The sequence below is a fragment of the Streptomyces sp. NPDC002088 genome, from assembly GCF_040296605.1.
In the GTDB taxonomy this organism is placed as follows: Bacteria; Actinomycetota; Actinomycetes; order Streptomycetales; family Streptomycetaceae; genus Streptomyces.
This window is the reverse complement of record NZ_JBEOXO010000002.1, coordinates 288,358-345,890: the sequence shown is the minus strand read 5'-3', so window position 1 is coordinate 345,890 and position 57,533 is coordinate 288,358. Positions and strand designations below refer to the sequence as shown.

Genomic DNA, 57,533 nt, shown 5'->3' with positions numbered 1-57,533 from the left:
CGTCGACCACCAGGTCGGTACGGCCGTCGCCGTTGACGTCGCCGGCGGTCAGGTTGAGCGCGCCGATGCCCTCGCCGGAGTAGACCGGAGGCTTGATCGTGTAGCGGCCGCCCGGCGTGCCGGACGTGGTGAAACCGCCCTTGTAGACGTAGATGGTGGAGTTGTTGCTGCCGACGGCCAGGTCGGCCTTGCCATCGCCGTCGAAGTCGCCGGCGGCGAGGAAGCGGCCCCAGTTGTCGTGGCCGCTCTGCGCCGGGTCGGGGATCGCGATGCCCTTGCCGGTGATGCCGGACGCCGAGCCCCACAGGATGGATACGGAGCCGCCGTCGACGTCGTTGCCGACGTCCTCGCCCGGGCTGCTGACCGCGAGGTCGTCGTAGCCGTCGTGGTTGAAGTCGGCGTACGCCGTGTCGGAGCCGAACGCGTCGCCCGCCTCCACACCACCCGGGGTGCCCGAGGTGTCCTGGCTGATGGTGGAGCGCTTGGCGGCGGTCACGCCGGTGCTGGTGCCGTACAGGACGACCAGCTGGCCGGCGCCCTTCTTGCCCTTCACGTAGGCCTCGGAGGCGGAGAAGGCGACATCGGCCTTGCCGTCGTTGTTGAAGTCGGCGAAGGGGACGGCCGTGGAGTCCGCGGCGGTCGCCGCCGTGGACGCGAAGCTGAGCAGACCGCCCGTCAGCGCGGCCGCGGTGGCCGTCGCGAGGGCGATGCGCAAGTGCTTGTGCATGCGGGTTCTCCTGCGGCATGCGGGGGATGCCCGGTGGCATCCGTGGGCGATGAGGTACGGACCGTCCCTGTTTGCCGGAGCTTGTCTCTCCGTTTACCGGGCGGTCTGTGATCAGGAGACCTGCGGTGAGGGGTGAGGGTTGTACGAGGGGACGGTGCTTGTTCGAGTTCTCGCCGACTGCACCTCGACTTCGGGTTCGTGTTCGGGGAAAGCCGACACCCCCGTGACCGGCCTGGTCACGGGGGTGTCGGCTGTGTCGGCTGGGCCGAAGGGGCTACTTCACCGGTTCCGGCTCCGGCTCGCTCTCGACCTCCGTCTCGCCCGCCGGGTCCACCGGCGTCTTGACGGATTCGAGCAGCAGCTGGGCGACGTCCACCACCTGGATGGACTCCTTGGCCTTGCCCTCGTTCTTCTTGCCGTTGACCGAGTCGGTCAGCATGACCAGGCAGAACGGGCAGGCGGTGGAGACGATGTCCGGGTTCAGCGACAGCGCCTCATCGACACGCTCGTTGTTGATGCGCTTGCCGATCCGCTCCTCCATCCACATCCGCGCGCCACCGGCGCCGCAGCAGAAGCCGCGCTCCTTGTGGCGGTGCATCTCCTCGTTCCGCAGACCCGGGACGTTGGCGATGATCTCGCGCGGAGGCGTGTAGATCTTGTTGTGGCGGCCCAGGTAGCAGGGGTCGTGGTAGGTGATGATCCCCTCGACCGGCGTGACCGGGACCAGCTTGCCCTCGTCCACCAGGTGCTGGAGCAGCTGGGTGTGGTGGATGACCTCGTAGTCGCCGCCGAGCTGCGGGTACTCGTTGCCGATCGTGTTGAGGCAGTGCGGGCAGGTCGCGACGATCTTCTTCGCCGACTTGGGCTTCCGCGACTCCTCGGTGACGTTGCCCTCGTCGTCCGTCTCCTCGCCGAACGCCATGTTCAGCGCGGCCACGTTCTCCATGCCGAGCTCCTGGAACAGGGGCTCGTTGCCGAGACGGCGGGCGGAGTCACCGGTGCACTTCTCGTCGCCGCCCATGATCGCGAACTTGACGCCCGCGATGTGGAGCAGCTCGGCGAAGGCCTTGGTGGTCTTCTTGGCGCGGTCCTCGAGGGCGCCGGCGCAGCCGACCCAGTACAGGTACTCGACCTCGGTCAGGTCCTCGATGTCCTTGCCGACGACCGGCACCTCGAAGTCGAGTTCCTTCGTCCACTCCAGGCGCTGCTTCTTGGCCAGGCCCCAGGGGTTGCCCTTCTTCTCCAGGTTCTTGAGCATCGTGCCCGCCTCGGACGGGAACGCGGACTCGATCATGACCTGGTAGCGACGCATGTCGACGATGTGGTCGACGTGCTCGATGTCCACCGGGCACTGCTCGACGCAGGCGCCGCAGGTGGTGCAGGACCACAGGACGTCGGGGTCGATGACGCCGTTCTCCTCGGCGGTGCCGATGAGCGGGCGCTCGGCCTCGGCCAGCGCGGCGGCCGGGACGTCCTTGAGGGCCTCGGCCGAGGCCTTCTCCTCGCCCTCCATCGTCTTGCCGCCGCCGGCCAGCAGGTAGGGGGCCTTGGCGTGCGCGTGGTCGCGCAGCGACATGATGAGGAGCTTCGGCGACAGCGGCTTGCCCGTGTTCCAGGCGGGGCACTGCGACTGGCAACGCCCGCACTCGGTGCAGGTGGAGAAGTCCAGCAGGCCCTTCCAGGAGAACTGCTCGACCTGGGAGACACCGAAGACGTCGTCGTCGCCCGGGTCGGTGAAGTCGATCGGCTTGCCGCCGGAGGTCATCGGGAGCAGCGCGCCGAGCGAGGTCTCACCGTTCGCGTTCCGCTTGAACCAGATGTTCGGGAAGGCCAGGAAGCGGTGCCAGGCCACACCCATGTCGGTCTTCAGGGCGACCGTGATCATCCAGATGAAGGAGGTCGCGATCTTCAGGCCCGCGAAGAAGTAGGTGAGGTTCTGGAGCGTGGAGACGTCCAGGCCCTCCAGCCACGACACCACCGGGTACGAGATGAAGAACGAGGCCTCGTAGCCGTCCACGTGGTGCTGGGCGGCCTCCAGCGCGTGCAGCATGAAGATGCAGACGCCGACGATGAGGATGACGGCTTCGACGAAGTACGCCTGGCCGAAGTTGGAGCCGGCGAAGCGGGACTTGCGGCCCGGCTTGTTCGGCTTGCTCAGCTGGCGGATCACGATCAGCGTCAGGATGCCGAGCACGGTCATCGTGCCGATGAACTCGACGAAGACGTTGTACGGCGCCCAGTCGCCGATGACCGGCAGGATCCAGTTGGCCTGGAACAGCTGGCCGATGGCGTTGACGATCGTCAGCAGCAGCGAGAAGAAGCCCACCGCCACGAACCAGTGCGCGACACCGACGATGCCCCAGCGGTTCATCCGGGTGTGGCCGAGGAACTCCCTGGCCACGGTGACGGTGCGCTGGACGGGCTCGTCGGTGCGGGTGCCCGCGGGCACGTTCTGGCCGAGCCGCATGAAGTTGTAGATCTGCAGGAGGGCGCGGCCGAACAGGGCCACGCCGACCACGATCAGAACCAGCGACACGATGATCGCGGCGAGTTGCATTTCGGGGCTCCTCGGGCCTGCGAGGGTTTTCTCGAGCGAAATTACTAAGCGGTAACTTATGCAGTTCGTCTGAGACTACCCGCATCCTCCGCCGCACTGTAGTCAGCCGCTCGGTGATCTGCGTCGCTGAGGGTTGCCTCACGATCCGGTCGCACGATCCGCTCCCGGATCTCGTCCCGGATCCGATCGTGTTATTCATACCAAATTGATACATTTACCCCTAATTTATATCCGTGCTCTACGGGATCGCCGCCGCCACCGCAGCCCTGCTCCTCGCCGCCGTGCTCGCGGCGCTGCTCCGAACGCCTGCCCGCCGGCTCGGGATCCTCGACCGACGGCGGCAGCGGCCGGTGCCGCTGCTGGGAGGAGCGGCCGTCGTGCTCGCCACCTGTGCCGTCGCCGCCGCGGGCGACTGGACGGGGGTCGCCCGGCTGGGGAGCTGGGTCAGGGAGCTGCTTGTCGCGGGTGTCGCGGTCGCCGCGCTCGGGCTGGTCGGCGACGTGTGGCGGCTGAAGGCGCGGTTCCTGGTCGTCGGTACGGCCGTGGCGGCGGCCTGTGTCGTTCCGTACCGGGAGACGGGGGTGCCCGGCGGGCTGCTGGCCGTGGGGTGGATCGTGTGGGTGGCGGTCGCCTTCAAGGGGCTCGACCACGCCGACGGGCTCGCGGGCACCGTAGGGGTCGTCACCGCCTTCGGGGTGGGCGCCTGTGCCGCCGCCGAGGTCATGGACGGGCTCGCGGTGCTGCTCAGCGTGCTGGCCGCCGCGCTGACCGGGTTCCTCATGCACAACTGGCATCCCGCGCGGGTGGGTCTCGGGGCGTGCGGGTCGCTGTTCACGGGCTTCGTGCTCGCCTCGGCCGCCGTGCTCACCCGGACCGGGTACGCGCTCGCCCCCAGCGCGGGCGTGCTGTTCGCGCTCACCGCGGTCGCGAGCGCCGACGCCGTCCTCGTGGTCCTGGCGCGGCGGATCGCCGGGCGGCCGCTGCTGCGTCGCGGGCCCGACCATCTCGGCCACCGGCTGCGGCGGCTCGGGCTCACTCCGCAGGGGGCGACCGTGGTGCTCGGCGCGGGCGCCTTCTCGGCGGTGCTCGTCGGGGTGCTGGTGCACGCCGGGTGGATCGGTGCGAGCGCCGTGCTGTGGGTGGCGGGGGTGGCGCTGGTCGTCGTACTCGGGTTGCTGCGGCTTCCTCCGCCCAGTCCGCGGCGGGCTGTGCCGGGTGCGCGGCGGACCGCATCGGCGCAGGTCAGCGCCCAGTTGCGTGTAAGGAACGGATAAGAGTTGAGTCGGTAAGGCTCAGCTCTGTTGACCGGGCGGGGGCCTTCGTGCACACTTGAGTCCGTTCCACTCAAGTCAGCTGGAGGAAATCACCATGGCACGTGCGGTCGGCATCGACCTGGGCACGACTAACTCCGTCGTCAGCGTTCTGGAGGGCGGCGAGCCCACCGTCATCACCAACGCCGAGGGTGCCAGGACCACGCCGTCCGTCGTCGCCTTCGCGAAGAACGGTGAGGTGCTCGTCGGCGAGGTCGCCAAGCGCCAGGCGGTCACGAACGTGGACCGGACCATCCGCTCCGTGAAGCGTCACATGGGCACGGACTGGAAGATCGAGCTCGATGGCAAGGTCTTCAACCCGCAGCAGATGTCCGCGTTCATCCTGCAGAAGCTGAAGCGCGACGCCGAGGCCTACCTGGGCGAGAAGGTGACCGACGCGGTCATCACCGTCCCGGCGTACTTCAACGACTCCGAGCGTCAGGCGACGAAGGAAGCCGGTGAGATCGCCGGTCTCAACGTCCTTCGTATCGTCAACGAGCCCACCGCGGCCGCGCTCGCGTACGGCCTCGACAAGGACGACCAGACGATCCTCGTCTTCGACCTCGGTGGCGGCACCTTCGACGTGTCCCTGCTGGAGATCGGCGACGGCGTCGTCGAGGTGAAGGCCACCAACGGTGACAACCACCTCGGTGGTGACGACTGGGACCAGCGTGTCGTCGACTACCTGGTGCAGCAGTTCAAGGCCGGCCACGGCGTGGACCTCGCCAAGGACAAGATGGCCCTGCAGCGCCTCCGCGAGGCCGCTGAGAAGGCGAAGATCGAGCTGTCCTCGTCCACCGAGACCTCGATCAACCTGCCCTACATCACGGCGTCCGCCGAGGGCCCGCTGCACCTGGACGAGAAGCTCACGCGCGCCCAGTTCCAGCAGCTCACCGCTGACCTGCTGGAGCGCTGCAAGACGCCGTTCCACAACGTCATCAAGGACGCCGGCATCCAGCTCGGCGAGATCGACCACGTCGTTCTCGTCGGTGGCTCCACCCGTATGCCCGCCGTCGCCGAGCTCGTCAAGGAGCTGACCGGTGGCAACGAGGCCAACAAGGGTGTGAACCCGGACGAGGTCGTCGCCATCGGCGCCGCGCTCCAGGCCGGTGTCCTCAAGGGTGAGGTCAAGGACGTCCTGCTCCTCGACGTGACCCCGCTGTCCCTCGGTATCGAGACCAAGGGCGGCATCATGACGAAGCTCATCGAGCGGAACACGACGATCCCGACCAAGCGGTCCGAGATCTTCACCACCGCCGAGGACAACCAGCCGTCCGTGCAGATCCAGGTCTACCAGGGCGAGCGCGAGATCGCGGCGTACAACAAGAAGCTCGGAATGTTCGAGCTGACCGGTCTGCCGCCGGCCCCGCGTGGTGTCCCGCAGATCGAGGTCGCCTTCGACATCGACGCCAACGGCATCATGCACGTCACGGCCAAGGACCTCGGCACCGGCAAGGAGCAGAAGATGACCGTCACCGGCGGCTCCTCGCTGCCGAAGGACGAGGTCAACCGGATGCGCGAAGAGGCCGAGAAGTACGCGGAGGAGGACCACGCCCGCCGCGAGGCCGCCGAGGCCCGCAACCAGGGCGAGCAGCTCGTCTACCAGACCGAGAAGTTCCTCAAGGACAACGAGGACAAGGTCCCGGGCGAGATCAAGACCGAGGTCGAGGCGTCGGTCGAGGAGCTGAAGACCGCGCTCAAGGGCGAGGACACCGCCGAGATCCGTACGGCGACCGAGAAGGTCGCGGCCGTCTCGCAGAAGCTGGGCCAGGCCATGTACGCCGACGCCCAGGCCGCGCAGGGTGCCGCCGCCGGCGGTCCGGAGGGCGCTGCCCCGGGTGGTGCCGCGGCCGCTGACGACGACGTCGTGGACGCCGAGATCGTGGACGACGAGCGCAAGGACGGTGCCGCGTGACGGAGGAGACCCCGGGCTTCGAGGAGAAGCCCGACGTCCCCTCCGGCGCCACCCCTGACGACGCCGAGCCGAAGGCCGCCACCCCCTCCGCGGAGGAGGCGGCGGCCCCGGCCGGGGACGCGAACCAGACAGCGGGTCTGGTGGCCCAGCTGGACCAGGTGCGTACGGCGCTCGGCGAGCGCACGGCGGACCTCCAGCGGCTCCAGGCCGAGTACCAGAACTACCGCCGCCGGGTCGAGCGCGACCGGATCGCGGTCAAGGAGATCGCCATCGCGAGCCTCCTGACCGAGCTCCTGCCCGTGCTCGACGACGTCGGCCGCGCGCGGGAACACGGCGAACTGCTCGGCGGATTCAAGTCCGTCGGGGAGTCGCTGGAGACCGTGGCGGCGAAGATGGGTCTGCAGCAGTTCGGCAAGGAGGGCGAGCCCTTCGACCCGACGATCCACGAAGCCCTGATGCACAGTTACGCGCCGGACGTCACCGAGACGACCTGCGTGGCGATTCTGCAGCCCGGGTACCGGATCGGCGAGCGCACCATCCGCCCCGCGCGGGTGGCGGTGGCCGAACCCCAGCCGGGGGCGCAGACCGTCAAGGCCGACGAGTCGGCCGAGGCGGCTGACGACAAGGAGAGCGGTGGCCCGGACGAGGGCTGACGTTGCCATACGTAGTGCGATACGGATGAGGAAGGAGGGACGTCGGGGATGAGCACCAAGGACTTCATCGAGAAGGACTACTACAAGGTCCTCGGCGTCCCCAAGGACGCCACCGAAGCCGAGATCAAGAAGGCGTACCGGAAGCTCGCCCGCGAGTTCCACCCGGACGCCAACAAGGGCAACGCCAAGGCGGAGGAGCGCTTCAAGGAGATCTCCGAGGCGAACGACATCCTCGGTGACCCCAAGAAGCGCAAGGAGTACGACGAGGCCCGCGCCCTCTTCGGCAACGGCGGCTTCCGTCCGGGGCCCGGCGCGGGCGGCGGCAACTTCAACTTCGACCTGGGCGACCTCTTCGGAGGCGGCGCCCAGGGCGGCGGCGGAGGGGCCGGCGGCTTCGGCGGCGGCATCGGTGACGTCTTCGGGGGCCTGTTCAACCGGGGCGGCGCGGGCACCGGCACGCGCACCCAGCCCCGGCGCGGCCAGGACATCGACACCGAGGTCACGCTGAGCTTCACGGAGGCGATCGAGGGCGCGACGGTCCCGTTGCGGATGACCTCGCAGCAGCCGTGCAAGGCCTGCTCCGGCACCGGCGACAAGAACGGCACACCGCGCGTGTGCCCGACCTGCGTCGGCACCGGCCAGGTGGCGCGGGGCTCCGGCGGCGGGTTCTCGCTGACGGACCCCTGCCCGGACTGCAAGGGCCGCGGTCTGATCGCCGAGCACCCCTGCCTGGAGTGCCACGGCAGCGGCCGCGCCAAGTCCTCCCGCACGATGCAGGTCCGCATCCCGGCGGGCGTCACCGACGGGCAGCGGATCCGGCTGCGCGGCAAGGGCGCGCCCGGCGAGCGGGGTGGCCCGGCCGGCGACCTGTATGTCGTCGTGCACGTCGGCTCCCACCCGGTGTTCGGCCGCAAGGACGACAACCTCACCGTCACCGTCCCGGTGACGTTCACGGAGGCGGCGCTCGGCGGCGAGGTCCGGGTTCCGACCCTCGGCGGCCCGCCGGTGACGCTGAAGCTGCCCCCGGGCACGCCCAACGGCCGCACCATGCGCGCCCGCGGCAAGGGCGCGGTCCGCAAGGACGGCACCCGCGGAGACCTGTTGGTCACCGTCGAGGTGAGTGTCCCGAAGGACCTGTCGGGGAAGGCTCGTGACGCACTGGAGGCGTATCGCGAGGCGACCGCGGAGGAGGATCCGCGGGCGGAGCTGTTCGAGGCCGCGAAGGGAGCTTGAGAGTGATGGAAGGCCGTCGGCGTAACCCGTATGAACTGACCGAGGAGACCCCGGTCTACGTCATCTCGGTGGCGGCCCAGCTCTCCGGCCTGCACCCGCAGACGCTTCGCCAGTACGACCGCCTGGGCCTGGTCTCCCCCGACCGCACCGCGGGCCGGGGCCGGCGTTACTCGGCCCGCGACATCGAACTGCTGCGCACCGTCCAGCAGTTGTCGCAGGACGAGGGCATCAACCTGGCCGGCATCAAGCGGATCATCGAACTGGAGAACCAGGTCGCCGCCCTCCAGTCCCGCGTCGCGGAAATGGAAGCGGCCCTGGACGGCGCGGCGGCCGCGATGCAGCAGCGCGAGGCCGCGGTGCACGCCTCCTACCGACGCGACCTGGTCCCGTACCAGGAGGTCCAGCAGACGAGCGCGCTGGTGGTGTGGCGGCCGAAGCGGCAGCAGTCCTCGGACTGACGGTCCGACGGTACGCACACGAAGGGGCCCGGGAGACTTCCCGGGCCCCTTCGTGTGCGGCCGGAGCCGTGTGTGCGGTCAGAGCCAGGAGTCCCAGATGCCGTACGCCTCCTGCTCGACGACCTCCTCCTTGCCCGTGGGGTCGATGTAGACGGCCCGGTAGTAGTACAGGCCGAGCGGGTCCTCGTGCACGGTGGTGTCCATGTGGAATTCCGGGTCGGTCACCTTGCCCGTGGCGAACGTGGTCCAGGCGCCGGCGGCCGCGTCCCACTTCTCCCAGCGGTAGTCCGTGTAGTCGCCGCACGGCATGTCGTAGATGGTCTCGCCGCAGCGGACGTAGAGCTCCGGGTACTGGTCCTCACGGACCTCGGTGCCGGTCCAGCCCGGCGGGCGGGTGTCCGGCAGGGTGACGGAGACCTCGGCGGGGTTGAAGGCCGCGATGTCGTCCGGGTCGGCGAGAGCGGTGCCGTCCGTGGCGGCGACCCGGTAGAGGTGGGTGGCGCCGTCGGGGATCGTCGGGCAGAGGATCTCGGTCGCCGACATCGAGGTGCTCGAAAAGCAGTTGGAGTCCCAGACCGTCTCTCCGGTGTCCGGGTCGGTCGTGCTCTGCCACACGTGATAGCCGCTCACGTCGTCGTCGGCGGGCGGTGTCCAGGTCAGCCGGACACCGAGCGGAACCCGTTCGGCCGTCAGGTTCTCGACCGGCGCCGGACGTACGGTGTCCGACGTGGTCGCCGTGGCGGCCGGACCGGGCGCCGACTCATGGCCGTACGGGTCGATCGTCACGACCGTGTAGTCGTACGTCGTCTCGGACGCGCCGGAGATGTCCCGGCAGACGCCGTTGATCTGCTGGCTGCCGGCGTAGGCGGGGGCGTCGTCACCGGCCCAGGTCCAGTACGTCTTGGGGTCCGTCACCGGCAGGTCCTGCGAGCTGTTCGGCTTGCACCCGGTCACGACGCTGCTCTCGCCGGTCGCCTTGTCGGTGCGGACGATCCGGTAGGTGAGCAGCGGCTGGTCCGAGTCGAAGGTCCACGGGTCGGCGCCGCTCCACTCGATCGACACGCCCTCGCCATAGTTGACCGCGGTGGTCGCGAACGGGGCGATGGCCTCCGGCCGGTCGGCCATCGCCAGGGTGATCTCCGTCGGGGCGGCGGCGTTGCCCTTGGCGTCCACCGAGCGCACCGCGTACCGGTAGCTGTCGGCGACCGAGAGCAGCTGGCGCGGCACGACGTCGGTCTGCGCGGTGCTGCCGCCGCCGGACAGGGCGTCGGAGTAGCCGCCGGTCGAGGGGTCGTACTGGAGGACCTGGTACGAGGCGGCCCCGGTGACCGGGGACCACACCAGGTGGGGAACGCCCGACCGGTACTCGACCCGGACGCTGGAGACGGGCGCCGGCGGTGTCAGGTCGGAGGTGGTGAACGTGGTGGCGGCCGAGTACGCGGACCAGTTCCCGGCGGCGTCCCGGGCCCGGCCGCGGTAGGTGACCTTGGTGCCGTCGGCGGGGCGGCCGGTGTCGCAGATCGCGCCCTTGGCACCGGAGTAGACGGTGCTCCAGGTGTTGGTCACGGGGTTGAGGCGCTGCATCTCGTACCACGCGATGTCGGCCGCGTTCTGGGCGGTGGTGACCAGCTCCGGGGCCGCGAAGGGCTGGTCGACCGGGCACGAGTCCATCTCGACGAAGGGTGCCGCGGGCGGTGTCTTGTCCACGGTGACCACGGCCTGGTCGGCGGTGCCCGCCGACGCGTTGCCCGCCTTGTCGTAGGCGCGGACCTCGTAGTAGTAGGTCGCGCCGGTCTTCGGCACGGTCGCGTCGGTGTACGAGGTGGAGGTGGTCGTCGCCAGGGGCTTGGTGGGGTACGCCGCGCCCTTCAGACGGCGGTAGACGCGGTAGCCGGCGAGGTCCATCTCCTTGTTCTTCGACCAGGAGACCTTCGCCTTGCCGGTGGTCTTGTCGTACGTCACCGAAGTCCCTGTCGGGACGAGCGGCTTGACCTTGTCGACGCTCGCGGAAGTTCGGGGCGTGTAGCCGAACTTGACGTTCGCCGAACCGGTCCAGTTGACGTAGTCCACGCGCAGGGTGTGCTTGCCCGACGGGACGGTGACGTTGACCGTCTTCTTCACCGTGGACGAGACGTTCCTCCAGAGGTCGACCTTGCGGACGCCGTCGACGTAGACCCGTACGCCGTCCTGCGTGGCGGCCGAGAACGTGAAGGGGCCGCCGGAGCCGAAGTCGCGGGTGACCGTCCAGCGGACGCCGAAGTTGTTCGTCGGCAGGCCGGAGGCCGGGGCCTTGGTGCCCCAGTTCTGGTCGATCGCGCTGTCGCAGTCCGTTCTTTTCGGAGTGCCGTAGAACGCGGTGTTCGCGTAGAACTGCCGCTTGTAGACCGGGGAGGTGCAGGTCGTGGCGGCGGACGCGGGTGCGGCTACGGCGGTGAGGAGGCCACCGGCGGTGGCGAGCACGACGGCGGTGGCGGTCGCCGTGGACGTGCGTCGTCTGGCTGGGTTCATGCGGTCCTCTGGTCGGGATCGGGACGGGGGCTTAAGCCCGTCGTGATCACGACTCACGAGGAGGCGGGTTGGTTGTACGGATCTTTGCCTGCGCATGAACTTCCGTTGGATGGAGGGTCCGTAAAGAGCGTTTGGAGAAGATTCCGCAGCGTCTTTACGATCGAGTCTGAGCAAAGCGGAGCGTGATGTTGCTATCTCGTTAAGTGATTCCGCTTGACGCCGATGGTTGCCGACGCGTTGGCTTTTCAGACACCTGGGTCACCATGCCGCACCCATGTCCGGAACGCACCTGAAGTGAGCCCCCGAATGCGCCGTATCGCCATATCCGTGGCCGCGTCCACCCTGACCCTCTCGCTGGCAGGCTGCGGCATGCTGAACACGACGGGGGACAGCGCCGACGCGAGCCCGACCAAGGGCAACGACGTCACGGTGGGCGTGCTGATGCCGGAGAAGACGAACACGCGCTACGCGGAGTTCGACTACCCCATCATCAAGGCGAAGGTCGCCTCCCTCACCAACAAGCAGGGCAAGACCCTGTACGCCAACGCCGGCTCCGACGCGGACACGCAGACGACCCAGATGCAGAAGATGATCGACGACAAGGTCGACGTCATCCTGCTCGACGCCGTCGACTCGCACGCCATCGCGGGCACGGTGAAGAAGGCCAAGGACGCGGGCATCCCGGTCATCGCCTACGACCGGCTGGCCGAGGGCCCGATCGACGCGTACGTCTCCTTCGACAACGAGCTCGTCGGCGAGGTGCAGGGGCGCACTCTGGCCGAGGCCATGAGCGACACCTCGGACAAGATCGTCATGATCAACGGCTCGCCCACCGACCCGAACGCCGCGCAGTTCAAGGAGGGCGCGCTCTCCGAGCTCAACGGCAAGGTGGCGATCGCCGCGACCTACGACACCAAGGACTGGAACCCGGACCTCGCCCAGGCCAACATGACCAAGGCGATCAACAAGATCGGCGCGAACAACATCGCCGGCGTCTACTCCGCCAACGACGCCATGGCCGGCGGCATCATCAAGGCTCTGGAGGCCGCGGGCGTCAGCGAACTGCCGCCGATCACCGGCCAGGACGCGGAGCTCTCGGCGGTGCAGCGGATCGTCTCCGGCGAGCAGTACATGAGCGTGTACAAGTCGTACCCGGACGAGGCCGAGGCCGCCGCGCAGATGGCCATCGCCAAGGTCCAGGGGCACGACATCCAGTTCGACGCCCTCGCCCGGGACACGGTCGACAGCCCCACGAACAAGAAAATCCCCGCGCAGCTGGTGACCGTCGTCGCCCTGACGCAGAGCAACATCCAGGAAACCGTCATCGCGGACGGCATCTACAAGGTGTCCGACATCTGCACGGCCAAGTACAAGGCGGCCTGCTCGACGCTCGGGCTGAAGTAGTACCGCCTGCGGTCGCCATGGCGACCAGGTCCTACGACCTGGTCGTACCACGCGTCGGCGCCTTGAGGTGGTCGAGGAGAGCCGAGAGGGAGGCGGGGGTGGTGGAGAGCACGGTACGGGGCCGGTCGCTCTCGCGGAGGTGGATGGTTCCGGTGGGGGCGGTGGCGAGGTAGACGCAGTCCCCCTGCGGGCCGCCGCTGTACGTCGACTTCTGCCAGTGGAGTTCGGACATTCGGGCCTCCCCTAAAGGGTGTAGAGAAGGTGCTGAACCAAGGCCAGCGAGTCCTTCACTGAGTGTGCTTCAGGGGCCAACGATACGTCGATGGGTGCGAGGGCGTTTTCGACGAGTCGGTCGAACATGTCCTTGTACTGATGCAGCTGGGTTCGCTCGCTCAAGTACCGGGACCCGCTGGGCTGTTCAAGTACGACGGTGCTCAGCTCCGCAACGCTGGGAATGACGAGAACGAAGTTCCCGCTGAGGGCGGCGTGCGCCTGTGCGCTGAACGGATAGATCTGGATGGTCACGTTGGGCAGGCGGGCCAGTTCGATGAGCCGGAGCAGTTGCTCGCGTACCACCTGAGGTCCGCCGAATCGCATGTGCAGGGCGGCCTCGTGGATCACGGCGTGGACTGCGGGCGGGTTCTCGGACGTGAGGATCCGCTGCCGCTCCATCCGGAAGGTCAGGGCTTCCTCGGTGTTTTCGAACCCCAGCTTGGGGCTGTTGAAGATGGCCTGGGTGTACGCGACGGTCTGGAAGAGCCCTGGGATGAACAGCGACTGATGCATGCACAGTGCAGTGGCGCCCGCCTCCAACTCGGCCAAGCTGAGCGCGCCTGACTCCATCGGCCCCTTGTGCGCACTCCACCAGCCTTTCCCGGTCGCCTCGGACAAGGCCACCAAGGCATCGACGTAGGTTTTATCCGTACACCCATACACGCGGCACAGCTCCAGTAGCCGCTCCGTCAGGATCGTTGTCTTGGCGGTCTCGATCTGGCTCAGCTGGGCACGCGCCATGCCGATCCGCTCGGCGGCCTCACCTGCGCTCATCCCTGCCTGTTCGCGCAGTTGTTTGAGCTCGAGGCCGAGTCGTCGCTGACGCTCGCTGATGGTGGTGCGCAGTCCCACTGGCTACTCCTCGTCGGTTCGCTCAAAGTCTCTCCAGAGGGCGGGAGTTCGTCCACCGATTCCATGAAGCAGCTTGAAAATTGTAAACCTGCTCCCCTACGGTGAGTGAGGCGCTGCTAACGCTCCGGAACCGCATCGGAGTTGTCCGATCACCCCTGCCCGCAAGCGAAAGCGCACCCGAACCGGCCTCCAGCCGGACTCGGACGGAGTCATCGCGGGCGTACCAGACAGGAGCCCCCTCATGGAAGCCGCCCGCAGGGCCCCCCACCGACCAGCCCAACTCACCTACGAATACAGCCTGTTCGTCCCTGCCGACGTCACCTCCCCCCGCGTCTGCCGGGACTTCGTACGTGCCGTGCTCTTCACCCACGACCGGGAGCCACTCGTGATGCCCGCCGCCCTGTGCACCTCGGAACTCGTCACCAACGTCCACCTGCACACGAAGGGCTCCGCGATGCTCCGAATCCGGCTCACCCCGGCACGCTTCCACGTCAGCGTCTTCGACGAGAGCCCCGACCCACCGGTCGTGGCCCACCCCGCCGCGGGCAGGGTCGCCTGCTGGGGGCGCGGCCTCGCGCTCGTCGCGGAGACGGCGGATGTGTGGGGGGTCGCCGACGAGAGGTCCGGGCGGTACGCGAAGGGCGTGTGGTTCGAGCTGGGGGTCGGCGCTGGACCGTTCCGGTGTCACCCGATCGGCTGATCCGAGGGCATCGCCGCTGGTCAGTCGTATCACCGTGTCTACCGTGATCGCGTTGCTTGTGCCCCAAGGACGTCAAGCCCGCACTTGAGGAGGTGATGCCACCATGACCGCTCTTGCGCACGAGAGGCCCGAGACCATGCCTGAGATCGACCTGGATGAGGTCCTGTGGCAGGCGTGGAAGGCCATGGAACTCCCCGAGGGCTACCGCGCTGAGATCATCGAGGGAGTCATCGAGGTGTCGCCCACTGGACGCTTTTCACATGCCCAGGTTGTCAACCGTCTGCGGGACGCCCTGGCGATCTTTCTGCACGACAGCGAGTACGGCGCCTGGAACGACACCAACGTGATCCACACGCGCAGGGCGTGGATCACGGATGGGTTCGTGGCTCCTCGGGACGCGGAGCTGATCGAGGCGGAGGACGGCCTCGGCGTCAAAGCTTCTGCGGTCCAGACGGTCGTCGAGGTCGTCTCTCCAGGTAAGCGCAACCAGGACCGTGACCGCGTCGGCAAGCGCCGCGAGTACGCTCGCGCCGGTATCCCGGTGTACGTCACCATCGATGACTACGACGGCCAGGGCACCGTGACCCTGTTCACCGGACCGCGCCCCGAAAAGGCCGACTGGGAAGACATCCACCGTGTCCCCTACGGCGCCGACGTCACCATCCCCGAAGGCCCCGCCAAAGGGTTCGTCATCGGCGAGGCGATCACGGGCCCGAAACGGGGCTGAGGCGGGGCTGAGGTCTGCTCCGCGATGCACCCGTAGAGCACGGGTCGCCACCATCAGCTTGTTGCAACGCGACGGGCGGAGGTAGGCGGATAGCAGGGCAAACCCGCTGTTTCCCACGGCCGTGGCGGGGGGAGCCGTGTTGCGGAGCAGGTCCGGTCCGCGCATAGTGGCGCCTGCGGAAGAGGCTGGAACCGGGGGTGGGCTGGGCGATGGCCGGGCGCGGGACGGAGGAGCATCCACACGGTGCCGACCGACTGTGCGGGACCGGGGATCGCGTGTATTCCCGGGCCGTACGGCGCGGCCGTGTGCGACGCCGTGACGCCGACCCGGTCCCCTGCCTCCTGGAACTCGCCCTGCTGCACCCGGACCCCGACGACATGGACTGGCTGGTGCCGACGGCACCGCAGGAGGTCATGACCCGGCTGCTGCGCGGGGTGTACGACGAGGTCAGCACCAGCCAGCGGCGGGTGGGCGCGGCGGTGGCGGCCGTCGAGTGGTACGCGGGCCTGGGCGGCCGGCTGCCGTCGTCCGGGACCGAGGGCAGCGCGATCCGGGTCCTGGACGGCCTCTCCCGTATCCAGACGGCGATGGACGAGGCGACGGAGGCGTGCACGACGGAGGTGCTGACGGTGCAGCCGGGCGGCATCCGCCGCGAGGCCGAACTGTCCGAGGGCCTGCACCGGGCGCTGGCGCTGCGTGGGCGCGGGGTACGCATGCGGGACCTGTACAACCACGTGGCCCGGCACGGGCAGGGCCTGCTCCACTACCTGGAGCTGATGGGCGACACGGTCGAGGCACGGACCCTCGACGAGGTCATCGACCGCCTCATCCTCTTCGACCGCACAGTCGCCTTCATCCCCGCGAACGCCGACCACACCATGGCCCTGGAACTCCGACACCCCGCCCTGGTCGGCTACTTCGCCACGGTCTTCGAACGCCTGTGGCGGCTGGCGATCCCCCTCACCGCTCCCCTCCCCGACACCGGCATCGAGGGCATCTCCCACCGCGAACAGTCCATCGCGGCGCTCCTCGCCGAGGGCCACCAGGACGCGGTGATCGCGGAGCGCCTCGGCATCAGCGTTCGCACCTGCCGCGCCCACATCGCGCGCCTGTCGGAGACCCTGGGCGCGGCGAGCCGCACCCAACTGGGCGTCCGCATCGCCCAGGTCGGCCTGGACGGCCCCGCACACACCCCCGACGTCCCCCACCTCACCCTTCCTGATCAAGGATCCCCGACCGCCCGATGAGGTAGCCGAGCTGCGCCCTGCTGTCGCTGCCGAGGGTGGCGGCGAGTTTGGCGATGTGGACCCGGGCGGTGCGGACGTTCATGCCGAGGCGGTCGGCTATGACGGCGTCGGTGTGGCCTTCGACGAGGAGGGTGGCTATGGCGCGTTGGCGGGGGGTGATGCCGTTGAGCGTGGGGGGCCGGACGGCCTCGGGGAACATGGGGGTGGCCAGGGACCAGAGGCGGTCGAAGGTGGTGCCGAAGTACTTGACCAGGGCGGGGTGGCGGACCTCGAGGGCCATGAGCCTGTCGTCGTCGGCCGGGATGAACGCGACCGTCCGGTCGACGAGGATGAGGCGTTCGGTGAGCTCGTCGAGGGTGCGGGCCTCCGCGTCGCCCCGCAGCTGTTCGTAGCGGGCCATGACGAGGGGCACATGTCGCTGAGTGCTCTGGTAAAGCGTGCGGATGCGGCCGCCGCGGTCCAGCAGGGACTGGTCCCGGTCCATGGCGACGGACTGGGCGATCTGCCCGCGTTCGTTGCTGTAGTTGCTGTTGGGCTGGACGCACAGGACTTCACGGGTCGCCTCGGCCATCGCCTCGGTGATGGCCCGGTTGATCCGCTCCGTTCCGCTCAGGACCCTGGCCGAGGGCGTGTCCGCGACGGCCGGCGTACGGGGGCCGCCGCTCCGCAGGAGCGGCGCGAACCGCTCCGCCAGCCGGGCCTCGCGGCGCCGCTCGTCGGCGATGCGCTCCGACGAGGTGCGCAGCAGCTGGTGCAGGGCCACGGCCGGCGCGACGGGCTCCAGCCAGTCCAGGTCTTCGAGGCCGGGGTGGAGCAGCCCGAAGTCAATGAGGCAGGGCGCGGCCGCTGCCTCGGCGGCGCGTACCCGGCCCTCGTGCAGAGCCCGTTCGTACAGCTCCGTGCCGGCGGCGCACAGGTCGTCCACGCCGTGTCTCGGATGCGGCACCGTGCTCACTTGACGCTCTCCCTCCGGGGTTCAGTGCTCCCGCTCCAGGATTCCCGACTGGGCTATGAGGAAGCCGAGCTGGGCGCGGCTGCCGCTGCCCAGGGCCTGGGCCAGCTTGGCTATGTGGGCGCGGCAGGTACGCACGTTCATGCCCAGGCGGCGGGCGATGGCCTCGTCGACGTGTCCTTCGATGAGGAGTTTGGCGATGGAGTGCTGGATGTCGGTGATGCCGTCGGGGGCGGTCTCGTAGGGGGTTCCGACCCTGAGGGGTACCGCGCGCGTCCACATGAACTCGAAGACCTTGACCAGGTAACGGACCAGGCCGGGGTGGCGGAGCTCCAGGGCGACCTGCCGGTCCTCCCGGATGGGAATGAAGGCCACGGTCTCGTCGCAGATGATGAGGCGCTCGACGAGCTCGTCGATGGTGCGGACCTCGACCTTGCCGGTGGAGATCTGATCCACATAGGCCAGGGTCTGGGGGCTGTGCCTGGCGGTGTGCTGGTACAGCGTGCGCAGCCGGACCCCCCGCTCGAGCAGCGGACGGTCGCGTTCCAGGCCCTTCAGGAGGTTGCTCTCCAGGCGGCGGCCGCCGGGCTGCACGGCGAGCACCTCGGTGTGGCACTCGGACGTGGCGATGTTGAGTGCCGCGTTGATCCGGTCCCGGCCCTCCAGCACGGTGATGGAGTGGGTGGTCCCGGTGTTCTGGGCGCTGGCGGCCATGAACGGTTCGAAAGCGTCGGCGAGTTCGACCGAGAGCCGCCTGCGCTCGGTGATCTCTCGTTCCAGGGGGTGGAGATGCTGCGCCAGGGCGACCGACGGCAGCACCGGCCGTAGCCAGTTGACGTCGTCGGGGTCCGGGTACAGGAGGCCGAACTCCATCAGGCAGGGCACGGGTTCCACGTCCGCCCGAGGGATGCGACCAGCGCGAAGTGCACTGGTGTAGAGGCGACTGCCTTCGTCGCAGAGTTCGGTTATCGCATGGGGATGTGCCGCTTGCGTACCATTTGTCCCCAATTCTCCACCCCCCAGGGTCCTGAACATGCAGGAACATGATGCATCGATTGTGTGGCCATGACGTGCCCGAATGAGCCATCGTCTTATCCGACGGGGGAAGAGGAGACCATCGAGTGAGGACGAAGCCGACTATGCGTAAGAGAATGCTTCGCTCGGTACTTGCCGCTGCTCTTTCCGCCGCCGCGGTGTTCGGGGCCGTGAGCGGCCTCGTCGGCGAGTCGAGTGACGTTCGTGCGGACAGTAGTGCGATTGCGGTAGTCGTTGACGTGGACCACGCCAACGACACTTCCTGGGACTGATCACGATGACCACCCCTCCCGACGACCGCTCCTTCCGCCGCGAAATGGCCACGGCCTACCGCTCCGGCTGGCACTTCATCGACCTGGTCACCGCCATCCCCCACAGTGGTGACTCGCTGATGGTGACCGTCTTCGGTGAGCCGGTCGTCGTCACGCGGGACGACGAGGAGGACGTACGGGCGTACCGGTGCCTGCGGCGGCCTCGGGGGGCGCCGCAGCCTGTGCGGTGTGCCATCCGGTACGGAATGATCTTTGTGAACCTGGACCAGCGGGACCACCGGCTTGCGGAGCCGGATGTTCCCGACATCAGGGCCATCTCTGCCACCCCCCGCAGTGCCTGACGCGATTCCCCCGTCGTAACAGATCGCGCAGGTGCTTCCCCCCGCAGCGGCGTCACCGTGACCTGAACACGGTGACGCCGCTGCAGTTTTACGGGATATTTCGGGGTATCGGTTCGCTTCGGGGTGACTGGAAACCGTCACTCGTAACCCGCTGTCCACTCAGCCCCGCCCCATCGCCCGTGTCAGCTCGATCTCGATCACGACGCGGGAGGGGTTCGGCGCGGGCACGCGTTCGTAGCGTTCGGCGTAGCGCCGCTCCGCCTCCGCGATCCGGTCCGGTTCGGTGCGGACGTAGGCCCGGCCCTCCAGCGTCGCCCAGCGGCGGCCGTCGACCTGGCACACGGCGACGGGAGCCCCGTCCGGGCCGGCGGCCATGACGTTTCCCGCCTTCGCGCTCGCTTTGTTCGTGATCACCCGAGCCAGTCGCGCCTCGGGGTCGTATGTCACCCCGACGGGCACGACGTGCGGGCTGCCGTCCGGGCGTGGTGTCGTCAGGGTGCACAGGTGTCTTTCCCGCCAGAAGGCGAGATACGACGGGTCGGGGATGCCCGGGTCCTGCGGGTATGCGGCCATGTCCGGAAACTTAGTCGCTCGACGGCCTCCCGGACACCTACTTGAGTGGAATAGACTCAACTTTGTGTAGGTTCATTGAGTCAGTACTGAGGGATCAGCACTGAGGGATCAGTACTGGGAGACGTGGCAGAAAGCCGACGCCAGGAGGAGAACGCGAACGTGGACGCCGAGCTGACCAACAGGAGCCGGGACGCGATCAACGCGGCCGGCAGCCGCGCCGTGTCGGAGGGGCATCCGGACCTCACCCCTGCCCACCTGCTCCTCGCTCTGCTCCAGGGGCAGGACAACGAGAACATCATCGACCTGCTGGCCGCCGTCGACGCAGACCAGGCGGCCGTACGCACCGGAGCCGAGCGCGTGCTCGGCGGGCTGCCCAGCGTGACCGGGTCCACCGTCGCGCCCCCGCAGCCCAACCGCGAGCTGCTCGCCGTGATCGCCGACGCCCAGCAGCGCGCCAAGGAGCTCGGCGACGACTACCTCTCCACCGAGCACCTGCTGATCGGCATCGCCGCGAAGGGCGGCGCGGCCGGCGACGTACTCTCCCAGCAGGGGGCCGGGGCCAAGAAGCTGCAGGAGGCCTTCCAGAACGCGAGGGGAGGGCGCCGCGTGACGACCGCGGATCCCGAGGGGCAGTACAAGGCACTCGAGAAGTTCGGCACCGACTTCACCGCCGCCGCGCGGGAGGGCAAGCTGGACCCCGTCATCGGGCGGGACCAGGAGATCCGGCGGGTGGTGCAGGTGCTGTCCCGCCGCACCAAGAACAACCCCGTCCTCATCGGTGAGCCCGGCGTCGGCAAGACCGCCGTCGTGGAGGGGCTGGCGCAGCGGATCGTGAAGGGGGACGTGCCCGAGTCCCTCAAGAACAAGCGGCTCGTCGCCCTCGACCTCGGCGCCATGGTGGCCGGGGCGAAGTACCGGGGCGAGTTCGAGGAACGGCTGAAGACCGTCCTGGCCGAGATCAAGGACTCCGACGGGCAGATCATCACCTTCATCGACGAGCTGCACACCGTCGTCGGGGCCGGCGCCGGCGGGGACTCCGCCATGGACGCGGGCAACATGCTGAAGCCCATGCTCGCGCGCGGTGAGCTGCGCATGGTGGGCGCCACCACCCTCGACGAGTACCGGGAGCGGATCGAGAAGGATCCGGCCCTGGAGCGGCGCTTCCAGCAGGTGCTGGTCGCCGAGCCGACCGTCGAGGACACCGTCGCCATCCTGCGCGGGCTCAAGGGGCGCTACGAGGCCCACCACAAGGTCCAGATCGCCGACAGCGCGCTGGTCGCGGCGGCCACCCTCTCCGACCGGTACATCACCTCCCGTTTCCTGCCTGACAAGGCCATCGACCTCGTAGACGAGGCGGCCTCGCGGCTGCGCATGGAGATCGACTCCTCGCCCGTCGAGATCGACGAGCTCCAGCGTGCCGTCGACCGGCTGAAGATGGAGGAGCTGGCGATCGGCAAGGAGACCGACGCCGCGAGCCGGGAGCGCCTGGAGAAGCTGCGCCGCGACCTCGCCGACAAGGAGGAGGAGCTGCGCGGTCTCACCGCCCGCTGGGAGAAGGAGAAGCAGTCCCTCAACCGGGTCGGTGAGCTGAAGGAGAAGCTCGACGACCTGCGCGGACAGGCCGAACGCGCCCAGCGCGACGGCGACTTCGACACCGCGTCCAAGCTGCTGTACGGCGAGATCCCGACCCTGGAGCGCGACCTGGAGGCCGCGTCCGAGGCCGAGGAGGAGGTCGCCAGGGACACCATGGTGAAGGAGGAGGTCGGCTCCGACGACATCGCGGACGTCGTCGCCTCCTGGACCGGGATTCCGGCGGGCCGCCTGCTGGAGGGCGAGACGCAGAAGCTGCTGCGCATGGAGGACGAGCTCGGCAAGCGGCTCATCGGGCAGTCCGAGGCCGTACGGGCCGTGTCGGACGCGGTACGGCGCAGCCGTGCCGGTATCTCCGACCCGGACCGGCCCACCGGTTCCTTCCTCTTCCTCGGTCCGACCGGCGTCGGCAAGACCGAACTGGCCAAGGCCCTCGCGGACTTCCTCTTCGACGACGAGCGGGCCATGATCCGCATCGACATGTCGGAGTACGGCGAGAAGCACAGCGTGGCCCGCCTGGTCGGCGCCCCGCCCGGCTACGTCGGCTACGAGGAGGGCGGCCAGCTCACGGAGGCGGTCCGCCGCCGCCCGTACAGCGTCGTACTCCTCGACGAGGTGGAGAAGGCGCACCCCGAGGTCTTCGACATCCTCCTCCAGGTGCTGGACGACGGCCGCCTGACCGATGGCCAGGGCCGCACGGTCGACTTCCGCAACACCATCCTGGTGCTGACGTCGAACCTGGGCAGCCAGTTCCTGGTCGACCCGATCACCAGTGAAGAGGAGAAGAAGGAGCAGGTGCTGGAGGTGGTCCGGGTGTCCTTCAAGCCGGAGTTCCTCAACCGGCTCGACGACCTGGTCGTCTTCTCGGCCCTGTCGAAGGAGGAGCTGAGCCGGATCGCCCGCCTGCAGATCGACCGCCTCGCCAAGCGGCTGGCCGAACGCCGCCTCACCCTGGAGGTCACCGACGCGGCCCTGGCCTGGCTCGCCGACGAGGGCAACGACCCGGCCTACGGCGCCCGCCCGCTGCGCCGCCTCGTCCAGACCGCCATCGGCGACCGCCTCGCCAAGGAGATCCTCTCCGGCGAGGTCAAGGACGGCGACACGGTCCGCGTGGACGCGTTCGGCGACGGACTGCTCGTGGGGCCGGCGACCGGCAAGAAGCTGTAGCGGTCAGCAGGAAGCTGTCGCGGTCAGCGAGACGCTGTAGCGGTCAGTACGTGGAGGCGTCGAACGTGACGAGGGCGGTGTCCCCTGCGGACCCGCCCTCGTAGCGCACGCTGACGTCCACGTCGTACGCGCCGGTCGTGTTCTCGTCGTCCGGGTCGTTGCGGACGATCGCGCACACGTCCCCGTCGCACGACGCCGCGCGCTGGGCGCCGGGGAACGACGTGGCCAGCCACCCCCGCACCGCGGACCGCGGCATACGGAACGAGCCGTCGTACGACTGGTCCATCCAGCTGTACGAGGTGCAGTCCTCCTCAGTGGCGCCCTCGGGCATCGAGGCGCCCGCGAACCGCATGGCCTCGCCGCAGTCGACCTCGCTGACGGTGTTGAAGGGGTCGTCGCTCGACGCGAAGGTGACCAGCCCCCACACGAACCACCCCACGGCCACGACCGAGAAGACCAGACACAGCCCCCACAACAGCTTGCGCACCCGCGCCCCCCTGTCATCGGTGACCAGATCATGGCAGCCCCGCGCGACAGACCCCTCCTGGGGTTGCCACTCCCCGCCCCGCATGGGGGAGGATGGCAGGATCCGTACGAAGGGAAAATCACGGTGACCATCGACCCGTCCTCGATTCCGAACTTCGGGGGCCAGCCCGAGCCGCAGCCGCAAGGACCGGCGGGCCCCGTCGTCCCGGATCAGGACCTCGTGAAGCAGCTCCTCGACCAGATGGAGCTGAAGTACGTCGTGGACGAGGAGGGCGACCTCGCGGCGCCCTGGGAACAGTTCCGCACGTACTTCATGTTCCGCGGCGAGGCCGACCAGCAGGTCTTCTCGGTACGGACCTTCTACGACCGGCCCCACAAGATCGACGAGAAGCCCCAGCTGCTGGAGTCCATCGACGACTGGAACCGCCGCACGCTGTGGCCCAAGGTCTACACCCACACCCACGACGACGGCACCGTCCGCCTCATCGGCGAGGCACAGATGCTGATCGGCACCGGAGTCGCCCTCGAGCACTTCGTGTCGTCGACGGTGAGCTGGGTGCGGGCCGCCATCGAGTTCGACAAGTGGCTCGTCGAGCAGTTCGGCCTCGAGCAGGAGGTCAACGACACGGAGGACCCCGAGGACGGCGAGGAGTAGTCCGCCCTCAAGTTCTCGCAACGAGTCCTACAGCGGCGTGTGCGCGAGCACTACCAGGTACGCGCCGTAAGCGAACGAGAGCCCGGCCAGGGCGCCGACCACCACGGTCGCGTGCCAGGGCCGGGCTCTCGCCGTGCGCACCAGCGCCCGCGCCAGGCCGGCGGCAGCAGCAGCGGGAAGGCGGGCAGCAGGAAGCGCGGCTTGCACTCGAAGAAGCCCGAGCCGCCGAGGGCGATCAGCAGCAGTACACAGGATGTACGCGCTCCAGCCGAGCGGGGCGAGCGCCGCGCCCGTCCACAGCCTGTGGGTAACCCGGCGGAGGTGCCGCCGCTCGCGCCAGATCTGGTGGCGGCGTGACGTCAGGCCGACAGGGCCTTCAGACGCCGCACCGCCTCCTCCAGCACCCCCGTCTGCTTGCACCCGGTGAAGACGTGAGCATGGCGGGTCACCCACTCCCTTCCTGGCGAGCAGACCCGTAAGCACACGCTCCCGGCGCGACTGCCCGTCGTGTCGGTCGGGTCTTCACCGGGATGCAAGGGGAGACCGACCGTGAGCGTTCCCACGTTCAGGCCGATGACGACGCCGTACAGGACGATTGACCCGAGTGGCGATCTCGACATCTACGCCCGGAAGTCCGTGTCCCGGAAGGGGCAGCGGAACACCGAACTCAGCGTCGGGCAGCAGATCGAGGACGGGATTCGCTGGGCCAAGTGGAACGGCTACACGCCGCGCCACGTGTGGGTGGACAACGGCATCAGCGGCTCGAAGGACGTCAAGCGGCCGGGCTATGACGCTGGGCTCAACGGGTTGGAGACCGGAGAGACCCGCTGCCTCTGGTCGTACAAGCTCGACCGCTTCAGCCGTCGTGGTGCGCTGGCCGTTCTGACCATCATGGAACGGCTTGAAGGCCGACGGATCTTCTTCGGTGCGGACAACCTCGACACCAGCGAGCCGAAAGACCGACGCATGATCATGTGGCGTGCTGAGGACGCGAAGGAGTTCAGCGACCAACTGGCGGACCGCGTAGCCGACTCGTGGCGCTACTCGAAGGATCAGGGGTACTGGCTCGCGCCCCGTGTTCCGTATGGCCTCGTGAAGACCAAGGGGCGCAAGCTCTTCGCTGACGATGGGGCGGCCATTCCCGGACAGCCGGACGGCCCGACCAAGGCCGACGTGATCCGGCGCATCGTGGCCCAACTCGGTGACGGCTCGACGGCCCCGACGATCGCAGCGCGGCTTACCGACGACGGCATACCGTGCCCGAGCGGCGGCAACTGGTCTCCGCAGTACATCTACCGCGTGGCAAAGAATCCCGCCTACATCGGGCTACAGCCGTCGTCGAAATGGTTCGAGCGCGAGGACCCGATTCACCGTGACGCCGAGGGGCGGCGTGTCAGCGTCGGTGAGGCGCTTGTCAGCGAGGCAGCACAGATGCGCGCACGCAAGGCCGTGAAGGCCCGCACGAAGATCATGGGTGAGAACAGCAGCCCGGCGCGTCGTGGCGTGCGCAGTGTGCCCCGACACCTGCTGTCCGGACTGCTGCACTGCGCCGGGTGCGGACGCAAGATGGTTCGGCGCGGCACGTCGTACAGCTGCCCGCACAAGACGAACGGCGGGCGTCCTTGCGACAGCCCGGCGTCGGTCATGGCGAAGTACGCACACGCCTTCGTGTTCGCCGTGTTCTCTCAGCGGCTGACAGCGGGTGAGCCTGATGACGGTCTTGTCTTGGCCGTCGCCTCTCGCTGGCTTGCTACTCATCGGCCGGATTCTGTGCACGAGCGCAGGGAGCTGACGGACCGCGTCGCGGATGCCAAGGCAGCGTTGCAGGATCTCTTGGACGCGCGCTATAAGCGCGGCGAGTTCAGCGGCCCAGCGGCAGAGTATTTTCCCGGCCTACTGGCCGAAGCTGAAGAGAGTGTGAGACTCGCTGAGAAGGCGCTAAGCGCTATGCCTGAACCCACATTGAATATCGGGTTTCTTTTCGACGCCGAGTTGATCGAAGCAGCGTGGAACTCGGCAACGGTCGAAGAACAACGCGGGCTGCTCTCCCTGGCTCTCGACGGCGTGTGTGTTCGGAAGAAGTTCGGGGCGGGGCGTACGCCGGTCACGCCGGAGCGGTTCCACTATGCCTGGGCAGGGTTCACCCGGGTAGTAGACCTCCCCGAAAGTCGGCATAACGGCGAAGGGATCGGCACGCATCGGGTGCTCAACAGCGCAGCCCGATAGTCGGCAAGGGTGCCCCCGGCCAATCCCACAGCGGGAAGGGTCGGGGGCTCCGTTATGCCCGCGTACGGCGCTGCAAGGGGCCACGGGGCTACCCGGCGACGGTGGAGCGCTCAGCGGGGCGGAGACGGGTGCTCAGGGGCTCCGGCCCAGCGTCACCACAGCGGGCAGGCGGCAGGCTTCTGACCTGGGGGTTGTGACGCAGTGACGAAATGACTTGAAATCCAGAACGTATATAGAAGCTCTTAGTGCAATCCGGACTCGACGTCATTTCATCACAACGTCACCGACGACCTTTTCGCTCTGTATCGCGCCCGGGTCACCGACTCCCTTCATATAGGTAGAAGGGCGTTCGCGCCTGCTGCGGGTCCACCACAATCACCCGCCCCATGAACCCGCCGTGTGCCGGTGGCCTTGATGCTCAGGTCAATGCACACACTTAGCCCCCTTCCGGGTTGAGCTTCCGTTACGCGTGTGGTGGCGCGTGCGGTCGCTCCCTGGGAGGGGGCTTTTTACATTTCCACCACACCCTAGGACTTCTCTCATGGACGCGTACAAGAACGCTCATAACGCCGTTCGCGCTGAACGTGGTCCGGCAATCCTTCATCAGTGCGTTTGGTGCTGGGGCGACGCCGCCCATTGGGCATACGACCACGCTGACCCGAATGAGCAGACAGACAAGCGCCGCCGCTATTCGACAGACACGGCGCATTACCGGCCCATGTGTGCCCGCTGTCATCGGACCTATGACCGACTTCACCGTGACGGCGCTGGGCCGGACCGTGTAGAGCGCGAGTTCTTTAAGGCACGCATGCGGTATCCGCGCGAAGCGCTTGAAGCCATGGCGGAGCGTCGGGCAACTCACCTTCAGACCTTCGTGAATGGGAAGCGTCGCACGGCTCCGCTGACGATCGTACAGACGACGATTCAGCGTGTTATTGCCTAGCGCAAGGAAAGGAATCAGCTTGACTGACATGGAAACCCGGGCAGCGCCACAGCCCCTAAACGCTGACGGCACACGGAAGCTGAGCGGCTATGCCGTCGTATTCAACTCGCCCACACGGATCGGCACATTCACCGAATCCATAGCACCCGACGCTTGGACCAACGCGGGTGACGACGTGCTAGCGACGTGGAATCACAACCCGGACAGCATTCTGGGTCGCACGCGTTCCGGCACACTCACGCTGGCCGTGGACTCGACCGGCATTCGCTATGACGTTGCGCTTCCCGATACGGAGCTAGGCCGCAGCGTCCATGAGCTTGTGAAGCGCGGTGACGTGTTCGGTTCTTCGTTCACGTTCATTTGCGACGAAGACCAGTGGGATTACATCGGAGAAATCCCACACCGCACGGTCACCGCTATGCGGGTCATTGAGCTTGGCCCCGTTCACACTCCCGCTTATCCCGACGCGACCGTAAGCGCTCGCGCAATCGAAAGAGGAAACATGAGCAAGGTTGACGTTGACGCTGCCCGTAAGGCTTACGCCGACACTCAGCGCGCCGAGAAGCTTTCTGCCGACATTCGCTCGGCTGAGGCGACCGGCGAGAAGCGCGGGGCGGAGCTGGACGAGAAGCGTGCGGAGCTGGACGCGCTGAACGGTGAGCGGACCGCTTCGCTTTCTGCCATGAAGTCCGCCGCTGAGGCGCGCGCTATTGGCCGTAAGGCGTCCGCCGGTGATCTCCTGTATGCCAAGCTTGCCGAGTCTCGGAACCTGACTTCCACGGGCACCGCTGGGGCTTTCACTCCGTCTGAGTTCTCGAAGACTTTCGTTGACCTCATGGCGCCCAGCTCCGTTGTTCTTTCCAGTGGCGTGAACCGGGTTGCAACGAACGCTTCTGAGTGGAAGACCCCTGTGGTTACTTCCGACTTCACTCCGGCGTTCATCGGTGAGCTTGCCGACCTGCCGACGGGCGGTTTTGCTGCGGGGCTTCTGACTGTGAAGCCCATGAAGATTGCCACGGCTGAGATGCTGTCGAGTGAGTTCGTCAACGACTCCGACGGCGTGTCACTGAACGCCATTTCCCGGAGCATGCTCCGCACTCTGGCGCTGGGCTTCGATAAGCAGGCTCTTATCGGCACTGCGGGTGCTGACAAGTTCGCCGGTATCGCCAACACGGCCGGTATTCAGACTCTCGCCGTGACTGGTGATCCGACGGACCTTGCTCCGTTCGCTGAGGCTTTCGGAATGCTTGAGGACGTGTCGGCTACTCCGGGCGTCGTCGTCATGAACCCGACCCGTTGGGCGCAGCTTCTCGGCTTGAAGGATTCAACCGGGCGGCAGCTCCTGAGCGCGGGTGCCGGTTCTGGTACCGACGGCGTTTCCCGCAGCATCCTGGGCGTGCCCGTGAAGGTGTCGCCTTACGTCGACGCCAACACGATTCTTGTCTACGACGCGTCGGAGATTTACGCGGTCATCCGGAAGGACGCCACGTTTGAGACTTCCTCGGACGCCGGTTTCTTCAAGGACGGTATTGGTGCCCGTGCGATCATGCGCGCCGCTATCGCCGTTCCGAACGCTGCCGCCGTCGTCAAGATGACCATTGCCGCGTAATGGCGCTGGGCGAACTGTTCACGGACAGCGCGCCACCTAGGCTTGTCGAGATAGGGACCGGTCTTCTCATTGACGGGAAGCCGGTCCCTTCCGGCGTTCGGGTGCGCGTTCCCGCTGACATTGCGGTATACCTCGTTGCCCAGCAATGGGCACGCGAGGTGGATAGGGGGCACCAAACCCCTAGAGGGGTGCTGGAGTGGTCCCCCATAAGCAATATCCCGGGGGTGGGTGTCGGGCTGGACGAATGGCCTAGTCACATGCGCCCCTCATGGCTGCTTGCAGATGGACGCGTGAAGCGTGCTGACGGACTGCCGCGCGTTGTCCCTTGGTACTGCACGAAATGCGAGCGCGTGGACTACGGGCATGAGCGCAAAAGCACGGAACGTACAGCGCGGGGCGTCCAGCGAATTGTGTGCAAGGGCTGTAGTCAGTGAGTAGGCGCGGGTGTCGCGTTCACCTTCCCACCCGCGAACTGGCGATCGGTCAGGTATTCGCCGGCGTGGACCATCTATGCAGGTAGATGCACTTCCGATGCGTCATGCCGCTTTGCTCACGACTTCACGGGTGCGGGTACCGGTCCAAAAGTTCAGCCGAAAGCCGCTCAGCGATCCCGGTCACAGCTCGGAAAACACACGCGTCGCGCGGCCCCTTGCTCGGGGCGACGGAAGGAAGATTTCTGGTGATCAAAAACTGTTCGGTTTGTGGCACGTCGTTTGAGCCGTTGAAGACGCACGGCGAGTACTGCGGCAAGCCGTGTCGCGATAAGGCTTATCGGCAGCGGAAGGGGGCTGAGCGTCCGTCTCTCGCCCGTTCTGTCGTTGGGGATGCCCCGATGCCGGATGACGACCGGGAAGCGCTCAGGGAGCTTTACCGTGCCGCCATCGCGCGCATCACTTCGGACGGGCTTGTTGTTCCCGGACGGCGCGGAGAAGCCGACGTTGCACACCCGCTTGCGCGCTTCGTCGGACAGTGGTTCAGCGCCCTGGGGTACCCCGCGAAGCCTGCCGACAGCGACGGGGGCGACGACCTTGACGCGCTCATTGCATCGCTGCTCAAGAACACAGACGACAAGGGGCAGCGGATATGAGCGAGGCCACGGCGGAGCTTGCTAACCGGATCGTGCGCGCTTCGTTGTCCCACGCTGAGGCTGAGGTGCACCCACTTTTCCCAACGTTCCGTCTGGCGTTCGCGCGTGATGAAAGAAGGGTCGCGAACGGTGCCGATGTCTTCAAGTCCGTGAGCGCGCCGGACGTGTTCTAGTCGCCCTTCTTGAAGTCCTGCGAGCCCTGGGAAGGCGGAGAACACAGTGCGGCTAGACGAGCGATACCCCGTAGCGCCAAACTGGTGCAGTGAACGCCGTACTAGCGACACTACTTGGAACGCTTGCAGGCGCAGCGGCAACTATTGGTGCTGCTCTAGCCACAGGTTGGGCTCAACGCGAAGGGGTGCGCATTGCTGCTAGGTCCGAATTTCGCAAGGATAGACGTCAGCCAAGACATGAAACCTATAAAGCTTTCATGGAAATAGCGACAGAACTACGCGACCTTGCCTTGATGACTGCTCACGAGAGCCTAACGCGAGAGCAGGAAGTATCTCTAAGGGGCCGGATAAACGAGTACTGGCTCGAAATGAGTTTGCTCGGCCCGGAGGCTGTCATTCGTTCAGGTGCCGAGCTTCGCGATCAAGCTTTGGGAATGACGGGGCAAATAGCCATGCTTCGCTCTCGCTCGCGCCATCTTTCCACGACCCCGGAAGACGACACGGAAGCCTTCACCACAGCAACACGAGCATTCGAAATTAGTTCGTCAGATTTTCTTCGTATGGGCATGGTCATCGGCGAACTTTTGGATGCCTTCGCCATTGACGCCTTTGCCGCACTTGAAGATGACGGAACCGCGCGTTAGTGGTTCTGGAGATGACAAACGCACAGCCTCATTATGAAAGCCCGCATACGCCTGGCGATGTCGTCAGAGTGTATGCGGGCTTTCTGTGCGTAAAGGCTCTTTATCCCAAATGCGGAGTCGGCCGGTTATCTAGGAAGTGCTGAAGCCGTAGCCGCTGGGTGTGGTGCATTGGCAGCGCGTCAATATCGGCAGGGTCTACGAAGCGCACTTCCGTCGACTCATCCGACACAGCGAGCGACCCGCCCACAATGCGCGCCCTGAAGCACACGTTGAACTGTCGCCGTACTTCCCCGTCGCTGTATTCGATGATGTGGCGCGGGTCCGTGTACGTGCCGACAAGCCCCGTGATCTCGACGTCATATCCGGTTTCTTCCTTGACCTCCCGCACGGCCGTTCCGGGTAGCGAGTCGGTCATATCCATGCCGCCGCCGGGCAATGCCCATAGGTCGTTGTCTTTCCGGCGCTGAAGAAGGATGCGCCCCTTGTCGTCGGTCACGACCGCTGAGGCAGCGACGACGAGACTGTTTGGTTCGGGAGCGTTGGCGTCGTCGTAATACTCCGTGCGTGCCACTTCCTAGCCTTCCTTGACTGTCGTCGCCGTTCCCCATACCGCGTTGAAACTCTCGGTGTACGTGTCGAATATCCCGCCGTCAGCATTCCGTCGAAGGTGCCATACCGGGGCGCCGTAAGCGTTCACACCCCACACGTGCGAATTCACCAACACCTGATCATCAGCGCGATACAGACTGTTGTACAGCGTCGTTCCGTGCGTCCGTAGCTCGATACCCGGTACCCCCAGCAACGGCCGGTAGTGCATGAGCGCGAGTCGGCAGCGGGATTCAATGCCGTGCCCGAACTTCTCTTCGTTGCCACGTAGTTGGACGTTTTCGCTATCCGCGTCGCCCAGCGCAATACGAACGGCACAGCCGTCTTCAGCCCGTTCGCGCAACAGGTCGTTCAGCCTGGGGTACGCCTCATGCAAGAACACGGCGGCATAGACGAGAATGTCTACCCGCTCCCGGGCCTGGGTGATTAGGTCAACGAACACGGAAACGGGGAGGTCTGCCCGCTGGTCATAGAGCGCGACCAATTCCGGGCTAACTGCCCTTGCCGCGCGTGCTTGTCGCAGTGCTGGCCATAGGGCGTGAACGTCTTCGCTCAGCGCCTCAGCGGCCTTCATTGCGGTAGCCCGCCGGGGGACACGTCCCAGGTTCACCCAGCGCTCAACGCTCTTCGGGTCAACTCCCGTCGCTGTAGCGAGAGTTGCATGTGTCCACCCCCCTGCCGCCATGGTCGCCCGTAGGCGCTCGTTCGTCATAGGGACGTTCTACCCGCCGTGGGACGTCCCGAAGTGGGAAACGTACGAGGTTCCACCGTCCCAACGACCGGCGCGACGATCACGCCATGACTGAGCCGAGGAGATACCCCAGCGGGCCGGTCCAACTTCCGGTCAGGGAAGCCACGTTGGAACCGACGCCGGTTGATGGCTGCGCCGGTTGCCGGGAGTTGGCGAACGTCCGGGACCGTGCGCGGGTAGGCGGCGACTGGACGACCGTGACTGACTGCAATGTCCTCATGGCGCGGCACCCGGACGGGCACGGATGACCACAGCCCCGGAGCTAGTCAGCCTCATAGATGACCCGTCCGGCCCGTACGCGGCTTCTCCGGCCGGTTGGTGGACGGAGTACGGAGGGGCGCTCAACGTGGCTTCCGGCGTCGTGTACCTGCCCCCTGGGGCGAAGCGTCCACCCTGCCCGCTGCCTGACTGTTCGCTGTGCGGGGGCAAGGATGTTCGTTGACCTGTACACGCCCCGACCGGGTCTCGTTAACCCGGATACGTGCCCCATCTGCGGCAACCTTCGGGATGCGTTCACCGCAGCTATGAAGGCAGCGAGCGCGCCCATGGCACGAAGCGTCGTGTTCGCCATGAATGACCACCTGATTCACGGTCACCCAGACGACAAGCGCCACATGACCCCGGTTCGCTGACGCCGACACTTCGGCGGGTCGGAGAAGCCCCGCCCGTGCGAACGTCCCCCGTGGCGCATGGGCGGGGCTTCGTATGCCCGGATTAGTCGAACTTCCGTAGCTCAGACAGCCTGTCGATTGCTTCGCGCAACTTATCTGTACGCTTGCAGAACGCGAAGCGGACGAAGGGGGCGCCGGCCTCGCGGTGGTCGTAGAAGACCGCGTTGGGGATGGCCACGACGCCGGCCCGTTCCGGCAGGACGCGGCAGAAGGCGAAGCCGTCCGTCTCACCGAGGGGGCGGATGTCGGTGGTGACGAAGTAGGTGCCGGCCGGCTTGAAGACCTTGAAGCCCGCCTCCGTGAGGCCCGTCGTCAGCAGGTCGCGCTTGGCCAGCATGTCCGCACGGAAGGCGGAGAAGTAGGAGTCGGGCAGGGAGAGGGCCTCGGCGACCGCGTACTGGAACGGGCCGGACGACACGTACGTCAGGAACTGCTTCGCCGAGCGCACCGCCGTGACGAGCGCGGGGGCCGCCGTGACCCAGCCGACCTTCCAGCCGGTGAAGGAGAAGGTCTTGCCCGCCGAGCCGATGGTGACCGTCCGCTCCCGCATACCGGGGAAGGCGGCGAGGGGCAGGTGTTCGGCCTCGTCGAAGACCAGGTGCTCGTACACCTCGTCCGTGACCACGAGCAGGTCGCGCTCGACGGCCAGCTCGGCGATGGCGGTGAGCTCCTCGCGGGTGAGCACGGTGCCGGTCGGGTTGTGCGGGGTGTTGATGAGCAACAGGCGCGTGCGGTCCGTCACCGCGTCGCGCAGTTCGTCGAGGTCCAGGCGGAAGCTGTCCTCATGGGGGCGCAGGGTCACCGGGACGCGCGTGCCGCCCGCCATGGCGATGCAGGCCGCGTAGGAGTCGTAGTACGGCTCGAGGGCGATCACCTCGTCGCCCGGCTCCAGCAGGGCGAGGAGGGTGGCGGCGATGGCCTCTGTGGCGCCCGCCGTGACCAGCACCTCGGTGTCGGGGTCGTACGACAGGTCGTAGCGGCGCTTCTGGTGCGCGGCGATCGCCGTGCGCAGCTCGGGGATGCCCGGGCCCGGCGGGTACTGGTTGCCGTGCCCCGCGCGCAGCGCGCGGACCGCCGCCTCCCGGATCTCCTCGGGGCCGTCCGTGTCGGGGAAGCCCTGGCCGAGATTGATCGACCCGGTGCTGACGGCCAGGGCGGACATCTCGGCGAAGATCGTGGTCCCGAACTCGGCGAGCCGGCGGTTGAGGAAGGGGCGTGCGCTGGAGGTCATGCCGGTCATCCTGCGCCGAAGCTCTGGACTTCCTCAACTCTGCTTTGCCACGTGAGACGGCCGGGCATCCCCAGTTCACGCAACGAGCGAGGCGCCCACGGGGGGCCGCTTCGGGGGAAACGGAAGGAGGGTGACGCCATGGTCCTGGGCATCATCCTGGCGGTCGTCGTGGTTGTTTTCGTGGGATTCGTGGGAGCCGTCGTGTCCGCCGCGCGTCGGAACAGCGCCGTCACGTCGTACAGCGGGGGTCGCCGCAGCACGAGCGGCAGCAGGGGCCGCAGGGGCAGCAGCGGCAGCTGGTGGGCCGGCGGGGGAGACTCCGGCGCCTCGTGTGGCTCGTCCTCGGGCGGGCACTCCGGCGGCCACTCGTGCGGGGGCGGCTCGTCCTGCGGAGGCGGGTCGTCCTGCGGGGGCGGGGGCGGATGCGGCGGAGGCAGCTGACACGGGGCAGCTGAGCTCCAGCAGGGGGAGCCGCATCCGCAGGGCGTGGTCCGGACCTGGTCCGGACCACGCCCTGCGCGGGCGTACGCCCCGGGGCCACCGGCGCACGCCGTAGTTGAACATTTGAACTCTGGAGCCCTCTGGCGGATGGAAACCCTACGAAGTTGGGTAAAAACGCTGTGGCGGCGGCACAGTTCATGATTCCCTCTAAACCACCATTCCACACCATCGCAGCCCCTTGGACGACTTGCGCGAACACCTGTCCGCACTGGGCTGACCGGGCCGAATTCCCGCCGGCGGCCGGAGTCGAGCGGAGTCGACCGGGGTGCGCCGGACCAACCCCCCACCTTTCTGCGTGCTTGCGGAGCCGATCCATGCTCACGACCCTCAAGACCACTTACACCGACACGCGCGCGGCAGACCTCGCCTGGACCCTGGGGCGTGAGCCGCTCCCCGCGTTGGCCACACTCGACCTCGAACTGGGCGGTGCGAAACTCCAGTTGAGATTGCTCGGGGCATCCCACCAGGTGCTACTTGAGCAGGAACAAGGCTGTTGTTCGGAAACGGTGGCGTGCATTCCCGGTAGCAGTACGCCTCTTCCGCTCGGCGTGGCCAAGCGGGTGGGCGACTGGGAGTACGAGTTCGCCGCGCGGGTCGAGGTCCTGTCACCGGGCTCGTTCGCGGGCCGCGCGCAGGAACTGCTGGCCCTCGTCTCCGACCATCCGAACGGCCTTGCGGGCGTCTTCCCCGGCAGCCCGCACGCCTTCACCGCCATGCTGGCCCAAAGCCACGAAGGGCATGTGCACTGGCGTACGTGGCACGCGTATCCGCAGGACGGGCAGTTGGTCGCGACGCGGACGCGGGTGGGGTCGCGGACTCCCGGAGTCCGCTAGACCGACTCGATCGGCCCGGGGCGCGGACTCCCTGGGTCCGCCAGGCCAACTCAGTCGGTCCGGGGCCCGAGTCGGGTAAACATCAGGCGCTCATATCACGGGCAGTTCCACACGTGTGGGTGACGAAGCGTGCCACGGTCGTGACGTAACGTCGCAGTCGTGATCGAGTCGCACGCCCCCGCCCCGCCCGGCACCCCGCAGCCCTGGGTCCGCCCCGCGCTGCTGCCGGTCCGGCCGGGGACCGGACGTTTCCTGGTCCTCGCGGGTGTCTTCGTCTGCGCCGCCTGTGGGCTGGTGTACGAACTCGAACTCGTCGCCCTGGCCTCGTACTTGATCGGCGACTCGGTCACCCAGGCCTCCGTCGTGCTGTCGGTCATGGTCTTCGCGATGGGCCTCGGCTCCCTCGCCGCGAAGCGACTGTGCCGGCACGCGGCCGCCGGCTTCGGCGCGGTCGAGGCGGTCCTCGCCCTCGTCGGCGGCTGCAGCGCGATGGCGCTGTACGCGGTGTTCGCCTGGACCGGGGACTGGGGCGGAATGTGGGGAGACGGCCCGCGCTGCCTGCTGGTCGTCTTCTCCCTCGCGATCGGCCTGCTGATCGGCGCGGAGGTCCCGCTGCTGATGGAGCTGATCCAGCGCATCCGGCGGCAGGACGCGGGCGGCGCGGTCGCCGACCTGTTCGCGGCGGACTACGTCGGCGCCCTGGTCGGCGGCCTCGCCTTCCCCTTCCTCCTGCTGCCCTTCCTGGGCCAGCTGACCGGCGCCCTGCTCACCGGCACGGTGAACGTCGTCGCCGGCGGCGCCCTCGTCCTCGGCCTGTTCCGCCGGGACCTGAGCCGCCGCGCCCGCTGGGTGCTGCTCGTCGCCAACCTCACCGTGCTCGGCGTCCTCGCCGCGGCCGCCGTACTCGTCGACGACTTCGAACGGGCGGCGCGGCACGAGGTGTACGGCGACGACGTCCGCGTGGCGATCCAGACCGACGTCCAGGAAGTGGTCCTCACCGGCGGCACCCACGGCCGTCCCCTCAGCCTCTTCCTCGACGGCCGGCTGCGGGTCGGCGGCCGCGACGAGCGGCGCTACCACGAGGCCCTGGTCCACCCCGCGATGAACGGCCCCCACACGCGCGTGCTCATTCTCGGCGGCGGCGACGGACTGGCCGCCCGCGAGGTGCTGCGCCATCCGGGCGTGCGCCGGGTCGACATCGTCGAACTCGACCCGGGCGTGGTGCGGTTGGCGCGCACCGACCCGGCGCTGTCCGCGCTGAACGGACATGCGTACGACGACCCACGCGTGCACGTGACGACGGCCGACGCCTTCTGCTGGCTGCGCCGGGCACCGAGAGGCGCGCCGTACGACGTCGTCGTCTCGGACCTGCCGGACCCGGGCATCACGGCCAGCACGAAGCTGTACTCGCTGGAGTTCTACGGCCTGACGCGGCGCGTCCTGGCGGACGGCGGGCGTCTGGCGGTGCACGCCGGGCCGGTCTCGTCCCGCCCGCGCGCCTTCTGGACGGTGGACGCGACGGTCCGCGCCGCCGGTCTGCGTACCGCCCCGTACCGCGTGGCCGGCCGCGACGCCGGCTTCGCCGGGGGCCCCGACCGGTCCGCCTCCACCACGCGCGCGCCACGCGACTGGGGCTTCGTCCTCGCAGCGGCTGACGCCCGGCCGGCCCTGGGCTTGGCGCCGGGCCGTGTCGAACCGCCGCTGCGCACGCTGACCCGGGCAGGGCTCGCGGCGGACGCGCGGGCGGCGGCGCGGACGCGGATCGGGGGGTTGGCGGCTTCGACGTTGGTGCATCCGCGGTACTGAATCTGGTGCATCCGCGGTACTGAACGACGGGGCGACTTCCAGTCGAGGGGAGGTATTCAAGGCGCCCCCTGGGTAGGCTCCCTCGACATGGAGCATGAGGTGTTCGTTCCGGTTCCCGCCGAGAGGCTGAGGGTGGCGCTGGCCGACCCCGCGCGGGTCGCCCGGGCGGTTCCCGGGCTCCAGCAGGACGCCGGCGGCGAGCCCGGCACCGGGCGGCTGAAGGTGCGCGTCGGGAGCCACAGCATCACCTACCGCGGCTCCGTGCGGGTCTCGGGACGGGACGACGGTTCGTACGCCGTCGAAGGCGACGCGACCGAGGCGCGCGGCACGGGTTCGGTCAAGCTCGCCCTCACCCTCCGCGTCCGCGACACGGACGGCGGCTCCGCCCTCACCTTCGACGGCACGGCCACGGCGGACGGCCGCGTCACCGAACTGCCCAGGGAGGCGGTCGACGCGGCCGTGACACGGCTGCTGAACCGCTTCGCGGAGAACCTGGGGGCGGAGGCGGAGGCCGATGCGGAGGCGGGAGCGGAGGCCGGCGCCGGGGCGCCGGAGGAGCACACGTCCGTGTTCGAGACCGAGGTTCCGCCGCCCTCCCTGGACCCGGTTGCCGAGCAGGTCGAGCCCGTCGAGTCCGCAGAGCCCTCTTCCGAGCCCCCCGCCGAGGCCGCGCACGCGCGGCGCACGATGATCGGGCGGAGTGCGGAGGAGGTCGACCACGCGCCGCCGCGCGGGCGGTACGCGCCCGTGCCCGCGCCGCAGACCGTCGCGCCGAACGCGACCCTGCGGTGGGCCGCACCGGCGGCGGCCCTGGTGGTGGCCTCGGCGATCGTGGTGGGGCGGGCGCTGCGCAGGCGACGCTGAGCGGGTGGATCGCGACCCGCGCCCCGGCGGTCACCCCGGCGGCCCTCTTGATCCGCTGATCCGCCCAGTAGGGTCGTGCCGTGAGTAACGAAGACATCACGTTGGCCGCGGGTGACGCGGAAGTCGTAGTGCAGCCGGGGAGCGGGGGCCGGATCGGCGGGCTTCGGGTCGGGGGCGTCGAACTGCTCCGGCAGGGTGACCGTTTCGGCTGCTTCCCGATGGTTCCCTGGTGCGGGCGGATCCGCGACGGACGGTTCCGGGACGGAGGCACCGTCCGCCAGATGCCGCTCAACTCCCCGCCGCACGCCATCCACGGCACCGTCCGCGACGGCGCCTGGCGCGTGGCGCGCAACTCGGCGGACGAGGCCGTCATCACGTACGACCTCGTCGACCCCTGGCCCCACACCGGCCGGGTCACCCAGGCGGTCGCCCTGACCCCGGACGCCCTCACGCTCACCATGTCCGTGGAGACGTACGAGTCCTCCTTCCCGGCGCAGATCGGCTGGCACCCCTGGTTCAACCGGAACCTCGGCGGGGAGGACGCCCGGGTCGCCTTCGACCCGGCCTGGCAGGAGGAGCGCGGCGACGACCACCTGCCGACCGGCAACCGCATCGACCGCCGGCCGGGCCCCTGGGACGACTGCTTCGGCATGCCCGGCGGCGTCGACGTCACCCTCACCTGGCCCGGTCAGCTGGAGCTGAAGGTGACCAGCCCCGAGGAGTGGGTCGTCGTCTACGACGAGCAGGAGGCGGCCGTGTGCGTGGAGCCGCAGACCGGTCCGCCCAACGGCCTGAACACCCTGCCGCGCCTGGTCACACCGCTGGAGCCGCTCGAGGCCAGCACCACCTGGAGCTGGCGGCGGCTTTAAGCTGGCTGGCATGACGGACGTACGTGGCGCGCTGCTGCAGCAGATCAAGGACAAGGCCGTGGTGCACGGCAAGGTGACCCTCTCCTCGGGTCTGGAGGCCGACTACTACGTCGACCTGCGCCGCATCACCCTCGACGGCGAGGCCGCTCCGCTGGTCGGCCAGGTGCTCCTGGACCTGACGGCGGACCTCGACTTCGACGCGGTCGGCGGGCTGACCATGGGCGCCGACCCGGTGGCCGCCGCCATGCTGCACGCGGCCGCGGCGCGCGGGCGGAAGCTGGACGCCTTCGTCGTGCGGAAGGCCGCGAAGGCGCACGGTCTGCAGCGGCGCGTCGAGGGCCCGGAGATCGCGGGGCGCCGCGTCCTGGTCGTCGAGGACACCTCCACCACCGGCGGCTCCCCGCTCACCGCCGTCGAAGCGGTGCGGGAAGCGGGCGCCGAGGTCGTCGCCGTCGCCACCATCGTCGACCGGGCGACCGGCGCCGCCGAGAAGATCGAGGCGGGCGCGGGGGTGCCGTACCGCTTCGCGTTCTCGAAGGACGAGCTGGGCCTGGACTGAGCCGGCGTCGGCCGCTCAGGGACCGGACAGAAGTTGTCCACAGGACGGTACGGGCTGGACCGAGCACCGGCCCATGTCTGGAAAGATGGGGACGACGATGACGTCGCACCCAAGGTCTAGGTCAGGGCCGTAAGTACGCAGCAAGCCAACCCGCACATACAAGGAGCGGACAGATGCCCATCGCAACCCCCGAGGTCTACAACGAGATGCTCGACCGGGCGAAGGCAGGCAAGTTCGCCTACCCGGCCATCAACGTCACCTCGACCCAGACCCTGCACGCGGCACTGCGCGGCTTCGCGGAGGCGGAGAGCGACGGCATCATCCAGATCTCGACGGGTGGCGCCGAGTTCCTGGGCGGCCAGTACAGCAAGGACATGGTCACCGGTGCCGTGGCCCTGGCCGAGTTCGCGCACATCGTCGCCGAGAAGTACCCGGTGACGGTCGCCCTGCACACGGACCACTGCCCGAAGGACAAGCTCGACGGGTACGTACGTCCGCTGCTCGCGCTCTCCGAGGAGCGCGTCAAGGCCGGCCGCAACCCGCTGTTCCAGTCCCACATGTGGGACGGCTCCGCCGAGACCCTGGCCGACAACCTGGCCATCGCGCAGGAGCTGCTGGAGCAGGCCCGCCGCGCCAACATCATCCTCGAGGTGGAGATCACCCCGACCGGTGGCGAGGAGGACGGCGTCTCCCACGAGATCAACGACTCCCTCTACACCACGGTCGACGACGCGATCCGTACGGTCGAGGCGCTGGGCCTGGGCGAGAAGGGCCGCTACCTGCTGGCCGCGTCCTTCGGCAACGTCCACGGCGTGTACAAGCCGGGCAACGTGGTCCTGCGCCCCGAGCTGCTGAAGGAGCTGAACGAGGGCGTGGCCGCCAAGTTCGGCAAGCCGTCCCCGTTCGACTTCGTCTTCCACGGCGGCTCCGGCTCCTCCGAGGCGGAGATCGCCACCGCGCTGGAGAACGGCATCGTGAAGATGAACATCGACACGGACACGCAGTACGCGTTCACGCGCCCCATCGCCGACCACATGTTCAAGAACTACGACGGCGTCCTGAAGGTCGACGGCGAGGTCGGCTCCAAGTCGACCTACGACCCGCGCACCTGGGGCAAGCTGGCCGAGGCGTCGATGGCGAAGCGCGTCATCGAGGCGACGCAGAACCTGCGCTCGGCGGGCACGAAGATCAAGTAACCCAGGGGTTCGGCAACCCGCGGGTCGGTAGCCCACGGGTTCTGTAACCCACGGGTTCGGCAACCTGCGGGTTTGCCGGAAAGCTGGCCGCGGGACAGCCATGGGGGGATCATCCCCCTATGGCTGTCCCCGCGCAGCACGTCCCCGCCGTCAGGATCGCCACCCCCACCGGCAAGTGGATCCTGCTCACCACGGTCCTCGGCTCCAGCATGGCCATGCTGGACTCGACCGTCGTCAACGTCGCGCTGCCCACCATCGGCCGCGATCTCGACGCGAGCCTCTCCGCGCTCCAGTGGACGGTCAACGCGTACATGGTCACGCTGGCCGGCCTCATCCTGCTCGGCGGCTCCCTCGGCGACCGCTACGGCCGACGGAAGATCTTCGTCCTCGGCGTGGTCTGGTTCGCCGCCGCCTCCCTCCTGTGCGGCCTCGCCCCGAACGTCGGCGTCCTCGTCGCGGCCCGCGCCCTGCAAGGGATCGGCGGCGCGCTGCTGACCCCGGGCTCACTCGCCCTCATCCAGGCCTCCTTCCACCCCGACGACCGCGGCAGAGCCGTGGGCCTGTGGTCCGGCTTCGGCGGCATCGGCGCGGCCGTGGGCCCGTTCCTGGGCGGCTGGCTGGTGGACGGCCCGGGCTGGCGCTGGGTCTTCCTCATCAACGTCCCGGTGGCCCTGCTCTGCGCCCCCATCGCCGTACGCCACGTCCCCGAGTCGTCCGACAGCCGCGCCCACGGCCGCTTCGACGTGCTCGGCGCGACCCTGGGCGCCCTCGCGCTCGCCCTGGTGACGTACGCGCTGATCGAGGCCCGCCAGGGCTCCCTCGCCGTCGCCCTCACCGCGGTCGCGGGCGTGGCCGCCGCCGTCGCCTTCGTGTACGTCGAGAAGCGCCGCCCCGACCCGATGATGCCGCCCGACATCTTCGCGTCCCGCCAGTTCACGGCGGTCAACCTTGTCACGGTGTGCGTGTACGCGGCCTTCGCCGGCTTCTTCTTCCTCGCCGCGCTCCAGCTCCAGGTCGTCGCCGGGTACTCGGCCCTCGGCGCCGGTACGGCGCTGCTGCCGACCACCGCCCTGATGCTGCTGCTCTCCGCCCGCTCCGGTGAACTGGGGGAGAAGATCGGCCCGCGCATCCCGCTCACCGTCGGTTCGCTGCTCTGCGCCGCCGGCATGCTGCTGATGCTGCGCGTCGGACCGGACGCCTCGTACGTCCCGGACGTCCTGCCCGCGCTGCTTGTTCTCGGCCTCGGCATGGTCACGCTTGTCGCCCCGCTGACCGCCACGGTGCTCGCCTCCGTGGACACCGCGCGGGCGGGCCTGGCCAGCGGCGTCAACAACGCGGCGGCCCGCGCGGCCGGGCTCGTCGCCGTGGCCGCGCTGCCGCTGCTGGCCGGGATGGGGCCGGAGGCCTACCGTTCGGCGGACGCCTTCGACGCCGCGTTCCGGCGGGCGATGCCGCTGTGCGCGGGCGTGCTGCTGGTGGGGGCGGTGATCGCCGTCACGACCGTACGTCGCCCGGCCCCGGACTGCCGCCGCCCCCAGTGCCGCACGCACGGCTGCGTGACGTCCCCGCCCGTGGAGCCCCAGCGCGCCGCGGTTGCCGGCACTGGGCCGGCTGGGTGACGAGTGTGCACCCTGAGGAGAATGGTCCTACATGTAATCGTGCACGTCTGTGCTGCCGTCGCTGCCTGAGCGAGGGCAGCACAGACGTATTGAAGGCGCGGTGACTACCGCTTCAGCTCGGTGTACGCCTCGGCGCTGCTGTCCTTGAGGAACTGCCAGCAACGCTCCGTCTCGTCCTTCTCGTTGATCTCGCCCGCGGCACGAGCGAGGGCGGCGAGGCAGCGCAGGAAGCCGCGATTGGCCCGGTGGTCCCAAGGGATGGGGCCGTGTCCCTTCCATCCGGCACGGCGCAGCGAGTCCAGACCCCGGTGATAGCCGGTCCGTGCGTACGCGTAGGACTCGACCACTCGCCCCGCCTCGAAGGCGTCGTCCGCGAGCATCGCCCAGGCGAGCGAGAACGTGGGGTGCTTCGCCGCGACCTCGGCCGGGGGCTGGGACTCCTCGCCAAGGAGGCGGTACGCCTCTTCGTTCTCCGGCAGGTGGGTCGGGTCCGGGCCGCCGAGCAGGTTCTTGTGCGTCGTCATGTAAGCAGTCTGCCACTTGGGGATGGGCGTCCGGGACGCCTCCGCGGGATATCGGCCGTGGACCCGGTTGATGTGAGAATGGCCCTTGATGTACCTGATCGCGATATGCGACGATCCGGCACATGGCCGCACGACGGGGGCCCTCCGGGGCCGTACGGGTGGGCATCTACACCCGGATCAGCAAGGACGACGAGGCCGAGGGGCTGGGCGTCGCGCGGCAGGAGGAGGACTGCCGACTGCACTGCGCCGCCCGCGGGTGGGAGGTCGCCAAGGTCTACGAGGACAACGACCTCTCCGCGTACAAGCGCAAGACGGTACGCCCCGAGTTCCGGCAGATGCTGGAGGACCTGAAGGCTGGACGCATCGATGGGGTCGTCGCCTGGGACATCGACCGCTTCACGCGCCAGCCGCGTGAACTGGAGGCGTGGATCGACGAGTACGAGGATGCCGAGCGTCGGAAACGTCGCCTCGTCTTCGACTCCGTATCGGCGTCGGACATCGACCTGTCCACGGAGAACGGTCGGTTCATCGCGCGGATCAAGGTCACCATCGCCGACAAGTCCTCGGCGGACACCTCGCGGCGTACGAAGCGCAAGCATCTGGAACTGGCGGCGCAGGGCAAACTACCGGGCGGCCGGGCGCCGTACGGCTGGAACCGCGAGGACCGCAGGACGCTGGTGCCGGAAGAGGCCGAGAACCTCCGCAAGGCGGTGAAGGACTTCCTGGGCGGCATCCGCTGGGCGTCGATCGCGCGTGAGTGGCGGGACAAGGGGGTCAGGTCGCACAGCGGCGGCTTCTTCGACGACTCCAAGATCAAGCGGATGCTGATGAACCCGCGGATCTGCGGCTACCGGATGCACCAGGGTGAGCTGTTCCTGGACGAGAGTGGTGCTCCGGTTGTCGGTGACTGGGAGCCGATCATCACCCCCGATGACTGGTACCTCCTCACGGAGAAGGTTCGGCGGGAGACGGAGGGGCGGGTCGCACGGGACAACGCCACCAAGTACCTGCTCTCCGGCATCGCCCGGTGTGGGCGGTGCGGTGCGAAGATGCGGGCCTTCCCGTCGTACCGGAAGTCGAAGACGTCATCGCAGTTCAAGTACGCGTGTCCCGGCAAGAACGACGGTGGATGCGGGGGAGTGGCCCGGGCCGGCGAACCGGTCGACCGTCTCATCAGGAACGCCGTGTTCCTCAGCTCGGACAAGGCGCCGGCGAGCGTCCGCGAACGCGCGCCGGAATGGACCAAGGAGGAGCAACTGGCCTCCCTGGAACGGGACATGGCCGAGTTCAAGCAGGCGTGGCAGGAGAAGCGCATGTCTGCCGCTCGCTACATCGCGCTCACCGAGGACCTGGAGAAGCAGATCGCGGAACTGCACCGGGAGCGAGCCCTGCACCGGGCCGAGGCCGCCACCTTCGCGGCGGGCCCTGTCGACATACGGGGGCGGTGGGAGAGTTTGGCGATCGAGCAGCAGCGCGCCGCGGTCCTCAAGGTCTTCCGCGCGGTCATCATCAAGCCCGCGTCCAACGGGCCGATCTTCGATCCGGCGGACATCGAGCCGGTGCTCAGGTGACAGACGGAAGCCGGGTCTCCCTTGTCTATTGGGGACCCGGCTTCGTTGGTTCACGACCGGTCGTTGCTGGTCGGAGGGCGGGGCCGGAGGCGGTGCTCCGCACAGGTGGACGCTGGTGACGGCGCATGTGGTGGGGTGCGTGGCGACGTATGCCTTCGGACTGCCGAAAAGGGGCTGGGAAGCCGTCACGAGCCAATAACGATCTTCACAACAGCAACTTCACAGGCTGTGGGCGTTCTTTGATCGACTCCATCCCTTACATTCAGTGCTGTCCAACAGAATCCCCATTACCAGCCCACAGGATTCACGGCAGCTGGACTGCTGAATTACCGTCAGGTCAAGAGACAGGAAAGTCACTTGCTGCACCTTTGACCATCTCGTGACCTGGCCTTTCAGGCACCTTCACAGCTTCCTGACCTTTGATCACGCCCACCCGTGGCGCACTCGGCGCCGCGGTGTGATCACAGGAGCTGTGATGAGACTCAAGGGGAGAAGGGTCTTCCCGGCTTCAGGGGGGCGGGCGAGATCCTCGCGTGCTTCTTTGAGGCGTACCGCGTTGGCGGTGGCCGCCGTGCTGGCTGCCGAGACGGCGTTGGTGTCACTGGAGACGGGGGCGGCGTTCGCCACCGACTCCACAGAAGTGACGGCGGCGTCGGACACCGAGTCGGCGGCGTCGTCGGCGGATTCGGTCGCGGCGGCGCTGCTGATGGCCCGCATTCAGGACCGGAAGATCGAGGTGCTGTCGGAGCGGACGGAGACCTCGACGACGTACGCGCTGCCGTCGGGCGAGCTGCAGACCTCCACCTATGCCGGGCCGATCCGACAGAAGGTGGGCACTGTCTGGCAGGACATCGACACCTCGCTGTCGGACACCGGCGCCTCGCTGGAGCCGGACGTCGCCGCCGCGGACATCGCGGTCTCGGACGGCGGTGACACTTCGCTGGTGTCGGTCGACAAGGGCGACAAGTCCTTCGGTCTGGGCTGGGAGTCGAAGCTGCCGACCCCGACGGTGAAGGACGACACCGCCTCCTACGACCTGGGCGACGGCCAGACCCTGACGGTCACCGCACTCGCCCAGGGCTTCAGCCAGAACGTGGTCCTGGACTCCAAGCCCGACGAAGCTCCGGAGTACCGCATCCCGCTGGCGCTGGAGGGGCTGAAGCTGTCGGTGGCCGACTCCGGGCACCTGCTGCTGAAGGACGCCGACGGCAAGCTGGTCGCCGAGGCGCCCGCGCCGATGATGTGGGACTCCTCCAAGGACGACGCCTCGGGTGAGTCCAAGTACCAGGCCTCCGTCACGACCAAGGTCGAGACCGCCGAGGACGGCTCCCAGACCCTGGTGCTGACCCCGGACGCGGACTACTTCGACCAGGATCTGACCTACCCGGTCACGGTCGACCCGACCTCCACCCTCGCGGTGACGACGGATACCTGGGTGGCGACGAACTACACCGACTCGCAGGTCTCCTCGACCGAGCTGAAGTCGGGTACGTACGATGCCGGGTCGACGGTGGCGCGGTCGTATCTGAAGTTCGATGTGTCGGCGTTCAAGGGCAAGCACATCACCGACACCAACCTGGCGCTGTACTCGTACTACTCCTCGACCTGCTCGACGACCGGGTCGGGCACGGTGGTGCGGCGGGTGACCGAGGACTGGTCGTCGTCGGACGTCACCTGGTCGACCAAGCCGGCCGGTACCACCACGGGCCAGGTCGTCAACACCGCCGCCCTGGACCTTCACCTACGGCAAGGCCGGCTCGGCCCTGACCGCAGGCGCGGGCATGCTGCTGAAGGCGACCCGCGCGGCTCTGGCGGAGGGCTCGGACAGCACTACGTCCGGCACGGCGGTCACCACGGTCGTGTACGACGTGCCGCTCTCCGGCACCACCGCCCCGTACCAGATGGACGCCGACACGGTCGCCACCTGGGCACAGGACGAGGCACCCACCGACGCCACCGCCGTCTTCCCGGCCGACAGCGTCCCCGCCTCCACCACCGGCAGCGAGCTGACATCGTCGGCGTACGACCGGGCCACCATCACCTACATCAACGCGAGCGGCGAGGAGACCAACACCGCCAAGCCCGGCGGCTCGATCACCACGACCGAGTACGACGAGTACGGCAACACGGTCGCCGACCTGACCTCGGCCAACCGCGAACTGGCGCTCAACGGCTCCGCCGACGAGCTGGCCCAACTCGGCCTGACCGACCTGTCCACCGCCGACCGCGCCCAGCTGCTGGCCACGATCTCGGCATACTCGGCGGACGGGCAGCGTCTGACCGACGAGTACGGCCCGCTGCACGAGGTCACCCTCACCAAGGAACTGACCGGCGCCACCACCGAGTCCACCCTGCCCGTCGGCACGGTGATCCCGGCCCGCGCCCACACGGCGTACACCTACGACGAGAACAAGTCGGACACGGCCGCGGTTTCCGGGCTGGTCACCTCCGTCGTGACGGGAGCCGCCATCTCGGGCTACGCCACGGATGCCGACACCGAGGAGTCGACGGCTACCTACGACTGGTCGACCGGCCAGCAGAAGTCCACGACCGGCGGCGAGACCAGCAACACCGTCACCACCTATGACGCCGGCCGGGTGGCCACCACCCGTACCGCCGGATCGTCCGGTTCGGACGCGGGCACCCTGACGTACACGTATTACGACGCGGACGCCTCCGGCACCTGCGCTTCCGTCGAGTGGGACGGCCTTTTGCTCTGCAAGACCGCGCCCGCGGCCGCCATCACCGGCGGCGGGACCAACCCCACCCAGGCTGTCACCACGGTCTACACCTACAACCGCTGGGGCCAGGTCGCGACCAAGGCGGAGACCGCCAACGATGTGACCCGCACGACCACCACCACGGTCGACGCGGCGGGTCGTGCGACCAAGACGACCGTCACCGGCGGCTCCGGCAAGGAGACCCCGGCGACCACGTACACCTACGACGAGTCCAACGGTCAGATCGCCACCCTGACGTCGAACAGCCAGACCGTCGCGTACGGCTACGACGACCTGGGCCGCCAGACCTCCTACACCGACGGCGCAGGCAACACCAGCGCCACGGCGTACGACGTCCTGGACCGCCCGGTGAAGACCACCGACTCGGCCCCCTCGACGGTGACCTACGCCTACGGCACGGCCGGCAACCTGAAGACCATGACCGACTCGGTCGCGGGCACCTTCACCGGTACCTACGACGCCGACGGCAAGCTCGTCTCCGAGACCCTGCCCGGCGACTACACCTTCACCATCACCACGGACCCGGTCGGCCAGGAGACCGGCCGCGAGTATGTGACGTCGGACGGCACGACCGTTGCCTCCGACACCGCCGGTCACACGGTCACCGGCCTCCAGGCCGGCCACACCCAGACCGACGGCTCCACGACCCAGAGCGACTACACCTACGACAGCGTCGGCCGCCTCACCCAGGCCGCCGACAGCACCGCCACCGGCTGCACCACCCGCGCCTACACCTTCGACGCGAACAGCAACCGCACGGCCCTGGCCACCTCGTCGGACGACTGCGACAGCAGCACCGACGACGCCACCACGTCCACGACGTCGTACGCCTACGACTCGGCCGACCGGCTGGTGAACTCCGGCTACGCGTATGACGCTTTCGGCCGTACCACCACCAGCGGCGACACGACCCTGTCGTACTACACCAACGACCTGGTCGCGACCGAAACCCTCGGCACCAGCCGCAACACCTGGACCCTGGACGCTGCCGGACGCCTCGCCGTCCAGACCGCCCAGACCCAGGCCACCGACGGCACCTGGACGACATCGAGCACGACGACCCGTCACTATGGCGGAAACGGTGACAACGCGACCTGGAGCGTGACCGGCAGCACCGTCAGCCGCAATGTCAAGGACCTGACCGGCGGCCTGGCCGCCATCACCTCGGCGTCCGGCGGCACGGTCCTGCAGCTCGCCGACATCCACGGCGACATCACGGTCCAGCAGCCCCTGGACACCACCGTGGCCAGCACCGTCCAGCACTACGACGAGTACGGCAGCGCCCTGGACGAGACCGCGGCCACGACGTACGGCTGGCTCGGAACACACCAGCGTTCCTCGGCCATGCTCAGTGGCTACATCCTCATGGGTGTTCGGGTGTACAACGCGGTCACCGGACGGTTCCTGCAGACCGACCCCGTGTACGGCGGAAACACCAACGCGTACACCTACCCGGTGGACCCGGTCACCCGGTACGACCTCGACGGCCGCAAGGTGATCGCCAAGTACAACAAGAACAGCTTCGGTTGCGGCTGGTGGAACTGCACTCTGAAGATGAGCCGCAGGAACACCCGCAAGCTCGTCGACCTCATCGAGGGCGGGAAGCACGTCGCGACCATCGCGGGCGCTATCGGAGCGATGATCGCTGGTGTCGGTGCCGCCGCTGTAGTGGGTATAGCCGCCATCATCGAAGCTGCCGGCGACTTCCTGTCGTGGTACTTCAACTACCTGCTGAAGTGGTACCCGCGGCGGGGAACCAAGGTGGTCATGGTCTACGGAGTCGGCTGGTACGCCTGGCACCAGTAGAAGTTCCATGAGAGGGCGGGGACGAGGATGACCTCCCGTCCCCGCCTTCAACGCGGTGCCTTCGACCGTTCGCCTCCGCCCTGTGGGCGGTGAAAGGTAATCCATACATGCGCACATTCATCACCACCGCCATAGGCAAGTGGGCCCTGGGAGTCCTTTCCGTTGCCGCCGGGTTCCTCGCGGCCGGTCTGACCTGGTGGTCGCTCACTGACAGCGAGCGGCAGGCAGACCTGGCTGTCGGGGTCATGCGAGCCGGGGAACTGTTCGCGGCCGTGGGATTTCTGCTCGCGGTCCAGCACCGCGGCGGCCTGCGCAGACGCGGAAACAATGGGGGCCGCTAAGGCATATGAGAGCCCTGGTGTACGCCTTCTAGCGCGATAGCGCAGACAGCGTGGGGGAAGGAGCTTCGGCTCCTTCCCCCATTGTCGTAACCGCGGCTTGAACAGGCGGGCCTTGCCCTTTCGAGGGACGATCGCAGAGGATGCCCGATGGGGACCGGGGCCCCCGTGTCGGTAACGGCAGGGGCGGACCGCTACCCGGAGTACATATCAGGAGACAGCGATGTCCCATGAGGCTCGTGAGGCCCAAGAGCCTGAGACCCCGCATCTCGACTTCGCAGGCACGACGCCGTACGAGGACTACGTCAAGGCGGACGTGCTCACCCACCTTCAGCACACTCTGTCCGACGATCCGGGAGAGATGGTCTTCCTGGTCACCACGCAGGTGATGGAGCTGTGGTTCACCGTCATCGTCCACGAGTGGGAGACCGCCGCGCGGGCCCTGCGCGAGGACCGGGTGCCGGTGGCGATCGACGCGCTGAAGCGTTCCGTACGGGAGCTGGAGGCGCTGAACGCCTCCTGGAAGCCGCTCGGACAGCTCACCCCGGCCCAGTTCAACTCGTACCGCTCGGCCCTCGGCGAGGGCTCCGGGTTCCAGTCGGCGATGTACCGCCGGATGGAGTTCCTGCTCGGCGAGAAGTCCGCGTCGATGCTGGTCCCGCACCGGGGCGCGCCGCGCGTCCATGCCGAGCTGGAGAAGGCGCTGCACGAGCCGAGCCTGTACGACGAGGTGCTGCGGCTCCTCGCCCGGCGCGGGCACGCCGTCCCGGCCTCCGTCCTCGATCGTGACGTCTCGCGGCGGTACGACTCGTCCCCGGAGGTGGAGGCCGTCTGGACGGCCGTCTACTCCGGCGATTCCAGCGACGAGGTCGCCCGGCTCGGCGAGGCGCTCACCGATGTCGCCGAGCTGGTGTGGCGCTGGCGCAACGACCACCTCGTCGCCACCCGGCGCGCGATGGGCGCGAAGCCCGGGACGGGCGGCTCGGCCGGCGTGGCCTGGCTGGAGAAGCGCGCGCAGAAGAACGTGTTCCCCGAGCTGTGGACGGCGAGGTCCCATGTCTGAGCTGGCAGTCAGGGCGGAGAAGCTGGACGCCGTCGACGAACTGGCCGCCAAGCGTGCCGAGTTCGTGCTCGACGAGGCTGTGTACCTGGACGGCAACTCGCTGGGCGCGCTGCCCGCGGCCGTTCCGGGCCGGGTGGCGGACGTCGTCGGCCGCCAGTGGGGCGAGCTGCGCATCCGTTCCTGGGACGAGAGCGGCTGGTGGACCGCGCCCGAGCGGATCGGCGACCTGATCGCTCCGCTGGTGGGGGCGGCGCCCGGGCAGATCGTGGTCGGCGACTCCACCAGTGTCAACGTCTTCAAGGCGCTTGTGGCGGTGGTACGGATGGCCGGCGAGGGGCGCGACGAGATCGTCGTGGACGCCACCACCTTCCCGACCGACGGGTACATCGCCGAGTCGGCGGCCCGGATGACCGGGTGCACGCTGCGGCCGGTGACCCCGGCGGAGGTGCCGGGTGTGCTGTCCGGCCGTACCGCCGCGGTGCTCCTCAACCACGTCGACTACCGCACGGGCCGGCTGCACGACCTGCCCGGCCTCACGGCCGCGGTGCACGCGGCGGGCGCGGTGGCCGTCTGGGACCTGTGCCACAGCGCGGGCGCGCTGCCGGTCGGCCTGGACGAGCACGGCGTGGACCTCGCGGTCGGCTGCACCTACAAGTACCTGAACGGCGGCCCGGGTTCACCGGCGTACCTCTACGTACGCAGTGACCTCCAGGACCGTTTCGACTCGCCGCTGCCCGGCTGGAACTCGCATGCCGAGCCCTTCGGCATGCGCAGTGCGTACGAGCCGGCGGCGGGTGCGGTCAGGGGCCGGGTGGGCACGCCGGACATCCTGTCGATGCTCGCCCTGGAGGCGGCCCTGGAGGTCTGGGACGGCGTCCCGATCGACGCCGTGCGCGCCAAGTCCCTCGCCCTGACGGACTTCTTCCTGGAGTGCGTGAGCGCGTACGTCCCCGAGGGACGCGTCGAGTCGCTGACTCCCGTGGCGCACGGGGAGCGGGGCAGCCAGGTCGCGTTGCGGTGTTCCCCCACTCTCGGCTCCGCTCGAGCGGGAGGTGCCCCCATCGCCGGGGAGGTCATGAAGCGGCTGATCGAGCGGGGGGTCGTGGGTGACTTCCGGCATCCGGATGTGCTGCGGTTCGGCTTCACGCCGCTGTACGTGGGGTTCGCGGACGTGGAGCGGGCGGCGCGGGTGCTGGGTGAGACCCTTTCGGCCGGCGAGTTCACGGCAGGAAGCGGCCGACGAACTGGGTGAGGCCGGTGACGGCGGCGAGCACGGCGCTGACACCGCCGGCTCCCGCCGTCAGCGAGTCGAGCAGACCGCGCACGGCGCTCCGGTTCGGCCGCTCCCGCTGGAGCTGGGTGCCCAGCTCCTCGGTGTCCTCGCGCAGCCGGTCGGCGTCCGGGAGGACGGCGGCGTACTGGGCGAGGAGGCGCTGCAACTCGTCCAGGCGACGCCGGAGTTCGGCGGCGTCCTGCGACTCGCCGCCGTACCCCTGGTAGTGCTGCACGTACTGGCCGTGGTTGATCGTGCCGCCGCTGATCTCGTTGTCGTGGAAGCTGAAGTCGCCGCCGCTCGCCATGGTCCGTGTCTCCTTCGGGTGGGGGCGTCAGCCCCGCTGGGCGGACTGTCCGGGGGCCGGGCCGCCGCCTCGGCCGGGCCTCGCGCCGTTGCGTACGTACTGGCCGTGGTTGATCTCGCCGCCGCTGACCTTGTTGTTCCGGAAGCTGAAGTCGCGGTTGTCGTTGAAGATGTTCTGCTGGAACCGCTGGAAGCTCTCCGAGTCGATTCCCCTGGAGTCCAGGAAGTCGGTGATCGTGAGCATCAGGTGCTGCTCGGTCGTCTGCAGGATCCGGCTCTGGTCCCGGTCGAGGAAGTAGCGGCCGGGTTCCAGTCCGCGCGCGATCTCGCGGATGCTCATACCGGCCCCGTAGTCGAAGAGGTAGCCGTCCCGGATCTCCCGCCGCTGCCGGCGCCGGATCGCCGAGGCCGCGCCGTCCGCCGCCGCCCGGCGGGCCAGCGCCCGTGGCGCGGACAGCAGCGCGGGCAGCAGCGCGGGCAGCACCCGGGGCCCGGCCGCCGCCAGGGCCCGTACGGCGCAGCCCGCGGACGACCGGCGGGGCAGGTGGTCGACCCCGTAGTACACGCGCCGCATCGGCAGCAGCACGTACGCCGACCACTCCAGATACAGCGTCCCCTTGACCTGCACCGAGCGCAGGAACATGGTCAGTACCAACTGGCCGCTCCACGCCGGGACCTCGACACTCACGTACGACCGTCTGGTGGCGCTCAGTCCGCCCGGAACCGCGCGCATGAGCGGTACCGGGATCCGGGTCACCGGCGGGCGGAGCGGGTCGGGCAGCAGGTCGCGGTCGCGGGTCAGGTCGCGGCCGTCGACGAAGAGGCGTTCCTCCGCACGCAGATTGGCCAGCCCGAGCTCCCGGGCGGCCGTGATCAGCGCGTCGTACAGCTCGCCGGTGCTGAACGGCCGGGGATCGCGTCGGCCCCTGCCCTCGGGCAGCGGTGTGCCCCTGCGGATGTCGATGGGTATGTCCCACTCGCCGACCTGGTCGCCGCTGCCCGCGAACGGCCAGAAGTCGGAGCACACGATCACGTTCCCGGCCGGCCGTTCCGCCACGGCGGCCAGCCGGTCGCGGGCCCGCCCGCTCACCGGGCCCGGCGCGTCGCCCGGGTCGAAGCGGCCGTGGGTCATCTTCCGGCGCAGGACCAGGTATTCGGTCACCCAGGTGTCCAGGGCGAGCACCAGCCAGGCCACGGCCAGCAGGAGGACGGCGAGCACGGCGTACCTCTGCCACCAGTCGCCCAGCGACTCCAGCGATCCGGATGTGAGCTCGTCCTGATGGCTCAGGACACCCTGGGCGATGGTGATGAGAAGCGTTGACAGGACGGTCAGGAGCGCGAGGTCCCGGAGCAGGCGGCGCCGGCGGGCGGACAGTGCCCAGCGGGTCACGACGCCGAGGTCGGCGCCGAATACCGGGGCCAGGGCCCGGAAGGGTTCGTCGATGACCTGGCGCACGACGAGATCGGCGAAACCGATGTCGAGCTGGGTCGCCGCGGCGAGGTAGCGGGTCGTCGCCGAGCGGGCGTCGTCCTGGACCGGGGGCGGCGGCGCGTAACTCGGCGGCGGATCCGGCGGATCGCCCGCGGCGTTGCGCGGATCGCCGGGCGGGCGCCGGGTGCGGTAGGCGCCGAGGTCCGTGACGGTGTCGGCGTTCGGCGTCCCCTGGTGAAACGTCAGGAACATCGACCCGAACTGCAGCAGGTCGCCCTCGGCCAGCCGCACGGGTCTGCCCGGTTGAACCCGTTCGCCGTTGCGCAGTACGCCGTTGCTGGAGTTGAGGTCGTCGAGCCAGACGCCGTCGCTGCCCCGGCGTAGTTCGGCGTGGCGCTTGCTGACGTCGGGCGCGGACAGGCGGATGTCGCCGAACCGCCCCACGACGTGCGCGGCCCGCGTCAACTCCCATACGGTGCCTGCCAGCCGCGCGGGCGCGGTGACGACGAGACGCGGTGAACTGTCCCCGTTCCCGGTCGGCATGGTGATTCCCCCGTTCCGCAGCCCCCGTGCCGGCCCTTCGCGCACATGCGTCACGCACGACCGGAACCCTCTGCGATGCCGACCATGTTCGGCGTGCGCCGTTACGTCGCGCAATCCACAAAATTGAGGATGGCGCGGAGGTGGCGCGGCGGCCCCCGGCACGGCCGCGCGGACGCGTACGGTGCGCCCACGAGTACGTACGGTGCCAGGCGCGGCGGACAAAACGGCCCCCTCGGTGCACTCGGCAACCCGTGGGTCGTCCCCTCGCGGGGTACCCGGTCGGCGTAGCTGAACAGTGGAACCGGTTGGCCCTCACTGAGCGTGACATCCGTGTGTCCGCGCACGTCACGGGCCTGATACCGTCCCCGCCAACGGCCGAATTCTCTCCTGATACGCCAAACCGGGTCCGCCAAGGCCGTTTCGTCGCTGAGAGGTTGGAGCATGTCGGACGACGCAGCAGCAGCCCGTGCCGCCGCAGAAGAGGAGTCGGCCTTCTCGCACCCCGCCGTCGACCCCGACTCCACCGCCTCGTACGGCGACCATCCCGACCAGGTGATCGACTTCTACGCCCCGCGCGCAGAGGTGGGTCCGGGCGGTCCCGTCCCCCTGGTCGTCGTGCTGCACGGCGGCGCCTGGCGCGCTCCGTACGACCGGCGGCACATCACCCCGTTCGCGGACTTCCTCGCCCGCCGGGGCTTCGCCGTGGCCAACGTCGAGTACCGGCGCGGTGCCTCGATCCCGGCGCAGGGCGGCACCGGCCCGGTCGCGGGCCGCTGGCCGGACACCTTCGACGATGTGGCCGCCGCCCTGGACGCGCTTCCCGCGCTCGTCCGGGAGGCCCTCCCGCAGGCGGACCCGCGCCGTACGGTCGTCACCGGTCACTCGGCGGGCGGCCACCTGGCCCTGTGGGCGGCGGCCCGGCACGTCCTGCCGGCCGACGCTCCCTGGCGCACCGGCGGACCCGCCCTCCTGCGCGGTGTGGTCGCCCTCGCCCCGATCGCCGACTTCGCGGTCGCCGAGAAGCTGGAGGTGTGCGGGGGAGCGGCGGGCCAGCTCCTGGGCGGCGACGAGCACTTCGCCGACCGTCAGCCGTACGCCGACCCCGCGCTGCTCCTCCCCACCGGCATCGCGACCACGCTCGTCCAGGGCCGTACCGACGTGGTCGTCCCACAGGCGGTCGCCGAGGCGTACGCGGAGGCGGCGGCGAAGTCGGGGGAGGTGGTGGGGCTGACGCTGCTGGAGGACGTCGGTCACTTCCCGTTGATCGACCCGGCGGCGGACGCCTGTGCGGTGGTCGCGGAGGAGATCGCGCAGCTGGCCTGGTGATGCCTCCCTCGGCCCCTCGGCCCCCCTGGTCAGGCAGGTGGGTGCCGGGCTAGCGTCCCTGCATGGCAGCTGCTTTTGACCTCGCCTTCGACCCCTGGGACGCCGGGTTCGTCGCCGACCCGTACCCGGCCTACGCCGAACTGCGTGCCCGGGGCCGCGTGATCCACTACGAGCCCACCGACCAGTGGCTGGTCCCGCACCACGCGGACGTCTCGGCGCTGCTGCGTGACCGGCGGCTGGGGCGGACGTACCAGCATCGCTTCACGCACGAGGAGTTCGGCCGGGGTGCGCCGGCGCCGGAGCACGAGCCGTTCCACACGCTCAACGACCACGGGATGCTCGACCTGGAGCCGCCGGACCACACCCGTATCCGGCGCCTGGTGTCGAAGGCATTCACTCCGCGGACGGTGGAGCGGCTGAAGCCGTACGTGCACGGGCTGGCCGGCGAGCTGGTGTCCGCCCTGGTGGAGGCGGGCGGTGGCGATCTGCTGGCGGACGTGGCGGAGCCGTTGCCGGTCGCGGTGATCGCGGAGATGCTGGGCATCCCCGAGTCGGACCGGGCCCAGTTGCGGCCCTGGTCGGCGGACATCTGCGGGATGTATGAGCTGAGCCCGTCGCAGGAGACGGCGGCGAAGGCGGTGCGGGCGTCGGTCGAGTTCTCCGACTACCTGCGGGAGCTGATCGCGGCCCGGCGCAAGGAGCCCGGCGAGGACCTGATCTCCGGCCTGATCGCCGCGCACGACGAGGGCGACCGTCTGACGGAGCAGGAGATGATCTCGACGGCGGTCCTGCTGCTGAACGCGGGCCACGAGGCCACGGTGAACGCCACGGTCAACGGCTGGTGGGCCTTGTTCCGCAACCCCGGTCAGCTGGCTGCTCTGCGCGCCGACCACTCGCTGATCCCGTCCGCCGTCGAGGAGCTGATGCGCTACGACACCCCGCTCCAGCTCTTCGAGCGCTGGGTGCTGGACGAGATCGAGATCGACGGCCAGGTGATCCCGAGGGGCGCGGAGATCGCCATGCTCTTCGGCTCCGCCAACCACGACCCGGCGGTCTTCACCGACCCCCGCCACCTGGACCTGACCCGGAAGGACAACCCGCACATCTCCTTCAGCGCGGGCATCCACTACTGCATCGGCGCCCCCCTGGCCCGCATCGAACTGGCGGCCTCCATGACGGCCCTCCTGCAGCAGGCCCCGACGCTGAGCCTGGCGGCGGAACCGGAGCGGAAGCCGAACTTCGTGATCCGGGGCCTCAACGGGCTGAGCGTCGCGACCTGACGCGCTCGACCAGGGCCCACAGGCCGAGGGAGACCGCGATCCCGCCGAGGACCGCCAGGGGCAGCTCGGCGTAGAGCACGCTCCAGTCGGGCCCCTGCTCGAAGCGCTGGAACCGTCCGCGGAAGCCGACGGACCACATCGCGAGTCCGGTGCCCGCGCCGACGGCCATGGTCAGGCATCCTCCGGCGGCCTGCGCGCGCTGTCCCATGCCTGTCATGGACGCGCGCAGGCCGTCCGGAGGTTCCCGCTGCCGGTCGGTCTGCCGGTCAGCTTGTGATGTCCCGCTGCCGCAGCCCCGCCAGCCCACCGGCCACCAGCACCGCCGCGAGCCCCGTCAGAGTCAGCACCGGCCCCCACGCCATCTCCCCGCCCGGCAGTTTCGGGAGATGTCCGAACGGTGAGAGGTCCAGTACGAGCCGGGGGGCGTCGAGGGCCGGGCCCACCCAGCCGATCAGCAGGACCGCGCCGGCCACGCCCCAGGACGCCATCGCCAGCCGGGGTGCCACGCCGTACAGCAGGACCGCCAGCCCGCCGATGACCCACACCGCCGGGAGCTGGACGAGGCACGCCCCAAGGATCGGGCCGACCTCCTTGCCGTAGCCGACGGCGAAGCCGAGCCCCGCGAGGAGCATGATCAGGGCGGATCCGCCGAAGGCGACCGACAGGTGGCCGGTGGCCCAGCGCAGTCGTCCCACGGCGTTCGCCAGCACCGGTTCCGCCCGCCCGGAGGTCTCCTCGCCGTGCAGCCGTAGGACGGAGGAGACCACGTACAGTGCCGCGATCAGGCCGAGCATGCCGATCATCGAGGCGAGGAAGGCGTCCGTGAGGGCGCTGTGGCCGCCCATTCGTTCGAAGATCTCGCGGGCCTTGTCGTTGTCGCCGACCAGGTCGGCCGCTCCGTCCGTCATGCCGCCGTAGGCGACCCCGGCGAGGAAGAAGCCGATGCTCCAGCCGAGCACGCTGCCGCGTTGCAGCCGCCAGGCCAGCGCCCCGGCGGTGGCCAGACGGCCGGAAGCCGGGCCCGGGCGGGTCGGCAGGAAGCTCATGCCCACGTCCCGGCGTCCGGCCAGCTCGTAGGCCGCGGCCCCCTGGATCAGCACGGCCGCCGCGAACAGCAGCAGCACCCACCACCGTTCGCCGGCGAAGGACCGCAGGTTCTCCAGCCAGCCGAGCGGGGACAGCCAGGTCAGCACCGACGAGCCGTCGTCCGTCGCCGAGTCGCCCGCAGCGCGCAGGACGAAGGCGGCGCCCAGGACCGCCGCCGTCAGACCGCGGGCCAGGCGTGCGCTCTTCGTCAGCTGGGCGATGATCGCCGCCATCGTGGCGAAGACCATCCCGACGGCCGCGAGCCCGAGCCCGAAGGCCAGCGCCCCGGCCACGCCCTGTCCGGCCAGTCCGGCCGTGACGAGCAGCGCCAGTACGGCGTTGGCGACCGCCGCCGCGAGCAGCGCCGACGTCAGCGAGGCCCGCCGGCCCACCATGCCCGAGGCCAACAGCTCCTGGCGGC

48 protein-coding genes and 3 pseudogenes (2 of these 51 only partly in view) are annotated in these 57,533 nt (G+C 68.8%); 32 read left to right on the top strand and 19 right to left on the bottom strand.

The features are described 5' to 3' along the window. A protein-coding gene (locus tag ABT114_RS05270) for an FG-GAP-like repeat-containing protein (RefSeq protein WP_351138802.1) crosses the window boundary here: on the bottom strand, positions 1-727 show its start. It extends 746 nt beyond the left edge of the window; 727 of the gene's 1,473 nt are visible here — the first part of the coding sequence; its start codon is at positions 725-727; the stop codon falls past the left edge of the window. 274 nt (positions 728-1,001) lie between these two features. Further along, positions 1,002-3,284, bottom strand: a complete 2,283-nt coding sequence (locus ABT114_RS05265) for a (Fe-S)-binding protein (protein WP_351138799.1) — start codon at positions 3,282-3,284, stop codon at positions 1,002-1,004. A gap of 233 nt (positions 3,285-3,517) precedes the next feature. Between ABT114_RS05265 and ABT114_RS05260 the strand changes: the two genes are divergently transcribed. The 5 genes from ABT114_RS05260 to ABT114_RS05240 all read left to right on the top strand — a co-directional run bounded on the left by ABT114_RS05260 (position 3,518) and on the right by ABT114_RS05240 (position 8,853). Further along, positions 3,518-4,558 carry an MraY family glycosyltransferase gene (locus tag ABT114_RS05260; protein ID WP_351138797.1) on the top strand — a complete coding sequence of 347 codons (1,041 nt, stop codon included), beginning with the start codon at positions 3,518-3,520 and terminating at the stop codon, positions 4,556-4,558. Between the two features lie 94 nt (positions 4,559-4,652). Beyond that, positions 4,653-6,509, top strand: coding sequence for a molecular chaperone DnaK (dnaK, locus tag ABT114_RS05255; RefSeq protein WP_351138795.1), 1,857 nt, complete (start codon positions 4,653-4,655; stop codon positions 6,507-6,509). After that, a complete protein-coding gene (grpE, locus tag ABT114_RS05250; RefSeq protein ID WP_351138793.1) occupies positions 6,506-7,162 on the top strand; it encodes a nucleotide exchange factor GrpE in 657 nt (218 codons plus the stop codon). The genes dnaK and grpE overlap by 4 nt, the downstream gene beginning before the upstream one ends. 48 nt (positions 7,163-7,210) lie before the next feature. After that, complete coding sequence (dnaJ, locus tag ABT114_RS05245; RefSeq protein WP_351138791.1) at positions 7,211-8,395, top strand: molecular chaperone DnaJ; 1,185 nt, start codon at positions 7,211-7,213, stop codon at positions 8,393-8,395. A 5-nt stretch (positions 8,396-8,400) separates the two neighbouring features. After that, positions 8,401-8,853, top strand: coding sequence for a heat shock protein transcriptional repressor HspR (locus ABT114_RS05240; RefSeq protein WP_351138789.1), 453 nt, complete (start codon positions 8,401-8,403; stop codon positions 8,851-8,853). A 78-nt stretch (positions 8,854-8,931) separates the two neighbouring features. On the opposite strand, the gene ABT114_RS05235 is transcribed toward ABT114_RS05240, so the two are convergent. Beyond that, positions 8,932-11,361, bottom strand: a complete 2,430-nt coding sequence (locus ABT114_RS05235; protein ID WP_351138787.1) for a PA14 domain-containing protein — start codon at positions 11,359-11,361, stop codon at positions 8,932-8,934. A 306-nt stretch (positions 11,362-11,667) separates the two neighbouring features. On the opposite strand from ABT114_RS05235, the gene ABT114_RS05230 reads away from it, so the two are divergent. After that, entirely contained in the window at positions 11,668-12,765 is a 1,098-nt protein-coding gene (locus ABT114_RS05230; protein ID WP_351138785.1) for a sugar ABC transporter substrate-binding protein, read from the top strand. 31 nt (positions 12,766-12,796) lie between these two features. On the opposite strand, the gene ABT114_RS05225 is transcribed toward ABT114_RS05230, so the two are convergent. Beyond that, the gene (locus tag ABT114_RS05225) at positions 12,797-12,997 is read right to left on the bottom strand and encodes a DUF397 domain-containing protein (RefSeq protein ID WP_351138783.1); all 201 of its coding nucleotides are present in this window, start codon (positions 12,995-12,997) and stop codon (positions 12,797-12,799) included. 11 nt (positions 12,998-13,008) lie between these two features. Further along, complete coding sequence (locus ABT114_RS05220) at positions 13,009-13,890, bottom strand: helix-turn-helix domain-containing protein (RefSeq protein ID WP_351138781.1); 882 nt, start codon at positions 13,888-13,890, stop codon at positions 13,009-13,011. 241 nt (positions 13,891-14,131) lie between these two features. On the opposite strand from ABT114_RS05220, the gene ABT114_RS05215 reads away from it, so the two are divergent. From ABT114_RS05215 to ABT114_RS05205, 3 genes are all read left to right on the top strand, one after another. Continuing rightward, complete coding sequence (locus ABT114_RS05215; RefSeq protein ID WP_351138779.1) at positions 14,132-14,590, top strand: ATP-binding protein; 459 nt, start codon at positions 14,132-14,134, stop codon at positions 14,588-14,590. Positions 14,591-14,693: 103 nt separating this feature from the next. After that, complete coding sequence (locus tag ABT114_RS05210) at positions 14,694-15,317, top strand: Uma2 family endonuclease (protein ID WP_351138777.1); 624 nt, start codon at positions 14,694-14,696, stop codon at positions 15,315-15,317. Between the two features lie 209 nt (positions 15,318-15,526). Next, the gene (locus ABT114_RS05205; protein ID WP_351138775.1) at positions 15,527-16,564 is read left to right on the top strand and encodes a helix-turn-helix transcriptional regulator; all 1,038 of its coding nucleotides are present in this window, start codon (positions 15,527-15,529) and stop codon (positions 16,562-16,564) included. On the opposite strand, the gene ABT114_RS05200 is transcribed toward ABT114_RS05205, so the two are convergent. After that, positions 16,527-17,519 carry a helix-turn-helix transcriptional regulator gene (locus tag ABT114_RS05200; RefSeq protein WP_351138773.1) on the bottom strand — a complete coding sequence of 331 codons (993 nt, stop codon included), beginning with the start codon at positions 17,517-17,519 and terminating at the stop codon, positions 16,527-16,529. The two genes, ABT114_RS05205 and ABT114_RS05200, sit on opposite strands and share 38 nt — an antisense overlap. A 21-nt stretch (positions 17,520-17,540) precedes the next feature. Continuing rightward, positions 17,541-18,551, bottom strand: coding sequence for a helix-turn-helix transcriptional regulator (locus ABT114_RS05195; RefSeq protein ID WP_351138771.1), 1,011 nt, complete (start codon positions 18,549-18,551; stop codon positions 17,541-17,543). Positions 18,552-18,828: 277 nt separating this feature from the next. Here ABT114_RS05195 and ABT114_RS05190 point away from each other — a divergent pair, with 277 nt between their 5' ends. After that, positions 18,829-19,164, top strand: a complete 336-nt coding sequence (locus tag ABT114_RS05190; RefSeq protein ID WP_351138769.1) for a hypothetical protein — start codon at positions 18,829-18,831, stop codon at positions 19,162-19,164. Between the two features lie 159 nt (positions 19,165-19,323). Here the strand turns inward: ABT114_RS05190 and ABT114_RS05185 are convergent, their stop codons facing one another. Further along, the gene (locus ABT114_RS05185; RefSeq protein ID WP_351138767.1) at positions 19,324-19,737 is read right to left on the bottom strand and encodes a pyridoxamine 5'-phosphate oxidase family protein; all 414 of its coding nucleotides are present in this window, start codon (positions 19,735-19,737) and stop codon (positions 19,324-19,326) included. A gap of 159 nt (positions 19,738-19,896) precedes the next feature. Between ABT114_RS05185 and clpB the strand changes: the two genes are divergently transcribed. Further along, positions 19,897-22,494: an ATP-dependent chaperone ClpB gene (clpB, locus tag ABT114_RS05180; protein ID WP_351139502.1), complete on the top strand. Its 2,598-nt coding sequence runs from the start codon at positions 19,897-19,899 to the stop codon at positions 22,492-22,494. 43 nt (positions 22,495-22,537) lie between these two features. On the opposite strand, the gene ABT114_RS05175 is transcribed toward clpB, so the two are convergent. After that, a complete protein-coding gene (locus ABT114_RS05175; RefSeq protein ID WP_351138765.1) occupies positions 22,538-22,981 on the bottom strand; it encodes a hypothetical protein in 444 nt (147 codons plus the stop codon). Positions 22,982-23,104: 123 nt separating this feature from the next. On the opposite strand from ABT114_RS05175, the gene ABT114_RS05170 reads away from it, so the two are divergent. Next, positions 23,105-23,635 (top strand): YbjN domain-containing protein, encoded by a 531-nt coding sequence (locus ABT114_RS05170; RefSeq protein WP_351138763.1) that lies wholly within the window; start codon positions 23,105-23,107, stop codon positions 23,633-23,635. A 27-nt stretch (positions 23,636-23,662) separates the two neighbouring features. Here the strand turns inward: ABT114_RS05170 and ABT114_RS05165 are convergent. Continuing rightward, positions 23,663-23,883, bottom strand: a pseudogene (locus ABT114_RS05165) (hypothetical protein); the annotation flags it as partial. 325 nt (positions 23,884-24,208) lie between these two features. Between ABT114_RS05165 and ABT114_RS05160 the strand changes: the two are divergent. From ABT114_RS05160 to ABT114_RS05140, 5 genes are all read left to right on the top strand, one after another. After that, on the top strand, positions 24,209-25,861 hold the full coding sequence (locus ABT114_RS05160; protein ID WP_351138761.1) for a recombinase family protein: 1,653 nt from the start codon (positions 24,209-24,211) through the stop codon (positions 25,859-25,861). Between the two features lie 971 nt (positions 25,862-26,832). Then, a complete protein-coding gene (locus ABT114_RS05155) occupies positions 26,833-28,413 on the top strand; it encodes a phage major capsid protein (RefSeq protein ID WP_351139500.1) in 1,581 nt (526 codons plus the stop codon). 832 nt (positions 28,414-29,245) lie between these two features. Beyond that, on the top strand, positions 29,246-29,500 hold the full coding sequence (locus ABT114_RS05150; RefSeq protein WP_351138759.1) for a hypothetical protein: 255 nt from the start codon (positions 29,246-29,248) through the stop codon (positions 29,498-29,500). Further along, positions 29,497-29,673 carry a hypothetical protein gene (locus ABT114_RS05145; protein WP_351138757.1) on the top strand — a complete coding sequence of 59 codons (177 nt, stop codon included), beginning with the start codon at positions 29,497-29,499 and terminating at the stop codon, positions 29,671-29,673. Before ABT114_RS05150 ends, ABT114_RS05145 begins: the two co-directional genes overlap by 4 nt. An 89-nt stretch (positions 29,674-29,762) precedes the next feature. After that, complete coding sequence (locus tag ABT114_RS05140) at positions 29,763-30,317, top strand: hypothetical protein (RefSeq protein ID WP_351138755.1); 555 nt, start codon at positions 29,763-29,765, stop codon at positions 30,315-30,317. Between the two features lie 100 nt (positions 30,318-30,417). Here the strand turns inward: ABT114_RS05140 and ABT114_RS05135 are convergent, their stop codons facing one another. From ABT114_RS05135 to ABT114_RS05120, 3 genes are all read right to left on the bottom strand, one after another. Beyond that, positions 30,418-30,888: an NUDIX hydrolase gene (locus ABT114_RS05135; RefSeq protein ID WP_351138753.1), complete on the bottom strand. Its 471-nt coding sequence runs from the start codon at positions 30,886-30,888 to the stop codon at positions 30,418-30,420. Between the two features lie 3 nt (positions 30,889-30,891). Then, the gene (locus ABT114_RS05130; protein ID WP_351138751.1) at positions 30,892-31,635 is read right to left on the bottom strand and encodes a helix-turn-helix transcriptional regulator; all 744 of its coding nucleotides are present in this window, start codon (positions 31,633-31,635) and stop codon (positions 30,892-30,894) included. Positions 31,636-32,388: 753 nt separating this feature from the next. After that, positions 32,389-33,585: a pyridoxal phosphate-dependent aminotransferase gene (locus tag ABT114_RS05120; protein WP_351138747.1), complete on the bottom strand. Its 1,197-nt coding sequence runs from the start codon at positions 33,583-33,585 to the stop codon at positions 32,389-32,391. Between the two features lie 806 nt (positions 33,586-34,391). On the opposite strand from ABT114_RS05120, the gene ABT114_RS05115 reads away from it, so the two are divergent. The 7 genes from ABT114_RS05115 to ABT114_RS05085 all read left to right on the top strand — a co-directional run bounded on the left by ABT114_RS05115 (position 34,392) and on the right by ABT114_RS05085 (position 41,823). Further along, complete coding sequence (locus tag ABT114_RS05115; RefSeq protein ID WP_351138745.1) at positions 34,392-34,910, top strand: DUF2617 family protein; 519 nt, start codon at positions 34,392-34,394, stop codon at positions 34,908-34,910. A 159-nt stretch (positions 34,911-35,069) separates the two neighbouring features. Further along, complete coding sequence (locus ABT114_RS05110; RefSeq protein ID WP_351138742.1) at positions 35,070-36,716, top strand: polyamine aminopropyltransferase; 1,647 nt, start codon at positions 35,070-35,072, stop codon at positions 36,714-36,716. Positions 36,717-36,803: 87 nt separating this feature from the next. Further along, the gene (locus tag ABT114_RS05105) at positions 36,804-37,580 is read left to right on the top strand and encodes an SRPBCC domain-containing protein (RefSeq protein WP_351138740.1); all 777 of its coding nucleotides are present in this window, start codon (positions 36,804-36,806) and stop codon (positions 37,578-37,580) included. A gap of 80 nt (positions 37,581-37,660) precedes the next feature. After that, positions 37,661-38,449 carry an aldose epimerase family protein gene (locus ABT114_RS05100; protein WP_351138738.1) on the top strand — a complete coding sequence of 263 codons (789 nt, stop codon included), beginning with the start codon at positions 37,661-37,663 and terminating at the stop codon, positions 38,447-38,449. A gap of 10 nt (positions 38,450-38,459) precedes the next feature. Next, the gene (pyrE, locus tag ABT114_RS05095; protein ID WP_351138735.1) at positions 38,460-39,008 is read left to right on the top strand and encodes an orotate phosphoribosyltransferase; all 549 of its coding nucleotides are present in this window, start codon (positions 38,460-38,462) and stop codon (positions 39,006-39,008) included. A 173-nt stretch (positions 39,009-39,181) separates the two neighbouring features. Next, entirely contained in the window at positions 39,182-40,204 is a 1,023-nt protein-coding gene (gene fbaA / locus ABT114_RS05090) for a class II fructose-bisphosphate aldolase (RefSeq protein WP_351138733.1), read from the top strand. A gap of 119 nt (positions 40,205-40,323) precedes the next feature. Continuing rightward, positions 40,324-41,823, top strand: coding sequence for an MFS transporter (locus ABT114_RS05085; protein WP_351138730.1), 1,500 nt, complete (start codon positions 40,324-40,326; stop codon positions 41,821-41,823). 104 nt (positions 41,824-41,927) lie between these two features. Here ABT114_RS05085 and ABT114_RS05080 read toward each other — a convergent pair whose 3' ends face one another. Then, a complete protein-coding gene (locus tag ABT114_RS05080; protein ID WP_351138723.1) occupies positions 41,928-42,347 on the bottom strand; it encodes a DUF3151 domain-containing protein in 420 nt (139 codons plus the stop codon). Positions 42,348-42,469: 122 nt separating this feature from the next. Here ABT114_RS05080 and ABT114_RS05075 point away from each other — a divergent pair, with 122 nt between their 5' ends. Beyond that, positions 42,470-43,918 (top strand): recombinase family protein, encoded by a 1,449-nt coding sequence (locus tag ABT114_RS05075; protein WP_351138721.1) that lies wholly within the window; start codon positions 42,470-42,472, stop codon positions 43,916-43,918. 423 nt (positions 43,919-44,341) lie between these two features. Here the strand turns inward: ABT114_RS05075 and ABT114_RS05070 are convergent, their stop codons facing one another. Continuing rightward, positions 44,342-44,635: a hypothetical protein gene (locus tag ABT114_RS05070; RefSeq protein WP_351139558.1), complete on the bottom strand. Its 294-nt coding sequence runs from the start codon at positions 44,633-44,635 to the stop codon at positions 44,342-44,344. Between ABT114_RS05070 and ABT114_RS05065 the strand changes: the two are divergent. The 5 genes and pseudogenes from ABT114_RS05065 to kynU all read left to right on the top strand — a co-directional run. After that, positions 44,625-45,575 (top strand): annotated as a pseudogene (locus ABT114_RS05065) (DNRLRE domain-containing protein); the annotation flags it as partial. The gene ABT114_RS05070 and the pseudogene ABT114_RS05065 sit on opposite strands and share 11 nt — an antisense overlap. A gap of 46 nt (positions 45,576-45,621) precedes the next feature. Beyond that, positions 45,622-48,147 (top strand): annotated as a pseudogene (locus ABT114_RS05060) (RHS repeat domain-containing protein); the annotation flags it as partial. A 425-nt stretch (positions 48,148-48,572) separates the two neighbouring features. After that, the gene (locus ABT114_RS05055) at positions 48,573-48,806 is read left to right on the top strand and encodes a hypothetical protein (RefSeq protein ID WP_351138716.1); all 234 of its coding nucleotides are present in this window, start codon (positions 48,573-48,575) and stop codon (positions 48,804-48,806) included. Positions 48,807-49,026: 220 nt separating this feature from the next. Beyond that, positions 49,027-49,866, top strand: a complete 840-nt coding sequence (locus ABT114_RS05050; protein WP_351138713.1) for a tryptophan 2,3-dioxygenase family protein — start codon at positions 49,027-49,029, stop codon at positions 49,864-49,866. Then, on the top strand, positions 49,859-51,118 hold the full coding sequence (kynU, locus tag ABT114_RS05045) for a kynureninase (protein ID WP_351138711.1): 1,260 nt from the start codon (positions 49,859-49,861) through the stop codon (positions 51,116-51,118). Before ABT114_RS05050 ends, kynU begins: the two co-directional genes overlap by 8 nt. On the opposite strand, the gene ABT114_RS05040 is transcribed toward kynU, so the two are convergent. Then, positions 51,087-51,446: a DUF5955 family protein gene (locus ABT114_RS05040; RefSeq protein ID WP_351138708.1), complete on the bottom strand. Its 360-nt coding sequence runs from the start codon at positions 51,444-51,446 to the stop codon at positions 51,087-51,089. The genes kynU and ABT114_RS05040 overlap by 32 nt on opposite strands. Before the next feature lie 27 nt (positions 51,447-51,473). After that, complete coding sequence (locus ABT114_RS05035; protein ID WP_351138706.1) at positions 51,474-53,420, bottom strand: FHA domain-containing protein; 1,947 nt, start codon at positions 53,418-53,420, stop codon at positions 51,474-51,476. 441 nt (positions 53,421-53,861) lie between these two features. Here ABT114_RS05035 and ABT114_RS05030 point away from each other — a divergent pair, with 441 nt between their 5' ends. Then, positions 53,862-54,746, top strand: a complete 885-nt coding sequence (locus ABT114_RS05030; protein ID WP_351138703.1) for an alpha/beta hydrolase — start codon at positions 53,862-53,864, stop codon at positions 54,744-54,746. A 62-nt stretch (positions 54,747-54,808) separates the two neighbouring features. Next, complete coding sequence (locus ABT114_RS05025) at positions 54,809-56,026, top strand: cytochrome P450 (RefSeq protein WP_351138700.1); 1,218 nt, start codon at positions 54,809-54,811, stop codon at positions 56,024-56,026. Here the strand turns inward: ABT114_RS05025 and ABT114_RS05020 are convergent. Both ABT114_RS05020 and ABT114_RS05015 read right to left on the bottom strand, forming a co-directional pair. Beyond that, complete coding sequence (locus ABT114_RS05020) at positions 56,001-56,234, bottom strand: hypothetical protein (RefSeq protein WP_351138698.1); 234 nt, start codon at positions 56,232-56,234, stop codon at positions 56,001-56,003. The two genes, ABT114_RS05025 and ABT114_RS05020, sit on opposite strands and share 26 nt — an antisense overlap. Positions 56,235-56,292: 58 nt before the next feature. Then, on the bottom strand, positions 56,293-57,533 hold the 3' portion of the coding sequence (locus tag ABT114_RS05015) for an ABC transporter permease (RefSeq protein WP_351139498.1). Its footprint extends 268 nt past the window's final position; only the last 1,241 of its 1,509 coding nucleotides appear in the window; its start codon lies beyond the right edge, outside the window — the gene reads right to left on this strand; its stop codon occupies positions 56,293-56,295.

Bases quoted from the DNA above. Each gene is read 5' to 3' on its own strand.
- ABT114_RS05265 (WP_351138799.1), bottom strand. From the start codon at position 3,284: ATGCAACTCGCCGCGATCATCGTGTCGCTGGTTCTGATCGTGGTCGGC.
- dnaK (WP_351138795.1), top strand. From the start codon at position 4,653: ATGGCACGTGCGGTCGGCATCGACCTGGGCACGACTAACTCCGTCGTC.
- dnaJ (WP_351138791.1), top strand. From the start codon at position 7,211: ATGAGCACCAAGGACTTCATCGAGAAGGACTACTACAAGGTCCTCGGC.
- ABT114_RS05240 (WP_351138789.1), top strand. From the start codon at position 8,401: ATGGAAGGCCGTCGGCGTAACCCGTATGAACTGACCGAGGAGACCCCG.
- ABT114_RS05235 (WP_351138787.1), bottom strand. From the start codon at position 11,361: ATGAACCCAGCCAGACGACGCACGTCCACGGCGACCGCCACCGCCGTC.
- ABT114_RS05230 (WP_351138785.1), top strand. From the start codon at position 11,668: ATGCGCCGTATCGCCATATCCGTGGCCGCGTCCACCCTGACCCTCTCG.
- ABT114_RS05225 (WP_351138783.1), bottom strand. From the start codon at position 12,997: ATGTCCGAACTCCACTGGCAGAAGTCGACGTACAGCGGCGGCCCGCAG.
- ABT114_RS05215 (WP_351138779.1), top strand. From the start codon at position 14,132: ATGGAAGCCGCCCGCAGGGCCCCCCACCGACCAGCCCAACTCACCTAC.
- ABT114_RS05210 (WP_351138777.1), top strand. From the start codon at position 14,694: ATGACCGCTCTTGCGCACGAGAGGCCCGAGACCATGCCTGAGATCGAC.
- ABT114_RS05205 (WP_351138775.1), top strand. From the start codon at position 15,527: ATGGCCGGGCGCGGGACGGAGGAGCATCCACACGGTGCCGACCGACTG.
- ABT114_RS05195 (WP_351138771.1), bottom strand. From the start codon at position 18,551: ATGTTCAGGACCCTGGGGGGTGGAGAATTGGGGACAAATGGTACGCAA.
- ABT114_RS05190 (WP_351138769.1), top strand. From the start codon at position 18,829: ATGACCACCCCTCCCGACGACCGCTCCTTCCGCCGCGAAATGGCCACG.
- ABT114_RS05185 (WP_351138767.1), bottom strand. From the start codon at position 19,737: ATGGCCGCATACCCGCAGGACCCGGGCATCCCCGACCCGTCGTATCTC.
- ABT114_RS05160 (WP_351138761.1), top strand. From the start codon at position 24,209: ATGACGACGCCGTACAGGACGATTGACCCGAGTGGCGATCTCGACATC.
- ABT114_RS05155 (WP_351139500.1), top strand. From the start codon at position 26,833: ATGGAAACCCGGGCAGCGCCACAGCCCCTAAACGCTGACGGCACACGG.
- ABT114_RS05150 (WP_351138759.1), top strand. From the start codon at position 29,246: ATGCCGGATGACGACCGGGAAGCGCTCAGGGAGCTTTACCGTGCCGCC.
- ABT114_RS05145 (WP_351138757.1), top strand. From the start codon at position 29,497: ATGAGCGAGGCCACGGCGGAGCTTGCTAACCGGATCGTGCGCGCTTCG.
- ABT114_RS05130 (WP_351138751.1), bottom strand. From the start codon at position 31,635: ATGACGAACGAGCGCCTACGGGCGACCATGGCGGCAGGGGGGTGGACA.
- ABT114_RS05120 (WP_351138747.1), bottom strand. From the start codon at position 33,585: ATGACCGGCATGACCTCCAGCGCACGCCCCTTCCTCAACCGCCGGCTC.
- ABT114_RS05115 (WP_351138745.1), top strand. From the start codon at position 34,392: ATGCTCACGACCCTCAAGACCACTTACACCGACACGCGCGCGGCAGAC.
- ABT114_RS05105 (WP_351138740.1), top strand. From the start codon at position 36,804: ATGGAGCATGAGGTGTTCGTTCCGGTTCCCGCCGAGAGGCTGAGGGTG.
- pyrE (WP_351138735.1), top strand. From the start codon at position 38,460: ATGACGGACGTACGTGGCGCGCTGCTGCAGCAGATCAAGGACAAGGCC.
- fbaA (WP_351138733.1), top strand. From the start codon at position 39,182: ATGCCCATCGCAACCCCCGAGGTCTACAACGAGATGCTCGACCGGGCG.
- ABT114_RS05085 (WP_351138730.1), top strand. From the start codon at position 40,324: ATGGCTGTCCCCGCGCAGCACGTCCCCGCCGTCAGGATCGCCACCCCC.
- ABT114_RS05080 (WP_351138723.1), bottom strand. From the start codon at position 42,347: ATGACGACGCACAAGAACCTGCTCGGCGGCCCGGACCCGACCCACCTG.
- ABT114_RS05075 (WP_351138721.1), top strand. From the start codon at position 42,470: ATGGCCGCACGACGGGGGCCCTCCGGGGCCGTACGGGTGGGCATCTAC.
- ABT114_RS05070 (WP_351139558.1), bottom strand. From the start codon at position 44,635: ATGCGGGCCATCAGCAGCGCCGCCGCGACCGAATCCGCCGACGACGCC.
- ABT114_RS05055 (WP_351138716.1), top strand. From the start codon at position 48,573: ATGCGCACATTCATCACCACCGCCATAGGCAAGTGGGCCCTGGGAGTC.
- ABT114_RS05050 (WP_351138713.1), top strand. From the start codon at position 49,027: ATGTCCCATGAGGCTCGTGAGGCCCAAGAGCCTGAGACCCCGCATCTC.
- kynU (WP_351138711.1), top strand. From the start codon at position 49,859: ATGTCTGAGCTGGCAGTCAGGGCGGAGAAGCTGGACGCCGTCGACGAA.
- ABT114_RS05040 (WP_351138708.1), bottom strand. From the start codon at position 51,446: ATGGCGAGCGGCGGCGACTTCAGCTTCCACGACAACGAGATCAGCGGC.
- ABT114_RS05035 (WP_351138706.1), bottom strand. From the start codon at position 53,420: ATGCCGACCGGGAACGGGGACAGTTCACCGCGTCTCGTCGTCACCGCG.
- ABT114_RS05030 (WP_351138703.1), top strand. From the start codon at position 53,862: ATGTCGGACGACGCAGCAGCAGCCCGTGCCGCCGCAGAAGAGGAGTCG.
- ABT114_RS05025 (WP_351138700.1), top strand. From the start codon at position 54,809: ATGGCAGCTGCTTTTGACCTCGCCTTCGACCCCTGGGACGCCGGGTTC.
- ABT114_RS05020 (WP_351138698.1), bottom strand. From the start codon at position 56,234: ATGGGACAGCGCGCGCAGGCCGCCGGAGGATGCCTGACCATGGCCGTC.